Source organism: Variovorax sp. M-6, assembly GCF_052114385.1.
Lineage (GTDB): Bacteria > Pseudomonadota > Gammaproteobacteria > Burkholderiales > Burkholderiaceae_C > Variovorax.
This window is the reverse complement of record NZ_JBFREQ010000023.1, coordinates 1-54,846: the sequence shown is the minus strand read 5'-3', so window position 1 is coordinate 54,846 and position 54,846 is coordinate 1. Positions and strand designations below refer to the sequence as shown.

Below are 54,846 nucleotides of genomic sequence, written 5' to 3'. Positions count from 1 at the left end.
CGCCGCGCTGCGCCAGCGCGTTGGCCACGCGGCGCGCCCGAGCGGCGAGCTCTCGGTAGGTGGTGCGATGGATGTCGCCTTCGACCCGGCGCGAGACGATTTCCTGTTCGCCGTGGTGGCGTTCGGCATGCGTCAGCAGGGTGGAGATCAGCAGCGGCTGCTGCATCATCTGTCCGTTCATGATGCGTGTTCCTCGATTCGTTTTCATTCGGGCTGGAAGCCGATGGCCTTCAGGTTGGCGGCGTGCCTGTCGGACGCCGCACGCAGCGACTTCGACAGCTCGTCGGGCGTCAGCGGCAGGCCGATGTCCTGGCCTTGTTCCCTGAAGCGCTCAATCACCTTCGGCTGTTGGAGCACCTTCAGCGTGGCCTCGCGGACTTTGGCTTGCACTTCGGCCGGAACGTCGGGCTTGGTCCACAAGCCCATCCAGGCGACGTCGCCGATCTTCGGGTAGCCGAGTTCGGCGAAGGTAGGCACGTCGGGCAGGGCAGCCAGCCGCTTGGGCGCGCCGACCGCGAAGGCCTTCAGCTTGCCTGCCTTGATCAGCGGAACAGAAGTCGCCGGGCCGTCGAACATCAGCGCCACATGGCCGCCCATCACATCCTGGAGTGCGGGCGGCGAGCCCTTGTAGCCCACATGCGTCATGTCCAGGCCGGCCAGCTTGTTCAACTCCTGCCCCATCGTGTGCGACATCGTGCCGCTGCTGTACGAGGCGTAGCTCACCTTGCCGGGATGAGCCTTCACATAGGCGATGACGTCCTTCAGGTTCGATGCCGGCAGCGAGGGATTGCCAACGAGCACCAGGCCGGTCTGGGTGAGCTGGGCCAAAGGCTTGACGTCCTTGAACATGTCGACGCGGGTCTTGACAACATGCGGGATCTCGGTGACCAGGCCATTGACGCCGACCATGAAGGTGTAGCCGTCGTGCGGTGATTGCAGCAGGTCCTGGAGGCCGATGGCGCCCATGCCGCCGGCCTTGTTGTCAACGATCACCGGCTGGCCGAGCAGTGGCGCGAGGCCTTCGGCCAATGTGCGCGCGACGATGTCGGAGGTGCCCCCCGGAGGCGCGCCGACGACAAGGCGGATCGGCTTGCTGGGCCAGCTCTCGGCCAGTGCGATGGGTGCCATGGCCAGCAGGGACGCGGCGGCAAGGGTGCCGAGCATGGCGCGGCGCAGGGGGTTCTTGAGTTGTTGCATCGTGTGTCTCCGAAAAATGGAATGGTTGTGCGAATCGCCAGGGTGGGCCCGGCGTCAGTGAGCTGCTTCGCCGAAGTCGACCTCGACGCGGCCGTCCAGCACGCGCACGGGGTAGGTGCGAACAGCGAGCCCGCCACCTGCGCCGCGACTGCACCCGTTTGCAAGATCGAAGCGCAGGCCATGCGCGGGGCATTGGATCGTCGTGCCTTCGAGAGCACCTCTGGCGAGCGACGCGCCGGCATGCGGGCAGCTGTCTGCGATCGCGTGCACGGTGTCCTCGATGCAAAAGAGCGCGATCTCGTGGCCGTCGCGGCGGGCAAAGCAGCGTCCCCGTTCGGCCAGCTCGTGCTCTCCGAGCAGGTCGGTCCACGCTTGAGTGATCGACATACCGCTTCCTTCTCAGGCGGCCACGCGCATCGGCACGCCGCGCTGGCCCGGCGCCCGGTTTGGTGCGAATCCGATCCGCGCCAGCGTTTCGTCGGTGTTTCGGTAGGTTTCGCCGATCCTGTAGATGCTGCGCGCGTCGTCGCCGCTGGCGATGTCGCGGTTGAGAACCCGCGCGATGGCCACCATGGCCTCGATCTGCTGCACCGAGCTCATGCGCTCGCCCGTCGGCCCGAACAGCGTGTCCTCGATGCCCACGCGCACATGCATGCCCATCGCGATGGCCATCGTGTTGAGGGGAATCACGTTGCGGTTCAGCGTCTCGATCGTCAGCGTCGCGCCGTCGGGCGTGCGGCGCACGAACTCCATCATGTCGGCCGGGTTGACGCCCGCCGCACCGCCGCCGATCGCCACGTAGTTCAGGATCAGCGGGCCCATGTACACGCCGCGGCGAATGAGTCGCTCCACCGTCTCGAGTTGGGACAGATGGGCGAGCATGAAGTGCGGCTGAATGCCGTTGGCCACCAGGCGGCGCAGGTGCTCCTCGTGCCAGGAGGGGTTGGAGGGCACGATCATGTCGCGGTAGGCCGCTTGCAATGCCGGATTGGCGAGCGACGTGCCGGCGACATCGGCCTCGGTCATCAGTTCCATGATGTTCATCTGCGAGGTGTTGATGGCAATGGTCACCTGGTCGGGACGCGGGTTCAGCTCGGTGAGCATGTGGCGCGTGTCATCGTTCATCCACTTTGCTGCCTGGCCGTCATCCTCGGGCGCGAAGGAGATCGAGCCGCCCACCTGCAGGATCATCTTGGGCACCGCTTCGCGCAGGCGCGCCAGCATCTCGTTGAACTTGGACAGGCGCTTGCTGCCCTTGCCGTCTTCTTCGCGCACGTGCACGTGCAGCACGGTCGCGCCGGCGTTCCAGCAATCGACCGCTTTCCGGACCTGGTCGTCCATCGACACGGCGATGTCGTCGGAGTCGCTGGCGTCCCACTGGGGGCCATAGGGCGCGACCTGGATGACCAGGGGTTGCTGGTTTTCGGGGAGGAGGGAGTCGTCGAAGAATTGCATGATGATTTGTCCTTCTTGGGGTTCAGAGATTCGGGTGCTGGAGGCAGCCGGTCAGCGCGTGGATACGGACGCCAGTTCGTCCAGCAGGATGGGCGCGGCGATGCTCATGGTGTGGATGCCCAATACGCTTACGCACTGCAGCACCGCGGTGATCTCTTCCTTGGTGGCGCCCAGCTCCAGCGCCTTGCGGATGTGGCGGCGCACACCCGGTGCGTACATGTGGGTGCACGAGGCGTCGACGGCGATGGAGATGAACTCGATGGTCTTCGCATCGAGCACGCCCGAGACCATGGGCGTGATGCCCATCGCCATGAACTTCTCGGTCCAGGCGGGGTCGAGTTCGGCAGAAGGTTCCCAGTTGGGGTTCCAGTTGCCGCTCTCGCGCAGGCGGTCGCAAACCGGTGTGGGTGCAGGTACGTTGTCGCGGTCCATCGGGTCGTGTCTCCTTGAGGTTGTCGCTGCCCGTGGCCTTCACGTCTGCAGCTGATTCGGAAAACTGATTGTTCCGGGCAAGGGGAGATGCCGATTGACCCGCTGTGACAGTTGTTTAACCTGACGTGACACGCCGCGTTAACGCCATGTCGAACCTCGTCCGCAGTGCCAGCCTGACCAACTATTCCGAGATCGCGCGTGCGGTCGGAATCAATCCGCTGGCCTTGCTGGCCGAGGTCGATTTGAATCCGGGCTGCCTCCACGATCCCGACATGCGCATTCCGAGCCAGGCGGTTCGAGACCTGCTCGAGAACTCGGCGATCGCCAGCGGCATGGACAACTTCGGCCTGCGCATGGCCGAGACGCGGCAACTGTCGAACCTCGGCGCCGTGGCGCTGGTAGCGCGCGAGGAACCGACGGTGCGGCGCGTCGTGCGGGCGATGATGCGCTACAGCCACGTGCTCAACGAATCGCTGTTCGTGGAGCTTGAAGAGGCCAATGGCATCGCCGTGATGCGGGAGGAGTTTCTCGTGGGCCAGAGCGGCTCATCGCGTCAGTCGACGGAACTGCTTGTCGGGGTGATGTTTCGGAATCTGAAGTTCTTCCTCGGGCCGGCCTGGAACCCGCTGCGGGTCTGCTTCTCGCACTCGCCGCCGCGCGATCCGAGCCTGCACTTTCGAATCTTCGGGTACGGCGTCTACTTCGGCCAGGACTTCAACGGGCTCGTCTGCACGACGAGCGACCTGGATGCACCGAACCCGATGGCCGACGCGGTGATGGCGCGCTATGCGCGGCAGGTTCTCGAAGCCTCCGCCGGTTCAGCGCGCACGAGCGCGGTCGACAGCGTGCGCAACATCCTGCTGGTGCTGCTGCCTTCGGGCCAATGCTCGATCGAGCAGGTGGCGCAGCAGCTTGGCGTCGACCGGCAGACCGTGCATCGGCGTCTGGTACGGGAGGGCACGGCGTTCCGGGAGGTTGTGAATGCCATCCGTCGCGAACTGGCCGCGCACTACATCGACGACGGCACGCGGCCGCTGTCGCAGGTTGCCGAATTGCTCGGATTCTCTGCGTTGAGCGCTTTCTCGCGGTGGTACAAGCAGCAGTTCGGCGAGGTTGCCGGACTGCGACGCCGCATGCACGACGGTGCGGAACGACCCGATCGGCCAGAGGGACACAAACGCTGATGCAGTTTCGAATCGAGTACATCTTTGAGAGGGTCTGCTCCGCCAGCACCAGCGCATCCTCGACTTCGATGCCCAAATAGCGCACCGTGCTTTCAGCTTGCTGTGGCCGAGCAAGAGCTGCACGGCACGCAGGTTCTTCGTGCGCCGGTAAATCAACGACGCCTTCGTCCGCGGGCCGCCGTGCGCTCACCGTTGAAGACATCGCGCACCCGAAGGCGACGCTGGGCCCATACGAAACATATATACTTCGTGTACGTTTCATATAGAGGTCACTGATGGGAATCGTCAAAATCTCGGACCTGATGCACGAGAACCTGCGAGTGGTGGGGAACGCCCTCAGCAGGTCTATCAATGCACAGGCAGAGCATTGGATGCGAGTCGGAATGCTGACCGAAATGCACCCGGAGTTGGACCACCGAGAAATCTGCCAACTGCTGATACGGGCTGAACTCGCAGGGGGCCTGGACATCGCCCGGGCTGTCACAGCCCAACCGGGCAAGCCCCGCGCATCCTCCACTGGAAAACACTAGTGGCTCGCGGCATTTCCATCAAGTCCGCCGAGGACATAGGGATGGCGCGGCGGGCCGGCGGGCTTGCCGCAGAGGTTCTCGGCATGGTCGCGCCCTACGTGGTGCCGGGGGTGAGCACGGAGACGCTCGACCGAATCTGCCGCGACCACATCGTGAATGTCCAGGGCGCCATTCCAGCCAACGTGGGGTATCTCGGGTATCCGAAGACCATCCTCACCTCGGTCAACCAGGTTGTTTGTCACGGCATCCCCTCGCCCGACAGGATTCTGAAGAAGGGCGACATCATCAACATCGATGTCGCCGTCATCAAGGATGGCTGGTTCGGCGACACCAGTCGCATGTACTTCGTCGGAGCCCCCAGTGTGTTGGCTCGGCGCCTGGTCGAGACGACCTACGAAGCAATGCTGGCGGGAATCCGGCAGGTCAAGCCTGGAGCGACTCTCGGCGATATTGGCCATGCCATCCAGTCAGTCGCTCACCGTGAACATTTCAGCGTGGTGCGCGAATACTGCGGGCACGGGATTGGTCAGGTCTATCACGAGGAACTGCAAGTGCTGCACTACGGGCGGCGCGGGGAAGGGCTCAAGTTGGAACCGGGGATGGTTTTCACCATCGAACCCATGCTCAACGCAGGCAAACGCGAAACCAAGCAACTGCCCGACGGGTGGACAGTCGTGACAAAGGACAGGTCTCTGTCCGCCCAGTGGGAACACATGGTCGCTGTGACACCCGAGGGATATGACGTGCTTACGGCTTGGCCGGGAGGCACAGGAGCCTACGCGCCGGTTTGACGCTCAGTTCGGGCGAGACTTGGCCGTTGGACAACGGCAGCGATGCGGACAGGTAGTTGATGGTTGTGTCGTTCACGCGGGCGCTGCTGTCGAAGGCATCCGGGCCTCCGGTCACTGCCCATGCTCGCGCGTCGGGCAGCATGCACCGTCGAGCGTCGGGGCATGACAGGCAACGCAGAGCTTGTTCCCGTCCGGGTCGCGAAAATACGCGCCGTAGTAGTTGTCGTGGTACTGCGGGCGCAGCCCAGGCGGGCCCTCACATTCGCCGCCATTTTCCAACGCGACCTGGTACGACGCGCGGACGACCGCCCTGGAGGCCGCTGCGAAGGCAACCATTTGCCCGTTTCCAGGGTGGTGCGGCTGTCCGTCATAGGGCTTGCAAATGACGAAGAAGGGGCGCGCCCCTCCTGCGCTGTGCCAGCCAGCCCACGGCCTCTCTCGCTCGCAGAAGCGCAGCTCGACACCGAGGCTGTCCATCACTGCGCCGTAGAAGTGCAAGGCGCGCTCGAAATCGCTGACGCCGACAAAGACATGGGAAAACACGTTGGCTCCTCAGGCAATTTGGAGAACAGCTTCGACGGTCGGGTGTTGGCCGACTGTAGCCTGTCGGCTACCGGGAGCTTCGGGCCCTAACCGGGCCTGCGGCGGACGCCCGAACCGCCCAGACGGGGGTGCGGCTGCGAAGGCCATCGGCACGGGATTGCCTGGGCGCAGAGCCCGGCTACGCCACAACGTTGAAGAAGGCAAGTTTCCTGGCGCGAGGCAGGGCCTTGACCCTGATTTCCGCCCGCAACGCATCGCCCTTGCTGGCGTATTTGCGGGCTGCAAGCACCCGCACCGGAGGCCGAGCGCGCGTGAACTTGGCGCCCAGTCCGAAGACGTGCTGAAAGAAGCGCTGCTCCACGTCGAGCGCGATGCCCGCGTAGTACACGCCGCCCTCGCATTCCAGGAGGTAGAGCCAGTAGGGCGTGGGCTGCGGTTCGGGCAAGGTTCGAGGCACGGCCGGATTGTGCAGCGACAATCCGCGCATGGCCCAAGGCAAGCGCATCTCGGTAGACATCGGCAACGACGCCCTTCAGGCGATCAAGGACATGGGTGCGGCGGCCAGGCTGGCACGCACCAATGCCGGTGAGGGCCAAGCCGCGGCTGCCGCCCGGCTGGGTGTGCACGTCCAGACGATCGCCCGGATCGAATCGGGCGAGCCGGGCGTCGCGATCGGGCACGTGCTGGGCCTGCTTGCGCTCTACGGCATCACGACCAGGCTGCAGCCTCCGGACGACGGCCCGCCCGCATCGTGAGGGGGTTCACCTCCTAGGTGCGCGCAGGCAACGCGACGTTCGATCGGAGCCTGCTGCTGCCGCCATGGGTTCTGCCCCGCAGGCCTGCCCGGTGGATTCCGCCAGGCAAATCGGCGGCGTCCGACACGCTGGGTGCGCCGGACAGCACACGCTGCTTCCATCGACACCGTTCGCAAGGGGACACACTGCCATGATCCGAAAGCTGGCCTTGGCGGCGCTCACGGCCATCGCATGCGCGCTCTCCGGCTGCGCGATTGCTCCCACGCCGGGGAACCGGGCTGCGCCAGGCTCCGCCCCGGATGGGAATTCGTCGCGCGGGGCGTCGACGGTGCCGACTCCCGCGCCGAAACCATCCTCGGCAGCGAAGCCCGGCCTCGACCGCAGCGGCAGCAAGCAGGTCGGAAAGGCGTCCTTCTATGCTGACAAATTCACGGGCCGAAAGATGGCCGACGGCACCCGCATGGACCCGCGCGACGACAACGCCGCGAGCAAGACGCTGCCCCTCGGAACCACCGCCAGGGTGACCAACCTGGAGACGGGGCGCAGTGCGGTGGTCACCATCCAGGATCGTGGTCCGTACGTGAAGGGCCGCATCGTCGATCTCTCACCCGCCACTGCACGCGAGATCGGCATTTCGCGAGAAGACGGCCTCGCGCAGGTCGAAGTCACCCCACTGTCGATACCGCAGCCCGATGAAGCGAAGCCCGGCGGGGCGGCGACGCGATGACGAATGCCCGTCCCGAGCTCAGCGGCGGGCGCAGGCGTTGCGCCGCCCACTGCCCCGGATGGCGCGGCCCGACTTGTTTGGCGCAGAATGTCCGGCCCGTGGCGGCAAAAATCCCGCGCACGGTTCCACCACCCTGAACATCGGAGGCGATCATGGCATTCAACGGTTCGGCCATCGTGGCATTGCTGGACACAGCTGTATCGAAGGGCGCCCTGCACGGCGTTGCGGCGGTGGTGGTCGACCGCAACGGCCAGCTGTTTCACCATGCCGCCGGCGAGGCGAGCGAGCGCACCTTGTTCCGCAATGCGTCGATGACCAAGGCCGTGGCCACGACGGCGGCGCTGCAGCTCGTGGAGCAGGGGCGGCTGAGCCTCGATGCCACCGTCGAATCCATCCTGCCGGAGTTCGGTCGGTTGTCCGTGCTGGACGGCTTTGATGGCGACAAGCCGCGCCTTCGGCCGCCGGCCAGCAAGGCCACGGTGCGCCAGCTCATGACGCACTCGGCCGGCCTGGGGTACTTCTTCCTCAACGAGAAGCTGCTCCGGTACCACGCGCTGACGGGCGAGCCCAACCCTCTGTCGGGCCTGAAGCGCAGCCTGTCGGTGCCGCTGGTCAACGACCCGGGCACCGCGTGGGAGTACGGCGTCAACACCGACTGGCTGGGACTCATCGTCGAGGCGCTTTCGGGGCAGAGCCTCGGCAGCTACCTGCGGCAATTCGTCTACGGGCCGCTGGGAATGAATGACTCGACCTTCGCGCCCAGCGCCGAACAGCGCGAACGGCTGCTGCGCGTGATGCAACGCCAAGGCGACGGCAGGCTCGCGCCGTCGTCGCTCGACTTGCCGCCCACCTCGGAATGGGACGCCGCCGGCCACGGCTCCTACGGAACGGTGCAGGACTATGGCCGCTTCGTGCAGGCCTGGCTGAACGACGGCGCCGGCATCCTGAAGCCCGCCACAGTGCAGATGGCGCTGCAAGACCACCTTGGCCAGATCCAGCTGCCGGCGCTGTTGAAGTCGACGGTGCCCGAGCTGTCGAACGACGTGCCCGCGCTTCCGGTACCGCAAAGCTGGGGCCTGGGCTTTCATCTCACGCTGGCCGATCTGCCGGGCATGCGCAGCAACGGAACCGGCGACTGGGCGGGCGTCTTCAATTCGTACTACTGGATCGACCGCGCCAAAGGCATCGGCGGAGTCCTGATGACGCAGCTGCTGCCCTTCTTCGACATGCCCGTCATCGAGACACTCATGGGTTTCGAGACCGCGGTGTACCAGCAGGTAGGCGCCGCCGTGCCCGCGGCCTGAGCTCGCGCAGGCACGAAGCAAGCTTTCAACTGGACTGCACTCTGCAATGGCGAGATCGAATTTCAAGCTGCTACATCACCTGCCTCATCTCCTGCGCCGGGCACACTTCGAGGCCGACGCTCTTTTTCCGCAGATCTACGGCACCGCACTGACCTCTCGCCAACTTGCATTGCTGGTCGCGGTCGACCAGCGCCCGGGCGCTTCTCAGAGTGAAGTGGCACAGGACATCGGATTGGATCTGAACACCTGCAGCGACCTAGTGCAGCGGACCGTGTCAAAGGGTTTGCTGCGGCGAGAGCGATCCAGCATCGATGCGCGCAGCTTCTGTCTCTCCCTGACGCAGGAGGGCCAGCAGGCGCTCGCGGACACCACGACCAAGGCGCTCGATTACCGCGACGCGTTGGCAAGCCGGCTCAGTGCGTCCGAGCGAAAGCAGCTGATCGCGCTGCTGCGCAAGATGCTTGGCTTCGGCGACTAGGTCCCGTTCACAGGTCCTGGCTCGCCGCTGAACCGCCACTAGGGTTTTCTCTATGAGTGTCGTTGGTGTCTGGCCTTTTAATACTACGAATACGTAGTAAATAGGCGTTGCAGCTCATGACCCAGACTCAGACCATCGCGTTTCCGGCCGGCAACTACCACTACCTCTCCGGCGGCTTCCAGTACTCGGCGGCGGTGATCGCGGATGACGGGCACATCATCGAGCGCGCTCGTTTTCGGCGGCCCGTGGCGCTGGCCGAGGGCTTCGCCCGCATCCGGGCGCATCTGACCTCTCTGGGGCGCCCGCTGACCGCGCTGTGCGCTTGCGAGCTGCGCTCGCCCGTGCCGATGGATGAGCCGACCTTCATCGCCTTCAACCGTGCCTACGTCGGGCCGCTTGCCGAGTGGGGGCTCTTCAAGGACGACGTCAATCCCGTGGCGCGATGCAATCTGGTGCCGGCCTTCGACGCCCCGCGCGAGCCCAGCTTCCATGCGTTCAGCTACACGCTGCGCGCACCGAGCTCAGTCGGAACACGGGATTTCGTGACCTCCGGAGCCGCCGAGTGCCCGGACCGCCCCGGGTACCGCGACAACATTGTTCGCCTCGGCGAGACCTCGGCGCAGGCGCTGAGCGACAAGCTGCGCTTCGCCCTCGGCGACCTCGAGTCGCGCTTCGCGCTGATGGGCATCGACTGGGCCGACGTGGCCGACACTCGCCTCTATACCGTGCATGACCTGCACCATGCCATGCAGCGTGAACTCGCCGAGCGCGGCGCCCTGGCCGGCGGGCTGGGTTGGCACTGGGTGCGTCCGCCCGTCAAGGATCTGGAGATCGAAATCGACGCACGCAGCGTCTCGCGCGAAACCCTGCTTGCGGCCTAGGGCCTGTGAACAGGCCCTAGCTCCTGCAAACCTTGCCAGCCACCCGCTCTTCCATTCCCTCTCAGGAGAACAGCATGAAAGTCTTCCACCGCATTCGGCGCCGGACGCTCGGCCTCGCCGCTCTCGCCGTCGCCGCGGCCGCTTCCCCTGCGTGGGCGGCAGACCCGTTTCCTGGCGGGCCGATCCGCATCCTGGTGGGCTTTCCGGCCGGCGGCACCATCGACGTCGTGGCGCGCCAGGTGGCCGAACAGATGCGCGAGGATCTGGGCGTGCCGGTGACGGTGGAGAACCCGACCGGCGCGGGCGGCCAACTCGCGGCCCAGGCGCTCAAGCGCGCCGCGCCCGACGGCCGCACGCTGATGATCGCGCCCGACCACACGGCGGTGATCATCCCGCTGACGCTCGCCCATCCCGGCTTCAATGTCGCGAGCGACTTCGCGCCGATCGGGCTGGTCGCCAATTACGCAGGTGCGCTGGCGGTCAGTCAGGCCAGCGGCATCAAGGATCTGCCGGGCCTGCTGGCCGCGGCGAAGGCCGATCCCAAGGCGGGAAGCATCGGGGTCTCGGCCGCCGGCAGCAAGCCGCAGTTCCAGGTCGACGCCCTCGCCAAGCGCCAGGGCGTGCCGCTGGCCACGGTGCCTTTCCGCGGCTCGGTGCCGATGGTGCAGGATCTGGCCGGCGGACACCTGACTGCGGGCATCACGGCGCTCGGTGACTTCCTGGAGTTCGATCGCGCGGGCAAGCTCAAGGTCATCGCGATGGTCGGACAGCAGCGCTCGTCCATCCTCCCCGATGTGCCCACCGCGGCCGAACTGGGCTATCCGATGCAGATCGATTTCTGGGTCGGCATGTTCGCGCCGGCCGGCACGCCCAAGGCGACGGTCGAGCGCCTCAACCAGGTGCTCGGCAAGGCGCTTGCCGCTCCGAAGGTGCAGCAGCGCATGGCCGGCCTCGTGTTCGAGCCCAAGGCTTCGACGCCGGCCCAATTGAGCGAACGCATCGCTGCCGAGACAAAGCTGTGGGAGCCGATCATCGCGGCCTCGGGCTGGGCCAAGCAATAGCGCAATGACTGCTGAAGATGCCGCCTGGCTGGATCGGGAGTACAACCCGTTGCTCGCGGTCCCCGACCCCGCGGCACTGTTCGCGGATTGGAATCGGCGCTCTGCCGCCACGCGGGAAACGAATCTGCATTTCAGCGACATTCCGTACGGCCCGTCGGCCGGGCAGGTGCTGGATGTGTTCCCTTCGACGCGTCCGGACACACCGGTGCTGGTCTTCATTCACGGTGGCTTCTGGCGCGGGTCGGACAAGTCGGCGCACTCGTTTCTCGCGCCCGCATTCACTTCCCGTGGAGCGACCGTCGTTCTCTTGAACTACGACCTCTGTCCGGCAGTCCGGATCGAAACGATCCTTGCGCAAGTCAGCCACGGCGTGGCCTGGGTGTACAGGCATATCCGCGCCTATGGCGGCGACCCGCAGCGGATCACTTTGGCCGGGCATTCTGCGGGCGCACATCTGACCGCCATGCTGTTGGCCCGAGATGGGACGTCGGAGCGGGGAGGCCTGCCTCCGTGCACCGCATCCCGGGCGCTGTGCATCTCCGGCCTGTTCGATCTCGATACGGTCCGGCATGTTCCGTTCCTTCAGCCGGATCTCGCCTTGACGCGCGAATCGGCTCGCATGTTGAGCCCTGTCGCCCATACGCCGCGCGATGGCATCTCGGTTCATGCGGTCGTTGGAGAACTGGAATCGTCCGAGTTCCACCGCCAGAACACCCTTCTTGGGGCTCACTGGGGCACGAGTGCGGTCCCGGTGACCGAAGCGATCGCGGGCCGCCGCCACTTCGACATTCTGGATGACCTGAGCGATCCGTCCACGCGTCTCCATGGACTGGCACGGCAACTGCTTCTGTGCGAGCGCGAGGGTGCCGACCGACCACCCGCCGACCTCAGTACGTCTGATCGCTGATCACGCGCTTCACCTTCTCCAACGCGTCCCGGAGCGCGCCCGGCTCGACGGAGCCCAGAGCCAGGCGCAGCGCGTGCGGCGCCTGGGTGGTGGTTGCAAAGGGCTCGGCCGTCGACACCGAAATGCGCTCGGACATGAGCGCCATCGCCACCTTGTCGGCGCGAAGCTCTTCCTTCAAGGGGAGCCAGAGGAAGTAGGACGCCGCGTGACGGACACATCGAAGGCCGCTCAGAACCTCGGCGGCGATCGCCTGTCGAGTCATCGCATCCTGGCGCTTCTCTGCTTCGAGCCGGGTCACCGTGCCTTCGTCCAGCCACTTGCAGGCGATCGCCGTGATCACGCCGGAGGTGTTCCAGGTGGTGGCCCGGATCGCGCGTTCGATCTTCGGCATCCATGCCGCCGGTGCCGCGACAAAGCCGAAGCGCAGCCCGGTCGCCACGCTCTTGGAGAGCCCCGAGACGTAGACGGTCGTTTCGGGTGCCATGGCGACCAGAGGAGCGGGTGGATCCGCTTCGAGGAAGGCGTAGGCGGCATCCTCGATGATGAGCAGCCCGTGTCGTCGCGCGATCGCCACCAGCTCCCGCCGCCGGCGCGCACCCATCACCCAGCCCAGCGGGTTGTGCAGCGTCGGCATGGCATAGATCGCGCGCACGCGCCGCCGCCTGCATAGCGTCTCCAGCGCGTCCAGGTCGGGGCCCGCGCCAGCCGCCGGAATCGGTGCCAGTTCCAGGCGATGCGCCTCGGCAAGCACCTTGAACCCCGGGTAGGTCAGGGCGTCGGTGGCGACCACGTCGCCCGGCCGCAGCAGCGCCATGACCGTGGTCGCCAAGCCGTGCTGCGCACCATCCACGATGGCCACTTGAGCGGCGTTCGCCGTCAGGCCCCGGCTCGCGAGGTGGCGTGCCACGGTCTCCCGCTCATGGGGGCGACCGCCGTGAGGTTGGTAGCGCAACAGCGCCTCCAGATCGCCGGAGGAGGCCAGATGGCGAAGTGCGGAGCGAAGCATGTCGGCCTGGCCAGGCAGCGACGGATAGTTGAAGTTCAGGTCCACCATGCCCGCTGCCGCCGCCTGCTGGTCGATGCCCAGGCCGCGCGGCAGCGAGGCTTCCCGCACGAAGGTGCCGCGGCCCGTCTCGCCGCTGACCAGGCCCATGGCCTCGAGCTCCGCATACACGCGCGTGGCGGTGACGAGGGCCAGACCCTCCTTGGCGGCGAGCTGTCTGTGCGTCGGCAGGCGAGTGCCCGGCGCCAGGCGACCCTCCCGGATTCCGGCGGCGAGCGCGTCGACCAGTTGCTTGTATCGGGCACGGGCCATGCGGCAATGTATCCATGACAATAATTTGATTGTATTGGGTCGATTGCCTACGATCCCCGCCATGCACATCGCCATCCTCACCTTCGAGGGCTTCAACGAGCTCGATTCGCTCATTGCGCTCGGCATCCTCAATCGCGTCAGGAAGCCGGCCTGGCGGGTGTCGATCGCCAGCCCCGCGGCGCGCGTCCGGTCGATGAACGGCGTGGTGCTCGAGGCCCAGGCAAGCCTGCGCGAAGCCAGTGCGGCGGATGCGGTCATCGTTGGCAGCGGCATGCAGACGCGGGAGGTCGTCGCCGACGTGGCCTTGATGGCCAAGCTGCAACTGGACCCGTCCCGGCAATTGCTGGGCGCGCAATGCTCCGGAACGCTCGTGCTTGCCAAGCTGGGGCTGCTCGACGATGTGCCGGCCTGCACGGATCTGACCACGAAGCCGTGGGTCGAGGAAGCGGGCATCGACGTGCTGAACCAGCCCTTCGTCGCCAAGGGCAATGTGGCCACGGCGGGCGGCTGTCTCGCCTCGCAGTACCTCGCCGCTTGGGTGATCGCCCGCCTGGAGGGCATCGAGGCAGCGCAGAGCGCGATGCACTACGTGGCTCCGGTGGGAGAAAAGGACGACTACGTCGCGCGTGCGATGCGAAACATCGCGCCTTTTCTCTGAGGAGTCCGGCGAACTCGCGTTCAGCTGCCCGGGTGCCGAGGGATCGGGTCGTTGCAGACCGTGCCGGGGCCAGCCGGGCCCCTGGCGGTGGGCGCCGCCACGGCGTTGCGGATCTCCTGCGTCGTCAACACGTCCGCGTACTTGGCCTGCAGGTCGAAGAGATTGGATTCGTGAGGCGCCGGGTGGCGGTCGCCGCATGCTTCGGAGGCCACGATCGGAATGAAGCCATGCTGCACGGCGTCGACCGCCGTGGCCCGCACGCAACCGCTGGTACTCATCCCGGCGACGATCACGCAATCCACGCGCTGCGCATTCAGCAAGCTGGCCAGCGAGGTGCCGAAGAAGGCACTGGCGTACTGCTTCGAGATCACGGGCTCGTGGGGTGCGGGGCGAAGCGCCTCGACGAAGTCGCCCAGGGGATTGCCCTCGCGGAACACCGACAGGGCCGGGATCTTCCGATAGAACACGCCGCCGTTGACGCCCTGCGCGTCATAGACAACCTGGGTATGGCATACGAGCAGCCCTTGCCGGCGGGCCCATTGCAGCAGCTCGGCCGCGGCGTCGACCACCTGCGGCGCATCGGCGAACAGCGGGCTGTCCGGCTCGAAGTAGGCGCGGGCAAAGTCGATCATCAGCAAGGCCTGGCGAGTGCCGACGCCCAGCGGCGCGCCGAAGGCGCCGCTTCGGCTGTAGTTGCTGCCGAGATCGGTCTCGTCGCGGTGTGCCGCTTCAGTCGTCGTGGTGTTCATTGGCTCTCAGCAGGGTGTGTTTGGCGGAATGAATGTGGCAGCTCATGGTGCTCTGCGCCCAGCCGGCGTCGTGCACCTGGAAGGCTTCGATCAGTTCCCGGTGCTGGGCGAAACTGCGACGGAGCTGATCGACGGTGTAGCTGCGGAAGGTCCTCTGGACAATCGGCAGTTCGATCGCATTGGCCAGGGTCGCGACCAGGCGCTCGTTGCGGCTGGCCTGCGCGATCACGCGATGGAACTCCCGGTTGAGTCGGCCGATGCGTGCCGCGTTGGCCTCGCCGGTATCGGGGCCGCAGGACTCGATCTCGTCCTGCAGGGCCTGGAGCTGGTCGATTTCGTCCTCGCCGATATGGCGCGCCGCATGGCCCGCGATCTCTCCTTCGATGAGCACCCGCAGCTCGAAGATCTCGGCGATCTGCGCGCTGGACCAGGTCCGCACCATCGTTCCGCTGTTGGGCTTGAAGACCACGAACCCGTCCGCGGTCAGCAGGCGCATGGCTTCGCGCACGGGCGTGCGCGAGGTGTTGAATTCCGCCGCCATCTGCTGTTCGGTCAGGCGCATGCCCGGCCCGTAGGTGCCGTTGATGATGCGTTCCTTCACGATGGCGTATAGCTGGTGGGCGACGGTGGCCGTGCCGGTGATCTGTTTCAATGCCTCCTCCTGGGGGGATCAGTATCGTTCCAGAAGCGAGCCGAAGCCGCTCATCCTGTCCAGGATGCCGGACTGGCGCAGCGCGTGCCAGTAGATGGCGGTGTTGATCGCCACCACCGGCTTGCCGAGCCACACCTCGGCTTCTCCGGCCAGCCGGGCCATCGCGAGATTGGTCCCCACCTGGACGATGCCGTCGATGTCGTCCCCGTCCAGTTCCTGCAACGCGGTGCGAAGCTCGGATTCCTGCACATGCGCGATCTTGACGGGGCTTTCGCACTTGAGCCCCTTGATGCGCTTGACCTCGTAGCCGGCCTCCTCGAAGAAGCGCACGACGTTCCGGTCACCGACGGCCTGATAGGGCGTGACGACGGCGATGCGCTGGATGCCCAGCACTTCGAATGCGGCGTCGCAGGCTTCCGAGCCCATCGAGACCGGCAGCCGCGTGCGCTCTTCCAGTTGCGCCTTGAGCCGGCGGCTGGCAGCCAGTCCATCCCAGAAGGTTTCGGCCGAGATCCCGAGCACCAGGCGGTCCGGCTCGCAGGACATGACCGCATCGACGGCCTCGTCCTGCGCCGCGGCGATCAGTTCGATCAGGCGCTGGAAGTCCTCGTCGTTGTTCAGCGGAATGTTCGCGATGCGGATACGGCTGATGTGGTTCGTCACGCCCGCGGGGCGCATGGCGTCGAACTCCGGCTGGACGCTCGTGTTGGTGGACGGAATCAGAACGGCGAACTTTTGTCGCCAGCCCAGCGAGTCGGTCATGTTTTTCCTTCGAAAACGCTTGCATGGTGGAAATCAGGTGGCCTATGATTGTCCACAATTGATGGAAAATCAACCCGGAATATGGCTTGAATCGGCAAATTACTCTATCAATTGTCGACATTGAAGGGGCCGGCGGTTGCGCTGAGGTCCGAGCCGCACAGGCGATGTCGACCCCCGTTGACTGCTTGAAATTGAGGATGAACCCATGAGCGATACAGACCGTACCCTGCCACGAACCGAAGGTTATTTCTCGGTCCGAGACGACATTCCGATCGAGCGGCTGGCCGCCGTCGAGGGCGTCAAGCCCAAAGGCAGGGTGGAGGTGCGCCGGATGATGGTGGGCGAAGACATCCTGATGCTCCACGTCTTCCGGGAGAAGGGCCTGATCGATCCGGTGCACAAGCACATGGATCACGAGACCGTCGCCTATCTGATCAAGGGCCGCCTGCGCCTCGTGATCGGCGACAAGGAGTTCATCGCGGAGCCCGGCACCTCGTGGATCCACCCGCGCGGTGTCGAGCACTACAGCGAAGCGCTGGAGGACTGCGAACAGCTGGAAATCAAGTCGCCGCCCAAGAAGACCTGGGTCAGCGAATAGGTGCGATGAGCCGCCGCACCACAGCATCGATTCCCCACAGACGCCACCGAGGCAAGAAATCATGACAGACGCGCAAGCACTGAAGAATTCGAGCTACGTCTCCCCGGCCCAGGCGGCCGGCGAAGAGATCCTCTACCGCAAGGTCCTCTGGAAGCTGGTCCCCATCCTGTTTCTCAGCTATGCGATGTCCTACCTGGACCGCATCAACGTAGGCTTCGCGAAGCTGCAGATGCTGAGCGATCTGGGATTCAGCGAGACCATCTATGGGCTGGGCGCCGGGGTCTTCTTCCTCGGCTATTTCATCTTCGAGGTTCCGAGCAACCTGATCCTTCATCGCGTGGGTGCCAGGCGTTGGATCGCTCGCATCATGATCACGTGGGGGCTGCTGTCTTCCGCGATGATGTTCGTGAAGACGCCCACATCCTTCTACGTCCTGCGCTTTCTCCTGGGGGTGGCCGAAGCCGGGTTCTTTCCCGGCATCGTCCTCTACCTGACCTACTGGATCCCGCCGAGCCGGCTCGGCAAGGCGCTGGCCCTGTTCTTCCTGGCGGTGCCGGCGGCGGGCGTCATCGGCGGCCCGCTTTCCGGGTGGCTGCTGCAGAGTTTCCACCAGGTCGGTTCCCTGCAGGGCTGGCAATGGATGTTCCTGATCGAGGGGCTGCCGTCCGTCTTCCTCGGCGTGATCGTCCTGATCGTGCTGCGGGATCGCATCAAGGATGCGGCCTGGCTCAACGAGCAGGAGAAGAACACGCTGGCGCGCAACCTGGAGCGCGAGAACACCAGGACCATCGGTGTCTCGGTCAAGGACGCGTTCACCCTGCCGTTGGTCTGGGTGATGTGCCTGATCGAGTTCTGTATCGGGCTGGGCATCTACGGCATGGGTTTCTGGATGCCGACGATGATCCGCGAAGCCGGCGTCAGCGGGCTGCTCAACATCGGCCTGTTCAGCGCGATTCCCTACGGCGCGGCGGCGATCTCGATGGTGTGGATCGCCAAGCTGGCGGACGCCCGCGGCGACCGCAAGTTTTTCCTGGCGCTCGCGGCGCTGATCGGTGCCGCCGCGCTCTATCTGAGCATGTCCTTCAAGGACAACACGGTCTTCGCGATCGCCGCCCTGACCGTCGCGACCGCCGGCATCCTGACGGCCTTTGCCCAGTTCTGGCGGCTGCCCACGGTGCTGCTGAGCGGCAGGGCGGCCGCGGCCGGGATCGCGATCATCAGTTCGGTGGCGAACCTGTCCGGATTTGCCAGCCCCTATCTGGTGGGCTGGCTGCGCGACACCACCGGCAGCGGCGCTGCCGGCATGTACCTGACCGCGGGCAGCCTCGTGCTGGCCGCGCTCGTCACGATTCTCCTGCCCGGCCGACTGGTCAACCGGCAGCCCGACTGAAGGAAAAGCATGACTTCCAAGCCTACCTGGATCAGCGTGCAGGAGCACGCGCTGACCGAAGACAACCTGCGCCTGCTTCTGGACAACAAGATCGCCGCCATCCGCATCCCGGGCTTCGCCAGCCCTTCGGAGTGCCGCAGCTTTGCCGCCGCCGCCAAGAACGGGAACATGCAGTACTACAACGTGAGCGACCGCATCGGCTATATCGGGCTCGCCCAGTACCAGTACCGCTGGACCAAGACCAAGGAAGAGTTTCTCGCCGATGTGCCGAAGGCTCGTGCCGACGTGGAGGAAGTCTTCGCCCATTCGTTCGATCCGCTGCAACGCGTGATGGAGCAACTGCGCGCGGCCTGGCCGCATCCGGTGGACCTTGCGCGAGAGGGCGGCAAACCCTACTTCGCCGGCATCATCCGTTCCACCAGCGACAAGATCGATCTTCATGTGGATTGGGCGCCCGTCAACTCGCCCGACTATGCGATCGGCGCCATCGACGGCCAGCTCGGATGGAATTTCTTCGCCGAGGAACTGGCGTCCGGCGGACACACCACGGTGCACAACAGCCCATGGGATCCGGTCGTCGCGCCGGGCGAAATCCCCAAGAGCTACGGGCTGGAGCGCGGCCTGATCGAAGGCGCGCCCGGGTTCGTCTACCGACCGACGGCCGGTGACGTGGTGATCTTCAACACCCGCAATCCGCACGAGATCGCGCCCGGCACCACCGCCCCGGGCGGCAGCCGCGTGTCCATCGGGTCGTTCATCGGCCGCATGCCCGACGGCAGCCTGGCCCTGTGGGCGTGAGAGGGCGGACGTGATTGCCGAAATGCGCTCCTACGTGCTGCGGCCCGGAAAGCTGCCCGAGTTCATGCGGCTCATGGGCAGCGAGGGCATCGCCATCGAGCAGCCGGTGCTCGGCCGCCTGCTGGGCTTCTACAGCACGGAGATCGGTGCCATCAACAAGGTGATCCACCTGTGGGCCTACGAGTCCTTCGAGGACCGCCAGCGCCGCCGCGCGACGCTGGCCGGGCATCCCGACTGGATCGCGTTCGTTCCCAAGGTGCTGCCCCTGATCCAGGAAATGCACAACGAAATCCTCAACCCGGCGCCTTTCTCGCCGCAGTGAAGGCGGGGCGTCGGAGTGACTGAGCAAGATCGAAATTGAAATCGCAAAATGACCAGTAAGAAGAATGCGCCGTTGGCCGGACTGACAGTCCTCGATCTGACCCACATGCTGTCGGGCCCCTACGGGACGATGACGCTGACGGACCTCGGCGCACGCACTATCAAGATCGAGCCGCCCGGCGAAGGCGAGGGAACGCGCAAGCTGCTGGCCGAGAGCCCGGACTATTCGCGCGACGGGATGGGTGCCTACTTCCTGACCCTGAACCGGAGCAAGGAGAGCGTGGCCCTGGATCTGAAGTCGCCCGAGGGCCGCACCGTGTTCTACGACCTCGTGAAGCATGCGGACATCGTTTTCGACAACTTCAGTGCCGGCGTGACCGCACGGCTGGGCATCGATCACGACACCCTGTGTGCGATCAACCCGCGGATCATCACTTGCACCGTCTCGGGCTTTGGCGAAACCGGTCCCGACACCCAGCGTCCTGCCTTCGACCAGGTCGTGCAAGCGATGGGCGGCGGCATGTCCATCACCGGCGAGCCCACCATGCCGCCCACGCGGTCGGGCATTCCGATCGGCGACCTGGGGGGAGGGATCTTCGGCGCCATGGGCGTCATGGCCGCCGTGATCGCGCGCCAGAGCACGGGGCGCGGCCAGCATGTGGACGTGTCGATGCTCGACGTGCAGGTCTCGCTGCTCAACTACATGGCGACCATGCACCTGATGTCCGGAAACGTGCCGGATCGCATCGGCAACGGGCACTTCGTTCACGTGCCCTACAACGTCTATGCAACGATGGACGGCCACGTCGTGGTCGCCTGCATTGGCGACGCCTTTTTCGCCCGTTTCGTGGAGATGCTGCCCCTCCCCGCGCTCATGAACCCCGAATACGCGGGTCAGCCCGCGCGTCTCAGGGACAAGGCGATCATCGACTCGGCCATCGGGGAGGAGTTCGCCCGGCACTCGACCCTTCACTGGATGGAGCGCTTGCGGGCGGCACGCATTCCGTGCGGGCCGGTGAACGACTTCAAGCAGGCGCTTTCCGATCCGCAGGTGCTGGCGCGCGAGATGGTGGTGTCGATGCCGCTCGAATCCGGCGAAGTGGTGCGCATGCCCGGCATCCCGATGAAGTTCTCCGACACGAGCGAAGCGCGCTTTCGGGCGCCGCCGCGCGTGGGCCGTGACTCGCATCGCATTCTTTCGCAGATGCTGGGCTACGACGAGCTGCACATCGCCGCCCTGCAAAGCGCCGGTGCGGTGGGAGTCTGAACGGTGGGCGAGATGCTGTACATCACCGATGTGGGCCCGCGCGACGGCCTGCAAAGCCAGGGCACGATCGTCGGCACCGAGGGCAAACGTGCGCTGATCGAAGCGCTTTTCGCCGCCGGTCTGCGGCGGATCGAAGCCACCAGTTTCGTCTCTCCCAAGGCGGTGCCGCAGATGGCGGACGCGGATGCGCTGCTCCGGGGGCTCGCGGTGCCCGACGATGCCCGGGTGTCCGTGCTCGTCCCGAACCAGCGGGGCCTGGAGCGTGCCGTCGACGCGGGTGCGCGGGAGATCGCCGTCGTGCTCTCGGCCACCGAGACGATGAACCGGAAGAACATCCGCATGGACCTGGACGCCGCGCTGAACACGTGCAGAGAGACGTTGGCCGAAGCCGTGCGCGCCGGGTTGCGGACCCGTGCCTATGTGGCGGTTGCATTCGCATGTCCGTTCGAAGGTGACACGCCGACCGGGCGCGTGGTCGATCTGGCGCTTCAGATGCGGGCCGCCGGCGCCGAGGAAATCGTGATCGCCGACACGATCGGCGCCGCTGCGCCCAGCGATGTGGAGCGCGTGCTCGGCGCCTTGCTGGGCATCCTGCCGGCGCAGACGATCGGCATGCACTTCCACGACACCCGGGGCATGGCATTGGCGAACGCATGGTGTGCCATGGCGCGGGGGATTCGTCGCTTCGATGCCAGCATCGGCGGCGTCGGCGGCTGCCCGTTTGCGCCCGGCGCCGCCGGCAACCTGGCGACCGAGGATCTGGCGCTCATGGCGCACCAGTGCGGATTCGAGACCGGCATCGAGCTCGGCGCGATCGGCGCGGCGATCGAGACGACGAGCCGGCTGGTGGGTTATCCGGTCGGTGGCCGCAGCCAGCGGTGGCTGGCACGCGCGCAGGCGTGAATTCGAACTGACAGCATTCCGAAAGCTTCGCAGGCGCACCATCGCGGCCTTGCAAAGACCGAATGGAGACAACCATGTTCGCTGACCACCGTGACGACCCCCGCGCCGACGCCCACCTGGCCCGCCGCGCCTTCCTCCAGGCGGGCGGCGCCCTGGGCCTGGCAGGACTCGTTCCGCGATTCGCATCCGCCCAGGGCAGCTGGCCCAGCAAGTCGGTGCGCTTCGTGGTGCCCTTCGCGCCCGGCGGGAGCTCGGAGATCGTGGCCCGCTCCACCGCGGCGGAACTCTCCAACACCCTGGGCCAGAGCGTCTACGTGGACAACAAGCCCGGCGCCGCCGGCAACATCGCCATGGCCGAGGTCGCGCGCAGCGACGACCAGCACACGATCATCCTCGGGCACATCGGCACGCTGGCCGTGAACCCCTTCATCTTCGACAAGCTGCCCTACGACCCGAACAAGGACTTCAAGCCCGTCAGCCTGCTCGCCAAGGTGCCGAGCCTCTACGTGGTCCATCCCGACGTGCCGGCCAGGAACCTGAAGGAATTCATCGCCTACGCCAAGTCGAAGCCGGGCAAGCTCAGCTACGGCTCCGCCGGCAACGGCAGCGCGGGTCACCTGGCCTTCGAATACCTGAAGGTCACCTCCGGCGTCTTCATGTTGCACGTGCCCTACCGCGGCACCGGCCCGATGCTCACCGACCTGCTGTCGGGCCGGCTCGACGCCTCGGCGATCGGCGCGGCCGCCATCATTCCCTTCATCAAGTCGGGCAAGGTGCGCTGCATCGCCACCGGTTCGGCACAGCGCCTGCCGCAGCTGCCGGACGTGCCGACCGTGGCCGAGCAAGGCTACCCGGGCTTCGAGATGACCCAGTGGTACGGCATGCTCGCGCCCGCCAGCATGGCGCCGGCCAACGTGGCGAAGCTCTCCGCGGAAACCATGAAGGCCGTGCGTTCGCCCGCCGCGATGGAGCGCCTGCGCGGCGATGCCGCCGAGGCCGTCGGCGGCACGCCGGAGCAGTTCGCCCAGTTCATCGCCGCCGAGCAGGCACGCTGGAAGACGGTGATCGCACGGGCGAACATCAAGCCGGACTGACGCCGGCGGCCCTACCATCGAGGCCATGCGCATTCTGCTGGCTGAGGACGAACACACGCTGGGTACCTGGCTCTGCAAGGCGCTCGAGCACGCCGGCATCCAGGTCGAATGGGTGGACGACGGCCGGCTGGCCGATCGCGCGCTGCAGGCGCACGACCATGACGCGCTGGTGCTCGACCTCGGCCTGCCCGGCCTCGATGGCCACGAGGTGCTGCAGCGCCTGCGCGAGCGCGACCAGCGGCTGCCGACGCTGATCCTCACGGCCCGCGATTCGCTGGCCGAACGCGTCGCCCTGCTGAACGCGGGCGCCGACGACTTCCTCGCCAAGCCCTTCGCACTGGCCGAGCTCGAAGCCCGCCTGCAGGCCCTGGTGCGACGCGCGCGCGGCGTCGAGCATCCGCGCCTGGCCTGCGGCCCGCTGGTCTACGACGGCGGCCGCAAGCAGTTCACGCTGCACGGCGAGCCGCTGGCGCTGTCTCCGCGCGAGCTGTCGGTGCTGCGGGTGCTGGCGCAGCGCAGCGGCGAGCCGCTGTCGAAGCAGCAGATCCTCGACCGGGTGTTCTCGGACGACGAGAGCGTCCACCCCGAGGCGGTGGAGGTGTTCGTGCATCGCTTGCGCAAGCGGCTCGACGGCAGCGGCGTGCGCATCACGACCTTGCGCGGCCTGGGCTATGCCCTGGAGCTCGGCTGAGTGAACGCGCTGCTGCGCCCCTTCGGCGCCGCCGCCCACTGGATGCGGCGTGCCAGCCTGCGGCAACGCCTGGCGCTGCTGCTGCTGCCGTCGCTGCTGCTCGTGACCTGCATCGAGCTTTGGATGACCCGGCACGATGCGCTCGAGGCGGCCAACGCGGCCTACGACCGCTCCGTGCTCGGCGCCCTGAAATCGATCGACGCGAACATCTCGACCGCCTCGGGCGGGCTGTCGGTCGAGCTGCCCTACACCATGTTCGAGTTCTTCGAGCTGACCGCCAGCGGCCAGGTCTATTTCCGCGTGGCGACTTCGGACGGCCTGGTCGAGCTCGGCAGCGCCGACCTGCCCGAGCCGCGCGCCGCGCTGAAGCCCGGCGTGCCGGTGTTCTACGACGCGACCTACTTCGGCGAGCCGGTCCGCCTGGCCGCCTACCGTCGCGAGCTCGACCGCGCGCCCGCAGGAAGCAGCGGGCGCAGCGTGCTGATCCAGGTCGGCGAAAGCACGCGTTCGCGGCAGGAGTTCAGCACGCGCTTCGTCCGGCGCGCGGCGCTGCGCGACGGCGTGGTGCTGGCGCTGCTGCTGCTCAGCACCGCGCTGGCCCTGGCGGCGGCGCTGCGGCCCCTGACGCGGCTGGCGCGCGAGGTGCAGGCCCGCAAGCCCGACGACCTCACGCGCATCGAGGAGGCCGACCTGCCGGCGGACATCCGGCCGCTGGTCGGCGCGGTGAACCAGCAGATGGCCCGCACGCAGGACCTGGTGGCGCAGCAGCGCCAGTTCCTCGACGACGCCTCGCACCAGCTGCGCACTCACCTCACCACGCTGCAGATGCAGGTCGACTACGCCCGCCGCGAACAGGATCCGGCCCTGGTGAGCCAGGCCCTCGAAGCGCTCGGCGTCGAGATCGGCCGCGTCACGCGCAGCACCCAGCAACTGCTGGCCCTGGGCCGCAGCGACACCGTGTCGCTGGCGTTCGAGCCGGTCGACCTCGCGGCGCTGCTGCGCGACGTGGCCGTCGACCTGCTGCCGCTGGCGCGCAGCAAGCAGATCGACCTGGGTATCCATCCGCCGGCCGCGAACCTCCGCGCTGTCGCCGATGCGGGCCTGCTGCGCGAGGCCTTGAGCAATCTGGTCGTCAACGCGATTGCCTACACGCCGGCGCGCGGCACCATCACGCTCCTGGCGGTCGCGGAACAGCGCGGCTGGCGCCTGACCGTGGAAGACAACGGCCCGGGGCTCAGCGACGAGGAGTGCGCGGCGCTGGGGCGGCGCTTCGTGCGCGGCACCCGCGCGAGCCAGGGCGGTTCCGGCCTGGGGCTGGCGATCGCGCGTTCCATCGCACAGCGCCACCAGGGCGATCTTGAACTCAAGGCCCGCGAGGGCACCCGAGGCCTGCATGCGTCGCTGTGGTGGCCTGCGGCCAGCCCTTGATGCGTGGCGGGGAAAAAAGAAAGAGACGTCGGCCATGTCGCCATTGAAGTTCACGCGCCGCCATGTGCTGTGCACGCTCTCGGGCCTGGCGCTGCCCGGTGTCGGCGGGGCCGCCGGGCCGCCCGACGATCCGAGCGCTGCGGCGGCGGAATGCGTGATCCCCGCCAAGGCGGGGGGCGGCTTCGACCTCACCTGCGCGCTGGCGCGCGATGGCCTGCAGGCGGTGCGTCCGGCGCGACCGCCGCTGGCGCAGCGCTTCATGCCCGGCGGCATCGGCGCGGTGGCCTACGACCGCATCGCCACCGGCCAGATGGGCGGGCCGTCGCTGCTTGTGGCCTTCTCCAGCGGCACCCTGCTCAATATCGCCCAAGGCCGCTTCGGGCCGCATTCGCCGGACGTCGCGCGCTGGATCGCCGCCCTCGGCACCGACTACGGCGTGGTCGCGGTGCACCGCGACTCGCCCTACAAGTCGCTGCAGGATGTCATCGCGGCCCTGCGGCAGGAGCCTTCGCGCCTCGCCTTCGGCGCCGGCGGCACGGTCGGCAGCCAGGACTGGGTGAAGGCCGCGCTGCTGCTGAGGGCCGCGGGGCGCGACCCCAGGTCGATGCGCTTCGTCTCCTTCGAAGGCGGCGGAGATGCGTTGCGAGCGCTGCAGGGCAAGCATGTCGACCTGTTTCCCGGCGATGCCGCCGAGGCGCTGCAGGCCATCGCGGGCGGTGCCGCGGTGCGCATCCTGGCGGTGCTGTCGGAGACGGCGCTCGACGGGCAACTCGCCGGCATCCCCACCGCTCGCGAACAGAAGGTGGACCTGGTCTGGCCCACAGTCCGCGGCGTTTATATGAGCGCCGCCGCCGCCGAGCCGGCCACGCGCGCATGGATCGAGGCCTTTCGCGAGGCGATGGAAGCGCCGGGCTATCCCGCCTTGCGCGAGCGCCACCGCCTCCATGCGTTCTCACTCACGGGGCAGGCGCTGGAGGCGTACGTCCAGGCGAGCATCGCTCGCTATCGGAGCGTGGCCGCGGACCTGGGGCTGCGGCGCTGGAATGGCTAGGGGCCGGCAGCTCGGCAGGCTCTACCGATCAGGCCTCAGCCGCGCGATCAGTCGCCGAATCGCACCAGCGACCCCGCCTCTTGCCTCGATGATCGGGTCAGCCCCGAAGATCGCACGCTGCTCGGCCAGCGCGACATGCAGCGCCGCAAGATTCGCCTCGTTGTAGACCCAGGTGCCGGACACAACGTGCGCGCCCGATGTGTAGGGGGTGACGCGAATGTCTTCGACCCCGATGCGCGCCAGCGCGGCTGCCCGCAAAGCAGCTTGCTGCACGGGGCCGCCCTGACCGTCGATCGGGCGGGGAAAGACAAAGCTGATGGCCTGCACCTGCGGGAAGTGTTCCGACACCAATGCGCAAATCTCGAAGAAGATCAATCGTCCGAAGTGCCTTCGCTCATCCACCATCACTTTCGTCGGGGTGAGCCTTTCAACGTGGATCTGTGTCCCTCCGTTCAGTACAAGGACGGGGTCCAAGGTCGCCAACAGGACGCTCCCCTCATACACAGACATGGGGTGGCCAAGTTGATAGACGGCTTCGTGTGGCCCGGTGATTCGAATGCCTTTGTAGGTCATGTGGATCGCATGAGGCGGGCTTTGCCCATTCCCCGCGCCGTTCCTCGCTTGCCTTGCAGTTTGTAGGACGACTGTAATGGGAAGAAGGGCGTGGGTCGTCATGCAAGTGCCACAAAGGTGAGCGGCAACCCGACGGAAATCACGCTACGCCCCTTCAGCATTTCATCGGTGCGCCGATACTCAAGGTGCTACGTTGCTCACGAACCAGCGCGCGGCCTTTTCTTTGACCGATAGCGCCATCCATGAAGAACACCCCTGAATCCCGCAGCTGTCTCCAATGCATGCGGGCGAAGTCCAGCCCTGGCGGCCAGGATCGCATGAAACGCGGCGAGCGGAGCTTCCGCCACCAGCCAAACACCCGGTTGGGCGGCGACGCCGTTGGCCTCGTGCCGGCCGGCAGCGGAAGCCGCACAGGTTGAGGATCGACCCCATGCCAATGCTTCTGATGATGACCGCGACCGGCGAACCCCGGCAAGTTCAGCTCAACCCCCTCGACAACAAGGTCGGCAGAGGCTCGACCAACGACGTGATCATCGACTCCGCACAAGCGAGCCGCGACCACGCGGTGATCGCTGTCGAGCAGGCCTTCGTCACGATCACCGATCTCGGCAGCCGGAACGGGACGTTCGTGAACGACGTCCAAATCGAGAGCCAGGTCCTCGCCCATGGCGATGCCATACGCCTCGGTACCTACGAGATGCGCTTCATCTCGATCGACCAGGAGTTCACTCAGGTCGAGGCCATGCGCATTCTGACCATGCACGGGTTGCTGGTGAACATAGGCGAGGCAAGGGCGCACTCGGAAGCGCCCACTGCGCCGGGCGTGCCGGTGAGCCGCCACGGCAAGCTCTGAGGATGCGGGCCGGCCCGCGCTGCGGGACTGCTTGCGCGGACTCGACCCCGGCGCACGCCCTCAATCCGCCCCCACATCAATCGACAGGAAGTTGATCAATGCCGGATTGCCGTTGTCCCTGCGCCAGGCCATGCCGTGGTCCAGGCGGTGGGCGTGCTGGCCCAGGGACTTGAACTCGATGCCGCCGATGTGCTCCTGAAACTGCAGTTCGCGCGGAACGATGGAAGCACCGGTGCCTGCGGCCACGAGGCACAGCAGCACCTGGGAGTTTGCGCTTTCGCGCACCACCCTGGGCTTGAAGCCTGCGCGGGCGCATTCCGCATCCATCGCATCGCGCAGGCGGTAGCCCTTGTTCGATGGATAGCCGACGAAGGGGTCATCGATCAGCTCTGCCAGGGCGACTTCCTCCTGGCCGGCCAAGGGATGGGAAGTGGGCAGCACAAGCACGAACTCGGTGGGAGCAAAACTCCGGCAGGCGATGCCCGGGTCGGTCAGCGGCAGGAAACACAAGACCACGTCGAGTTGATCGTCCAGCAGGCCCGCGCGCAGATCCCCGGTGGGCAGGGGACCGACCAGGTCCAGCACCACCTGGGGAAAGCGGGTGCGAAACGCGACCATCAGCCTGGGCAGCAGCAAATGACTGGCGCGCCCGCTGTAGCCCATCCGCAGCAGACCCGTTTCACCCCGGTCGGCACGACGGCAGGCTTCGACCGCCAGATCGAGCTGGCTCAGCACGGACTCCACCGCTTCGTAGAAGGTCTTGCCGGCGTGGGTGAGTTCAACCCGGCGCGTGCAGCGGTCGAACAGCTGCACATCCAGTTCCGCTTCGAGCTGACGTATGCGCTGGCTCAGTGGCGGCTGCGCCATGTGCAGCCGGTTTGCTGCGCGGGTGAAGTTTTTTTCCTGGGCAACAGCGAGAAAGCTGCGGAGGTGCCGGAGGTCCATGACAAAGCGATCTCTACATTCAGACGCTGTGAATATAGATGATGCGCAGATTCGGTATTGGACGGTATGAAAGTGCTTTCTTAGCATCAGGACAGTGGCTCGTCGGGGCGACAACAACAAGGACCAAATGTCGGAATTGAAGGAACGCGTTGCACTCATCACCGGAGGCAACAGCGGTATCGGCCTGGCGATCGCGCAGCGCCTGGCCGAGGACGGTGCCCGCGTCGTATTGAACGGCATCGCCACCGAGGCCGAAGGCCAGGCGGTCTGCACGGACATCGCGGCCAGATTCGGGGTCAGCGCGCACTACCTGAAGGCCGATTTGCGCGACCCGGCCCAGATCGAGCGCCTGATGGCGCAGGCGCAGCAGATCGGTGGTGGCGGCGTCGACATCCTCGTCAACAACGCCGGCATGCAGCACACCAGCGGCATCGAGCAGTTTCCGGTCGACGTCTGGAACGACATGCTGGCCATCAACCTGTCGGCCAGCTTCCACACCATCCGGCTGGCGCTGCCGGCCATGCGAAGCCGGGGCTGGGGCCGTATCGTCAACATCGCATCGATCAGCGGCCTGCGTGGGCGCGCAGGCAAATCCGCCTACAACGCCACCAAGCACGGCCTCATCGGTTTGACCAAATCCGTGGCGCTCGAAACCGCGACGACCGACATCACCTGCAATGCCATCTGCCCCGGCTGGGCGCAAACGGCGCTGGTCGAGCGCCAGGTCGAAGCGCTGGCGCTGCGCGAAGGGATCGACATCGAAGCGGCAACACGCCAGTTGATCAGCCTGCGGCAACCCTCGGGGCGTTTTGTTCAGACCGGTCAGCTCGCCGCGATGGTGGCGTTTCTATGCAGTGACGATGCACAGGAAGTGCGGGGCGCTGCATGGACCATGGATGGCGGCACCACCGCGCTTTGAGTGCCTGTGTGCAACAGAAGCTCATGAACATATGACCCAAAGAACCAATACGCTGGACGCCACCCACGACGCGCAACTGCGCAGCTGGGTGGAGTCGGCCGAAGGCCATGGAGAGTTTCCGATCCAGAACCTGCCGATGGGCGTGTTCAAGGCGGACGAAGGTTCGCGCATCGGGGTTGCGATCGGCACGGAGCTGCTGGACCTGCCTGCGGTGCTGGCGGCCGGTCTGCTCGAAGGGCTCGATCGCGAGACGGTGCAGGCGATCGGCACGCCGACGCTCAATGCATGGATGGCCTTGTCGGCAACTCGACGCCGCCAGCTGCGCTCGGCGCTCTCGGCTGCGCTGCGCCCGGACACCGCGCAAGGCCGACATGCACGCGAGCACAGGCAGCAGCTGCTTCTTTCCCAGGCCGCCTGCGAAATGACCCTGCCCGCCCAGGTCGGGGACTACTCGGACTTCTACGCCGGCATTCACCATGCAAGGAACTGCGGTCTCATCTTCCGGCCTGAGCTCCCGCTGCAACCCAACTACAAGCACCTGCCGGTGGCCTACCACGGCCGCGCGTCCACGCTGCAAGCCTCGGGCACCGCGGTACGACGCCCAAGCGGGCAGGTGCGACGGGAGTCCCCGAGCGGCCACGTCATCGCCTTCCAGCCGACGGACCGGCTGGACTATGAGCTGGAACTGGCGATCTGGGTCGGGCCTGGCAACGCCCTCGCCAGCCCGATCAGCCTGGCCGATGCGCACGAGCACGTCGCCGGCTTCGGGCTGCTCAACGATTGGTCGGCGCGTGATGTTCAGGCGTGGGAGTCCCAGCCGCTGGGTCCGTTCCTGGGCAAGAACTTCATGACCAGCCTGTCGCCCTGGGTCGTCACGAGCGATGCGCTGGCACCGTTCCGTGCGCCGCAGATGCGGCGCGAGCCTGGCGACCCGGTCCCGCTGGACTATCTGCATCACGACGCGGACCAGAACGCCGGCGGCCTGCGCATCGAGCTCGAGGTGTACTTGACAACGCAGCGCATGCGCGAAGCGCAATTGGCGCCGCAACGCCTCTCACGCAGCGACTCCACGGCCCTTTGGTGGACACCGGCGCAAATGGTGGCTCACCACACGGCCAACGGCTGCAATCTGCGCCCGGGCGATCTGCTGGGCAGCGGCACCATCTCGATGCCCGACGGCACGGATTGCGGCTGCCTGCTCGAAATGACCGAGGGTGGCAAGAAGCCATTGCAGCTGGCCAACGGCGAGATCCGCCGCTTTCTGCAGGACGGCGACGAGATCGTCTTGCGCGGCCATTGCCGCCGCGAAGGCTTCGCCACGCTCGGCTTCGGCGAATGCCGGGGTCGGGTCGCGGCATGACTGCATGCCTGCCATTCTTCTTGAGCGCCGTACAGGCAACCCGCATCAACCACGCTATTCATGGAGATATGAAAAGATGAACAAAGCAATCACGGCATCCTTGACCGCCCTCGGCCTGCTCATGGCGACCACGCTCGCCAGCGCCCAAAGCTATCCCACGCGTCCGATCAAGCTGATCGTTCCCTACTCGGCCGGCGGTGTGACGGACCAGTATGGAAGAGCGTTCGCAGACATTGCCGGCAAGAAGCTCGGCCAAGCCATCACGGTCGAGAACAAGACCGGGGCGAACGGCACGCTGGGCGCGGTGCAGATGCTCAACACCGACCCGGCCGGCTACACCTTCACGATGATTCCGATCGGTGTCTTTCGCATGCCGCACATCAATGGCGCGCAGTACGACCCGCAAAAGGACCTGACCTATCTCGGCAGCATGGTCGGCTTCAACTACTACATTGTCGTGAACGCCTCGTCGCCCTGGAAAACGATCGCGGAGCTCGTCGACTACAGCAAGCGCAAGGCTGGCCCGATCTCCTATGGATCACCAGGCAGCTACAGCAGCCAGCACATTGCCATGGCGCAACTCGGCGAGAAAGCCAAGGTCGACGACTGGACCCATATCCCCTTCAAGGGCGACGCCGATGCGATCTCGGCCCTGCTGGGCAACCATGTCCAGGCCATCGTGAGCGCCAGCACCGTGTTGCCTTATGTCAGCTCCGGCAAGATGCGCGTGCTGGCTTCGCTGGGCGACAAGCGCACGGCCGAGCTGCCCGACGTGCCGACGCTCCAGGAGCAAGGCTATGACGTGGTCCACACCTCGCCGGTCGGCTTCGCCGGCCCCAAGGGCATGGACCCGGCCGCCGTGAAAGCGCTGGAAACAACGATTCGCGACACCTACAACGATCCCGAGTTCCAGTCGGCCGTCAGGAAGATGGGTTTGACGCCGCAATACATGGATCGCGCGACATACACCGACTACGCACGCGGGATCTTCGTCGGCGAGCGCGACGCACTGAAGAAGATGGTCTCGACGGTCAAATAACCGGCCAGACAGCTCGGACGTTCTCCTGGCGGAGACGACGCGGTTCTGAGGCCGCATGGCTTGCCAGCAGTCTGCGTTTATTCTCCCAGCCTCTTCCAAAGAGGAATGGCTCGCCATGAACAAGTTTCTTGCCGCGTGTTTGCTGTTGGCGGTGGTCGCGTGGAGTTGCCAGGCCGCAGAGATGGACATCCGCCTCGGCGGGCCTGTGGTCAAGAAGGGGCTTCCTTCCGGTTCCGGCATGACCTGGCATGCGGGGAGGTACTTCGTGGTCGGCGACGACTCTCCCCATCTGTTCGTGCTGGACCGCAAGTTCGCGATCTCCGGTCGCTTCCTGTTGAAGGACTATCCGGTTCAGAAGAACGGCCGCATCGCAAAGAACATCAAGCCGGACTACGAGGCGATGGCCACGATGAGGTGGAACGGGGGAGTCTGGAATCTGGTCCTGGGCTCCGGCGGCAAGAAGGGAACGAGGGAAACCGGACTCCTGGTCTCCGCGGATGGCAAGTTCACCGTGCATGAACGAGACATGGCCGCGCTGTACCGGGATTTCGCCGCGCTCGCGGGTTTCAAGGCGGACCAGTTCGTCAACATCGAGGCCTTGGCCATCGCCCATGAAGACGCCTATTTCTTCAACCGGGGCAATGCCGACAGAAACCTCCTGTTCCGGGTGGCGCTGGCCGACCTCATCGCCTACCTGAGCGGCAAGACCGACAAGATCGGCGACATCCGCCTGCATGAGGCCACGCTGCCGAAGCTGAAGGGCACAGAGGCGGGTTTCTCCGGGGCCGATTTCTGGCCCGAAATCGACAGCCTGGTCTACAGCGCCTCCGTCGAGACCTCAGGCAACGCCTATGACGATGGCGCGGTGCTGGGCAGCTATCTGGGCTTGATCCCCCTGTCGATGCTGAAGGACCCCGCGCCGCTGGACCTGACCCGAAGTGCGCAGCGCCTCACCAAGGGCGGTGCGCCGATCCGGACCAAGGTGGAGTCCATCGCTCTGAGACACACCGAAAGGCGCCGTGCCACCGGCGCCTTGGTCAGCGACAACGACGACGGCAACAGCGAGTTTTTCGACGTCGTGCTGACCCTCAAGCCCGCGCCGCCGCGTTGATCGCGCCGGTCCTCGGGCCCGGCGCCTCCGGAATGGTGTCGACATCAGTGTAAACACCATGCTTGACGCTCCGGTTGTCACGGACCATCGACGGCCAGATCGCGCTACAGACATTCCAGGCCGATGGCGCGCAACTTGCATAAGGCACGCCATGACCGCCAGCTCGCCTCGCCCGTCCAGCAAGACCACCAAGGTCACCCGTATCGACCGAGATGGCGACAGCACCGTGCAGTCGCTCACGCGTGCCATGCAGCTGCTCGAACTCCTCGCCGAGGATGACGAAGGCTATCGCCTGGTCGACATCGCGGCGCACAGCGGGCTGTCGTCATCGACGGCCCACCGCCTGCTCACGACGCTCGAGCAACGACAGTTCGTCCAGTTCGACCGCGAGACCAACCTCTGGTATGTGGGCGTGCGCTGTTTTTCCGTGGGGGCTGCATTCGCGCGGCGCCGCCGCATCGCGCACCTCGCGCTGCCGGTGATGCGCCGGCTGCGCGACAGCACCGGCGAGAGCATCAATCTCGGCATCGCCGATCTCGGCGACATCGTCTTCGTGACGCAGGTCGAAAGCCGTGAACTGATGCGCGCCATCGGCAAGCCGGGGTTTCGTGCACCGCTGCACGGCACCGCGATGGGGCAGTCGATCCTGGCGGCGATGACGGAGGACGACGTGCTGCAGTACCTGCGCACCTATGGCCTGCCGAAGCTCACCAACAACACGATCGCGCGCGCCTCGCGACTGCATGAAACGCTCGGCGAGGTGCGCCGCGCGGGCCATGCGATCGACGACGAGCAGAACGCGGTCGGCCTGCGGTGCATCGCCGCCGCGATCCGCGACGAGCATGGCCAGCCCTTCGGGGCGATCTCCCTCGTAGGGCCGACGCAGCGCATCAAGAGCACCGATTTCGTGCTGCTCGGCGCCGCGGTGCGCGCTGCCGCCGACGAGATCACCGCCGCCTACGGCGGCCGCGTCTGTTAGCGCCGGTCTTCCACCGGCGTGCAGCGCCAAGTCCTTGATGCAGAAGAGATTTCGCTCGTCTTCCCGCGCAGCGGAATAGTCTGCAGCCGCGCGCTGCGGCGGATTCCAATGGCACATCCTTTCTCAAGTGCCGCCCCGCCAACCCATCTCATTCCCCGAGGAGTCTTCATGCCGTTTCACCCGCGCCTCAAATCCCTCGCCACGGTCGCTCTGGCCGTCATGTTCGCGCTGCCCGCTTCCCAGGCGCAAGACAGGATCAAGCTGAAAGCCGTCGGCCAGCCGCTGGCCACCGGGCTGATCCAGAAGAACAAGGAGCAACCGTTCTTCGAGAACTTCGCGGCAAGGACCGGACTGCCGATCGATGTCGACTACAAGCCCATCGATACGCTGGGCATCAAGGACACCGAGCAGCTTCGCGTGATGAAGGCGGGGCTGTTCGACATCGTGTCGCTGCGCGTGTCGCAGAACTCCCGTGACGAGCCGACCATCCTGGGGCTCGACCTGGTGGGCGCGGCGCCTGACTACGCGACGGGCCGCAAGGTGGCCAAGGCCTACTTCGACACGGCGGATGCGCGCCTGCAGGCGCAGTTCGGCGTCAAGCTGCTGGGCGTCTGGCCCTTCGGCCCGCAGATCCTCTTCTGCAAGAAGCCGGTCGCCAAGCTGGCCGACATCAAGGGCCTGAAGGTGCGCGTGTATGACCAGAACCTGGCCAAGTTCATCGAGATGGTGGGCGGCACGCCGGTGCCGGTGTCGTTCGCCGACACGCACCAGTCGCTGTCGCTCGGCGTGGTCGATTGCGCGATCACCGGGCCGAGCTCGGCCAACTCGGCGGGTTGGCCGGAAGTGACGACGCACCAGATGGCGATCGGCTTCCAGATGGCGCTCAATGGCTACGGCATGACCATGAAGTCATGGAAGGCGCTGACGCCCGAGCAGCAGGCGAAGCTGACGAAGGCTTTCGACGCCCTGACCGACGACGTGTGGAAGTACTCCGAAGAGCTTTTCCAGGACGCCCTGAACTGCAATGCCGGCAAGGACCCGTGCACGACCGGCAAGAAGTTCAACCTCGTCAACGTGCCGGTCACGCCGGCCGACATCGACCTGGTGCGCAGCGCTGTGAACAAGGTGTCGCTGCCGGTGTGGGCCGAGGTGTGCGACAAGTCCAACCCCACCTGCTCGAAGACCTGGCAGGCGACGGTCGCGCCGGTGCTGGGGCTGAAGTGAACAGCCGCGCCATGACGAGCGACCGGCAGCCCGTCGCAGCGGCCACCGACAAGGTGGCGCCTGCGGGGCCTGTCGACTTCAAGACGCGCATGGAGACGGTGCTGGCCACCGCGTTCGGCGCGATCTTCCTGGGCCTGGCGGTGATCGTCACCATCGAGACCATCTCGCGAAAGGTGTTCAACATTTCGCTGCAAGGGGCCGATGAGCTGGGGGGCTATGCCTTGGCCGTGGGATCGACCATCGCCTTCAGCCTGGCCTTGCTGGGGCGCAATCACATCCGCGTCGACGTGTTCCACGAGAAGTTCCCGTTGCGCGTGCAGGCGCTGTTGAACTGGATTTCGATCCTCTCGCTGGCCGCTTTCGCCTTGTTCATCGCCTGGGTGGCGTTCAAGGTGATCCAGGACACGACCGCCTACCGCAGCACGGCGCAGACGCCGTGGGCCACGCCGCTCATCATCCCGCAGGGCGTCTGGTACGCGGGCCTCGTGATCTTTGCGCTGGTGGCCTGCGGCCTGGCGCTGCGTGCGACCCAGCTGCTGCTGCGCGGCGACATCGCCACGCTCAACAGCGACTTCCATCCGAAGAGCGCGAAGGAAGAGCTGAAGGAGGAACTCGACGACCTCAAGGTGCGCCAGGCGGCCGAAGGAGCGGCACCATGAACATCGCACTGATCGGACTCGCGTTCTTCGCCATGCTCGCCCTGATGCTGGTCGGCATGCCGATCGCCGTGTCGATGGCGGCGGTCGGGATCATCGGCGGCATCGCCGCCTACGGCGTCCCCTTCATGGACTCGATCGCGCCGGTGGTGTGGGGCGTCCAGAACGAGGCCCTGCTGACCTCCGTGCCGCTGTTCGTGCTGCTGGGCGAGCTGCTGCTGCGCTCCGGCATTGCCGACCGCATGTACATCGCGCTGTCGGCCTGGCTCGGCCGCCTGCCGGGCGGGCTGCTGCACACCAACATCGGCAGCTGCGCGCTGTTCGCGGCGACCTCCGGCTCGTCGGTCGCCACCGCGGCCACGGTCGGCACGGTGGCATTGCCCTCGCTGCACAAGCGCGGCTACCCCATGCGCGCCTCGCTCGGCAGCCTGGCGGCGGGCGGAACGCTCGGCATCCTGATTCCGCCGAGCGTGAACATGATCGTCTACGGGTCGCTCACCAACAACTCGATCGGCAAGCTGTTCATCGCCGGCATCATCCCGGGCATCCTGCTCACGCTGTGCTTCATGCTCTGGATCGCGGTCTCCAGCCTGGCCAGCGGCAAGGTGATGCGCGAGCCGAAGGTGCCGCTCGACGAGCGGCTGCGCGTGCTCGTGCATCTGATCCCGCCGATGGTGGTGTTCGGCATCGTGATGGGCAGCTTGTACTTCGGGATCGCCACCGCGGCCGAGAGCGCTGCGCTCGGCGTGATGGCGGCGCTGGCCTTCGTGTGGCAGTCGGGCAAGCTGAACTGGGAGCTGCTGCGCAACTGCTTCGTCTCGACCGCCCGCGTGAGCGGAATGATCCTGCTGATCGTCGCGGCGGCCTTCATCCTCAACCTGACGGTGAGCCTCACCGGCGTCGCCGAGGCGATGACGAAGTGGGTCGCCGGCCTGGGCCTGTCGGCCACCGGCCTGATCCTCGCGCTGATCGTGTTCTACCTGATCCTGGGCATGTTCATGGACGTCTTGTCGATGCAGGTCGCGACGATCCCGATCACCTACCCGATCGCGACCGCGATCGGTGTCGACCCGATCTGGTTCGGCATCTTCATCGTGCTGATGTGCGAGCTGGGCCTGATCACGCCGCCGGTGGGCATGAACCTGTTCGTCGTGCATGGCATCCGTCCGGACAAGGGCGGTATCGAGGATGCGATCTACGGTGCCTTGCCCTATGCGCTGATCATGATCCTGTTCACGCTGTTGCTGATGGCCGTGCCGCAGCTGGTGACCTGGTTGCCGGCGCACATGTGAGGCAACGATGAACATACCGCTCTGGCAACTCACTGCGGCGCAGCTCGTGGCCGGCTTTCGCGAGGCTTCGTTCACGCCGACCGAGGCGCTGCGGGCCTGCATGTCGCGCAGTGCCGCAGTCAACCCCCGGCTGAACGCGCTCGTCACGCTCGACGGCGAAGGCGCGGCGCACGCGGCCGAGCAGAGCACCGCGCGCTGGCGCACGGGCCGGGCGCTTGGCGCGCTGGACGGCGTGCCCGTCACCATCAAGGACAACCTGCAGGTGCTCGGCCTGCCGACCCACTGGGGCAGTCATGCCCTCGGCGGATTCATCGCCGAGCGTGACGAGCTTCCGGTGGCAAGACTGCGCGAAAGCGGTGCCGTGATCTTCGGCAAGACCAACGTGCCCGAGTTCACGATGCAGGGCTACACCGACAACCTGGTGTTCGGCCCCACGGGCAACCCGTGGAATCCGGCGCTCACGCCGGGCGGCTCGTCGGGCGGGGCGGTGGCGCTGGTGGCCGCCGGCGGATGCCCGATCGCGCTGGGCACCGATGGCGGCGGCTCGATCCGCAGGCCGGCCTCGCATACCAACCTGGTTGGCTTCAAGCCCTCTCGCGGACGCGTGCCGCGCGGCGACGGGTTGCCGCCGATCTTTCTCGACTTCGAAGTGGCGGGACCGATTGCACGCAGCGTGGCCGACGTGGCCGCGGTGATGCAGGTGATCGGGCGCGGCCCGATGGAGGAGGGGAGTTCGCCGAACGCGCGCGTTCTGTTCATACCGCGCTTCGGCGATCACCCGGTCGATCCGCAGATCGCGGCGTTGACTCGGGCGGCCGCCCAAGGGATCGCAGGGCTCGGGCACGAGGTCACGACGGCGCAAGACTTCGGCATGGTCGAGGCGGTCAATGAACGCTGGTCGTTGCTGGCCCAGGTGGGCCTGGCGTGGCTTGTCGCGCATCCGCAGGAGTTGCCTGGCCGGCCCTTCGATCCGTCGCGTTTCGGGCCGGTGATGCAGGCGAACGCCGAAGCCGGCCGCAAGGCAACGGCTTGCGATTTGTTCGACCTGCTGTTCGAGGCCGAACGGCTGCGCACCGCGCTGTCGCGCCTGTTCGACCGATACGACTTCCTGTTGACGCCGGCGGCGGCTGCGCTGCCCTGGCCGGCGAATGAGACGCACCCGACGCGCATCGACGGACGCGAGGTCGGCCCGCGAGGCCATGCGGTGTTCGCGGGTTTCGCGAACGCCGTCGGCCTGCCGGCCATTGCGCTGCCATGCGGCTTCGTGGACGGCATGCCGGTCGGCATGCAGCTGGTTGCCCGCGAGGGCGCGGACGCCGAGCTGCTCGCGCTGGCCGGCTCGATCGAACAGGCCTATCCATGGCAGCGCTTCCCCGAGCTCTGACGATGTCGGCCACCGCGGTTGCCGAGCTCGCGCCGGACGACGCCGCGCAGGCGCTGTGCCGTGCGCGGCGCGATGGCCGGCGGGTGCCGTCGAAGCTGGTTCAGCCGCACAGCCGTGAGGCGGCCTATGCGATCCAGGACGCGACGCTGGCCGCGATCGGTCCGATCGGTGGATGGAAGGTCGGCGCGACCGGCCCCGGCCAGGAGCCGGCCTGCGCACCGCTGCCGGCCGGAGCGCTGGTGCCCAACGCAGCGGTGCTCCGGGGTTCCGCATGGCACCTGCGCGGTGCCGAAGCCGGGGTCGCGTTCCGCCTCGGGGCCGACCTGCCGCCGCGCGCCCGGCCCTACACGCGCGACGAGGTCGGGCTGGCGATCGCGGCGGTATTGCCCGCGATCGAAGTGGCGGAAACCCGCCTGGCCGACTGGCTCGATGCGGACCCCGCCGCGCTCCTCGCCGATCTGATGTGCCATGGCGGACTGGTGCTCGGCGAGCCCGGGCCCTTCGATCCCGCCTGGTTCGACCTGAGGCAGGTCGAGGCCGTGATGCGCTTCGACGACCAGGTTGTCGCGCACACGGTCGGCGAGCACACTCACCCGGACGTCGGCGCGCTGCTGGTGTGGCTGGCCAATCATTGCGTGGCCCGCGGCGCAGGGCTCAAGGCCGGCCAGGTCGTCACGACCGGCTCGTGCACCGGCATGTTGTTCGCCTCGCAAGGGACGGCCGTGCGGGTGGAAGTGGCTGGCCTCGCGCCGTTGAGCGTGTTCTTCTGAGCCTTTCTCTTCGAAGCCGACAACAGGAAATCCATATGTCCATTTCAAACATCGATGCAGTCGCCGAAGCCTTGATTCGCGCGCGTCGCGACAACGTCTTGCCCGCTGCCGCGCCAATGGCCAACGCTTTGGGCAGCGCCGACGATGCGTACGCGGTGCAGCAGTGGGTGGCCGGCGAGCTCGGCTGGTTCGGGACGTTGCCACCGCAATACTGGAAAGCAGGCGGCCCGTCGCGCGAGGCGGAGCTGACCTGCGCGCCGCTGCCGCCCGCTGGCGTCTGGACGAGCCCGGCGCGCACCGACCACTGGCCGTTCCATCTGCGTGGCATCGAAGCCGAAGTGGCCTTGCGGCTCGGCCGCGAGGTCGATCAAGCGCTCGCATCGACGCTGGATGTCGACGCCGCGCGTGCCCTGGTCGATGCGATGGCGGTCTCGATCGAAGTCGTCGATTCGCGTTGGCGCGAGGGCGTCGACGCCCCTGCGCTGTGCAAGCTGGCGGACCTGCAATCGCACGGTGCGCTGGTGCTCGGCGAATGGGTTGCGTTTGCCGGGCGCGACTGGAGCGCGCAGACCTGCGAGGTGCGCATCGGCCAGCAAGCGAGGGTCGAACGGCGCGGCACCCACTCGCTCGGCGACCCTGCCCATGTGCTGCCCGCGTGGCTGCGTCACGCCACGCGCCATGGCGACCGCGTGGCGGCAGGCACGGTCGTGACCACCGGCACGTGGGTGGGCATTCTGATGGCGGCCGAGGGCGACCTCGTGGCCGTCGAGTTTCCGGGCATCGGCCGTGCGTCGGTGCAGTTCTAGACCCTCGAACCAGACAAAGGACTGAGACAAAAATGATCGCTCTCGACAAGCATTCCAGCGGCCGGCATTTCCTGCAGATTCCCGGCCCCAGTCCGGTGCCCGATCGGATCCTCCGGGCCATCAGCCTGCCGACCATCGACCATCGCGGGCCCGAGTTCGCAACGCTCGGTAAGAAGGTGATCGGCGGCTTGCAGCAGGTGTTCCAGACCCGCCATCCGGTGGTGATCTATCCCGCGTCGGGTACTGGCGCCTGGGAGGCCGCGCTGGTCAATGTGATGAGTCCCGGAGACTGCGTGCTGATGTTCGAGACCGGTCACTTCGCGACGCTGTGGCAGAAGATGGCGCAAAGGCTTGGCCTCGAGCCCGAGTTCCTCGCGTTGCCGGGCACCGACGAGACCGGCCTGCCGCGGAGCTGGCGCCATGGCGTGCAGGCCGACCTGATCGAGGAGCGCCTGCGCAAGGACAGTGGGCATCGCATCAAGGCCGTGTGCGTGGTGCACAACGAGACCTCGACCGGCGTCACCTCCGACATCGCCGCGGTGCGCCGTGCGATCGACGCCGCGGGCCATCCGGCCCTGTTGATGGTCGACACCATCTCCGGCCTCGCGAGTGCCGACTACCGCCACGACGCGTGGGGTGTCGACGTGACCGTCAGCGGCTCGCAGAAGGGGTTGATGCTGCCGCCAGGGATCAGCTTCAACGCGCTGTCGCCCAAGGCCATCGAGGTCGCCCGGACGGCCCGCTTGCCCAAGGCCTTCTGGGCCTGGGACGAGATCGTCGAGATGAACAAGGGCGGCTACTGGCCCTACACGCCCAGCACGAACCTGCTCTACGGTCTCAGCGAAGCGCTCGACATGCTGCTCGAGCAAGGCTTGCCTGCGGTGTTCGAACGCCACCAGCGATGGGGCGAGGGCGTTCGCACCGCGGTGCGTGCCTGGGGCCTGCCGACGCAATGCGCGGACGAACGGGTGTATTCGCCGGTGCTGACCGGCGTCATCACGCCGCAAGGGGTCGATGCCGATGCGCTGCGCAAGCTGATTCACGAGCGTTTCGATCTCTCGCTCGGCGCCGGGCTGGGCAAGCTGAAGGGCCGCATGTTCCGCATCGGGCACCTGGGCGATTGCAACGACCTGACCCTGATGGCGGCGTTGACGGGCGTCGAGATGGGTTTCAAGCTGGCAGGCGTTCCGCTGGCCGGCAGCGGGGTGCTGGCGGCCATGGCGTTCTTCGCTGGAACGCCCCTCGGGAAGGCGAAGTGATCCCGGCCTGAAGGCGAGGCGGAAGATAGGTGTTTTCACTAACGTCGACTGTATTGTCGACATAGATGTTGACATCGAATTCGACAGAATCTAAATTCCGCCGGACAGCCTCGGTGGTGCACTGGCCAGACCAGCCCCCGACCGGGGCTGCAAGCTCGCCAGCGTGCCGGGTGCTTCCCTGCAGGTTGGCACCCGTGCCACGCAAGGAGACAAACCGATGCAACCCACCATGACGGCCGGCGCGACAGCGACCGCCGCAGCACCCGACACCACCCTCCAGCCCACCAAGGTTCGCTGGAAGATCTTCCTGATGATGTTGTTCCTCATCTCGATCAACTACATCGACCGGGCGTCGTTGTCCGTGGCCATGCCGCTGATCGCCAAGGAGTTCGACATCGGGCCGGCCGTACAGGGTCTGCTGCTCAGTTCCTTCTTCTGGACCTATGCGCTCATGCAGATTCCGGGCGGCATGCTGGCGGACCGTTTCGGTCCGCGCGTCGTCATTGCGGGCGCGACGCTCGGCTGGGGCTTCTTCCAGGCCATCGCCGCGTTCTGCACCGGCTGGGTCCCCTTGCTGCTGACGCGCCTGGGCCTGGGTGCGGCGGAGGCGCCGATCTATCCCGCGGGCGGCAAGCTCAACGGCATCTGGATGACGCAGAACGAGCGCGGCCGGGGCGCGACCCTGCTCGACGGCGGCGCGCCGCTCGGCGCCGCACTGGGCGCGATCCTGATCTCGGGCCTCATCGCACTGCTGGGCTCCTGGCGCCTGGCCTTCGTCATCGCGGGGGTCGGCACCGTCGTCGCCGGCTTCTTTGCCTGGAGCTACATCCGCAACCATCCGCGCGAACATCCCGGCGTCAACGAGGCGGAGGCGAAGTACATCGAGGCGAGCCACGCGCAAGACGCCGCCAGCGAGCCGCAAGGCGCCAGCGGCCGCCTGCTCGACTTCCTGCGCTTCCGTTCGGTCTGGGGCATGTTCTTCGGCTGGATGTGCTTCAACGCGCTCTTCTACGGCCTGCTCACGTGGATGCCGAACTACCTCTCCAAGGTGCACGGCTTCGACATCAAGCAGATGGGCGGCGCTGTGTTCATCATGTTCTTCTCGGGCTTCGTCGGCGAGATGTTCGGCGGCTGGCTGGCCGACAAGTGGAAGGCCGCCGGCGCCTCGACCAGCAGGGTGCTGCGCACGCTGTTCGGCATCTCCTCGGTCATCGCCACCCTGGCGATCTACATGGTGTCGCAGATCACGAACCCGGTCGTCGTCGTCGTCCTGCTGTCGGTCACGCTGTTCTTCCTGCGCTGGTGCGGCCTGTTCTGGTGCGTGCCGTCGATCCTCGGCCGCCGCGCCCACGTCGGCTTCCTTGGCGGCACGATGAACCTCGGCGGCAACGTCGCGGGCATCGGCGTGCCGATCGTGGTCGGCCTGATCGTGCAGGCGACCGGTTCCTACTTCCTGGCGCTGATGCTCTTCGCGGCGGCCGGTGCGGGCTTGTTCGTCTGCTCCACGCTGCTGATCGACTACAGCAGGAAGCTGCCCGTCTAGTTCACTTTTCAGATCCGCGAAATGACCCAGAAAAAACGCATCGGCGTGTTGACGCCTTCCTCCAACACCGCGCTCGAGCCGCTGACCAGTGCCATGGTCGCCGGCGTGCCGGGTGTCTCGGCGCACTTCTCGCGATTCCGGGTGACCGAGATCTCGATGGGCGAGAAGTCGCAGGGCCAGTTCGACGAGCGAACCATCCTCGACGCGGCGAAGCTGCTGGCCGATGCGAAGGTCGACGTGATCTGCTGGAGCGGCACCTCGGCGAGCTGGCTCGGCTTCGAGCGCGACCGCGCGCTGTGCGCCCGCATCACCGATGCGACCGGCATTCCCGCGACCACCTCGGTGCTGGCGCTCAATGACCTGCTGGCCGCGCAGGGCGCGCGCACCCTGGGGCTCGTGTCGCCCTATGTCGAAGACGTGCAGCGGCGCATCGTCGCCAACTACGCGGCGCTCGACGTCGAGTGCGTGGCCGAACGGCACCTCGACCTGACGGTGAACTTCTCCTTCGCCGAGGTCGCGCCCGACACGCTGCGCACCATGATCCGCGAGGTGGCGCGGCAAAAGCCCGACGCCATCACCGTGATGTGCACCAACCTGCACGGTGCGCCGCTGGTCGACGAGATGGAGCGCGAGCTCGGCATCCCGATCTACGACTCGGTGGCGACCGTGGTCTGGAAGGCGCTGAAGATCACCGGCGTCGACACCCGCAGTGTCAAGGGCTGGGGAGGGCTGTTCTCATGAGCGCCAAGGGTCTTGATCTGGTCGTGCGCAATGCGCGCGTGGCCACCGCCAGCGACACCTTCGATGCCGACATCGGCATCGTCGACGGCCGCATCGTGCAGCTCGGCATGGGCCTGCCCGCCGGCGTCCGCGAGATCGACGCGGCCGGCGCCTTCGTCACGCCGGGCGGCGTCGATGCGCATTGCCATCTCGACCAGCCCATGGAGGCGCCGGTGCGCATGGCCGACGATTTCGACACCGGCACGCGTGCGGCCGCCTGCGGCGGCACCACCACGGTGATTCCTTTCGCCGCGCAGCAGAAGGGCCAGTCGCTGCGCGCCGCGGTGCGCGACTACCACGAGCGCGCCGAGGGTCGCGCGCATGTCGACCATGCCTTTCACCTGATCGTCAGCGACCCGACCGAGGAGGTGCTCAAGAACGAGCTGCCGCAGCTGATCGCCGAGGGCTACACCTCGTTCAAGATCTACATGACGTACGACGACCTCAAGCTCAACGACGGCCAGATCCTGGATGTGCTCGAAGTGGCGCGGCGCCACGACGCCATGGCGATGATCCATGCCGAGAATGCGGACTGCATCGAGTGGCTGACCAAGCGCCTGGAGGCCAGCGGCCGGACGGCGCCGCGCTTTCACGCGCATTCGCGGCCGATGCTGGTCGAACGCGAGGCCACGCACCGGGCCATTGCGCTGTCGGAACTCGTCGACGTGCCGATCATGATCGTCCACGTGTCGGGCAAGGAGGCCGTCGAACAGATCCGCTGGGCGCGCTCGCACGGCCTGCACGTGTTTGCGGAGACCTGTCCGCAGTACCTGTTTCTCACCGCCGAAGACCTCGGCATCGACGACAGCTATGGCGGTGCGCGCTGCGTATGCAGCCCGCCGCCGCGCAACAAGGACAACCAGCAGGTCATCTGGAACGGCCTGGCCGACGGCCTGTTCACGATCTTCTCGTCCGACCACGCGCCGTTCCGCTATGACGCACCGGAAGGCAAGAAGCCGGGCGGCAAGGAGGTCGAGTTCCGCCACATTCCCAACGGCATTCCGGGCATCGAGACGCGGCTGCCGCTGCTGTTCTCCCACGGCGTGCTCGACGGTCGCATCACCATCAACCGCTTTGTCGAACTGACCTCGACCAACCCTGCCAAGGCCTACGGCCTCCATCCGCGCAAGGGCACCATCGCCATCGGCGCCGATGCCGACCTCGTGGTCTGGGGCGCAACGCCGCGCCAGGTGCGCAATGCCGATCTTCACCACGCGGTGGACTACACGCCCTACGAGGGCATCGAAGTGAAGGCATGGCCGGCGCTGACGATCGCGCGCGGCGAGGTGGTGTGGGACGGCCATGCATTCCATCCGCGCCCCGGCCGCGGACAGTTCCTGAAGCGCGGCAGGCCGAGCTTGCTGCCGGCTGCTCGACCCCTCCGATAGCGCCACAGTACCGAGGCCCGCCATGAACCTTCTGCTGATCAACCCCAACACCTCCCAGAGCGTTTCCGACCTGATCGAGGCAGAGGCGCGCCGCGCGGCCGCGCCGGGCACCCAGATCCGCGTGCTCACGGCGCCCTTCGGCGTCGCGTACATCGAGACGCGCTTCGAATCGCTGATCGGCGCCTACGCCGCCGCCACGCTCGCAGCCGAGCACTGCGACCGGCATGACGCCATCGTCGTCGCCGCCTTCGGCGATCCGGGCATCGACGGGCTGCGCGAAGTGCTCGACATCCCGGTGGTCGGTCTGACCGAGGCCGCGCTGATGAGCGCCTGCCTGCTCGGCAAGCGTTTCTCGATCGTCGCGATCTCGCACCGGATCACGGCGTGGTATCGCGAGTGCGTCCAGGCCAACGGCCTGAGCGACCGCCTGGCAAGCATCCGCAACCTGGACAACCCGTTGAAGGACATCGGGCGCGTGCAGGAGGACCACAGCGCGCGCCTGGAAGCGCTGTGCCTGTCGGCCGTGCAGGACGACGGCGCCGACGTGATCGTCATTGCCGGCGCACCGCTGGCGGGCCTGGCGCGATCGATCCGGGACCGCATTCCCGTGCCTGTGGTCGATGGCGTGTCGAGCGCGGTCTGCCACGCGCAGACGCTGGTTTCGCTGGGGACGCTGCCCGCGCGCCAGGGCAGCTTCGCGCCGCCGCCGATCAAGCCGAACCACGGTTTGCCCGAGGGCATCGCAAGGCTGCTGGCGCGAGACCGCACGCACAGATGAGCCCTTCGGCAACGCGATGGTTCTCAGATGCCCGAATTCCGTCGCTAAGATCGCAACGCATGCCAAAGAAAATGAGTTCCCCCAAGGAAGCGAGCGGTACCGGCCGCGAGCAGAGCGTCGAAGCCATCGCCGAGAAGATCTCCACGGCGATCCTCGAACATCGCTTGGCGCCGGGCACCAAGCTCGGCGAAGACCGGCTGGCGACCATCTTCGGCACCAGCCGCGCCAAGGTGCGCGAGGTGCTGGCCCGCCTGGCGCATGAACAGATCGTCGAACTGGTGCCGCAGCGCGGTGCACACGTCGCCAAGCCGACCATCGAGCAGGCGCAGGACGTCTTCGAGGCGCGCCGCCTGATCGAGCCCGGGGTGCTGCGCCGGCTGATCGGCACGATGGACGACTTCAAGATGCAGCGCCTGCGCCGCCATCTCGAACTCGAGGCCGACGCGCGCCAGCGCAACGATGCGCGCGCCGTGGTGCGCCTGTCGGGCGAGTTCCACCTGCTGCTGGCCGAGCTGGCCGGCAACTCCGCGCTCGCGCGCACGATGCGCGAACTGTCGACGCTGACCTGCCTGATCATCTCGCTGTACGACGCGCCCACCGCGACCAGCTGCCGCGCCGACGAGCATGAGGAGATCGTCGAGGCGATCAAGCGAAGCGACGCGCGGCGGGCCGAAACACTCATGCTCCATCATCTGGAGCACATCCAGCAAAGCCTCAGGCTCGACGCCGGAAGCGACGAGGCCGACCTGGAGAGCATCCTCGGGTAGCGAGTCCCTTCCGTCGTTCAGGCGTCGTCCACGGGGTCGGGGGACAACGCTGTCCGCGGGTCGCGCACGGGCGCGGCGGCCCGGAAGGCCTCGATCGCCTGCTGGGTCGTGACCAGTTCCTCGGCGAGCCAGGCGCGGAATGCGCTCAGGGGCCGGTACTCCGACTTCTCGGCCGGGTACACCAGGTAGTAGGCGAGCTCTTCGCTGGCCATGTGGTGGAAGGGCACCGCCAGCCGTCCTTGCGCGATGTCGTCGGCCACGAGGAAGAACGGCGCGAGCCCGATGCCCAGGCCGGCCGTCACCACCTGGATGATCATGAGGTAGTGCTCGAAGACCGGGCCGGACAGGATGCGTTCGGTCTTGATGCCCAGCGAATCGAACCAGAACTGCCAGGAGTTCGTGCGCGAGGCGAGGTGCAGGAAGGTGTAGTCGAGCAGCTTGCGCGGGTCGTCGAACGGGCCATAGCGCTGCAGGAACCCGGGGCTGCAGATCGGCACCACCGCGTCCTGCAGCAGGAAGTCCATCTCGGCGCCCACCCACGAGTTGGCGAGGCCGAAATGGATCGCCGCGTCGATGTCTTCCATGTGGAAGTTGAAGGGCGATAGGTGGGTCGTCAGGTTGAGGATGATGTCCGGATGCCGCGTCGAGAAATCCGAGTAGCGCGGCATCAGCCATTTGGCGGCGATGCTGGGCAGCACCGCGAGGTTGAGGCGCCCGCTGCTGCGGCCGCCGGCCTTGATCTCCACCGACGCGGCTTCGAGCTTGAGCAGCAGCGGCTGGACGCGCCGCAGGTACGCGTCGGCCGCGGGTGTCAGCGACAGCTTCTTGCCTTCGCGCACGAACAACAAGGTGCCCAGTTCGTCCTCCAGGGCCTTGATGAGCTTGCTGACCGCACCCTGGGTCACGCACAGGTCGTCGGCCGCGCGCGTGAAGCTCAGGTGCCGGGCGCTGGCCTCGAAGGCCAGCAGGCACGAAAGAGAAGGGGTGTGTCGGCGCATCGGTCGTATGAGTAAAGCTCATCCATCCAGGAGAATAATTCGCTTTCGGCGCTGCGGGTCGGCTTTCACAATGACCGTGAACATGTTGTCTCATTCTATGGAGGGGACGGCGGGTTTTACGGGCCCTTTTCTGGTGCGCGGAGGCGCCGAAGGTGGGCATTGATGGATGAGTAATGGAATTGATCGCACGTGTTTACCCTTAGGTGAATCATGTGGCGGCCCAGGAGACGAACTTGCTTCAGGAAACATCCCCGTCCAGGGTGGTCCGCGCGCCGCGCGGCACCGTCCTGCACACCGGCAGCTGGCGCACCGAAGGCCCGTTGCGCATGCTGATGAACAACCTCGACCCCGAGGTGGCGGAAAACCCTGCCGAGCTGATCGTCTACGGCGGCGTCGGCCGCGCGGCGCGCAACTGGGCGTCTTTCGACCGCATCATCGGTGCGCTGGAGAAACTCGGCGACGAGGAGACGCTGCTGGTGCAGTCGGGCAAGCCGGTCGGCGTGTTCCGCACCCATGCGATGGCGCCGCGCGTGCTGATCGCGAACTCCAACCTGGTGCCGAAGTGGGCCACGCAAGACCACTTCAACGAGCTGGAGCGCAAGGGCCTGATGATGTTCGGCCAGATGACGGCCGGCTCGTGGTTCTACATCGGCAGCCAGGGCACGGTGCAAGGTACCTACGAAACCTATTCGGAAGTGGCGCGGCAGCACTTCGGCGGCGTGATGGCCGGCAAATGGATGCTGACCGCCGGCCTGGGCGGCATGGGCGGCTCGCAACCGCTCGCGGGGCGCATGGCGGGTGCGGCCATTCTCGTGGTCGAGTGCCAGCAGAGCCGCATCGACATGCGCCTGCGCACCGGCTATCTCGACGTGCAGGCCGATGATCTCGACCATGCGCTGCGCCTGATCGACGAAGCGCGTGCGCAGCGCCGCGGCCTGTCGGTCGGCCTGTGCGGCAACGCGGCCGAGGTACTCCCCGAGATCGCGCGGCGCGGCCTGTGCCCCGACGCGGTGACCGACCAGACCGCCGCGCACGACCTGCTGAACGGCTACCTGCCCGCCGGTTGGGACGTGGCGCGCTGGCAGGCGACGCGCGCGTCCGACCCCAAGGCCGTCGAGCAGGCCGCGCGCGCATCGATCGCGACGCACGTGCGGACCATGCTCGAATTCAAGGCGCGGGGCGCGGTGGTCTTCGACTACGGCAACAACATCCGCCAGGTGGCGCTCGACGAGGGCGTGGCGCAGGCCTTCGACTTCCCCTCGTTCGTGGTCGCCTACGTGCGCCCGCTGTTCTGCGAAGGCAAGGGCCCGTTCCGCTGGGTCGCGCTCTCGGGCGACCCCGAGGACATCTACAAGACCGACGCCCGCCTGCGGGCCCTGTTCCCCGAAGACGAAGCGCTGAACCGCTGGCTCGGGCTGGCACGCGAGTGCGTGAAGTTCCAGGGGCTGCCCGCGCGCATCTGCTGGCTGGGCCTGGGCGAGCGCCATCGCGCCGGGCTGGCGATCAACGAGATGGTTCGCAACGGCGAACTCAGCGGCCCCATCGCGATCAGCCGGGACCACATGGACTCCGGCTCGGTCGCCAGCCCGAATCGGGAGACCGAAGGCATGCTCGACGGCTCCGATGCCGTGGCCGACTGGCCGCTGCTCAACGCGCTGCTCAATACCGCGTGCGGCGCGGACTGGGTCAGCATCCATCACGGCGGCGGCGTGGGCATGGGCTACTCGATCCACGCCGGCATGGCGCTGGTGGCCGACGGATCGGCGCAGACCGACGAGCGCATCACCCGGCTGCTGTGGAACGATCCGGCCACCGGCGTCATGCGCCATGCCGATGCGGGCTACGACATCGCATTGCGCACCGCCAAGGCACACCAGTTGCAACTGCCCTCCATTCCCTAATCGATGCGAGTTGAATCTCGTCAGGAGCGTCCCATGAAATGGATTCATTGCGTTTTCGCGGCCATGATCGCGGGCCTGGGCCTGCAGGCCCAGGCCCAGACCACGGCCCCGCGCCAGCTCGCCATCGCGAACATGGTCGATATCCCGCAACTGCTGCAGGTGAAGGAGGGCCTGCTCGAAGGGCTCAAGAGCGCCGGCTACGAGGATGGCAAGGGCCTCAAGGTCAGCTACCTTTCGGCGCAGGGCAATGCCGGCACGGCGGCGCAGATCGTGCGCAAGTTCATCGGCGAGGCGCCCGACGTGATGGTGACGATCACCACGCCGATGGCGCAGGCCGCGTTGTCGGCCACCCGCACCCTGCCGGTGGTCTTCACGGTGGTGACCGACCCTCTGGGCGCCAAGGTGGTGAAGACCCTCAAGAAGCCCGGCGGCAATGCCACGGGCATCTCCGACCTCGCGCCGATCGATCGGCAGCTGCGGCTGATCAAGTCCTTCGTGCCGCAGGCCAAGCGCCTGGGCGTGATCTACAACCCGGGACTCGACGGCTCGATCTACCAGGTCGAAGTGCTCAAGGGCCTTCTTGCCACCCACGGGCTGACCCTGGTGCAGGCCAGCGCACCCAACTCCAACGAGGTGATCGCCGCGATGCGTTCGCTGGTCGGCAAGGTCGACGCGGTGTGGATTCCCAACGACCCGACGGTCTACGCCGCGCTCGAATCGGCGGTGCGCATCGGCCAGGAGCAGAAGATTCCCGTGTTCACGGCCGAGACCCGTTCGGTGGAGCGCGGCGCGGTGGCCTCGATCGGCTTCGACTACACCGCGGTCGGCCACGAGGCGGCCAGGCAGGTCGTGCAGATCTTCAAGGGCGTGAAGCCGGGCGACCTCGACGTCGTCGTGCCCGAGGTCTACAGGACCGTCGTCAACGAGCGCGCCGCGGCGGCCCTGAATCTCGCGGTGCCGGCCGAGGTGGCGCGTGTGGCCAATGTGGTCGGCGCCAAGTAGGCGGGAGACGAAGTGAATTTCTACGCTTGGCTTGGCGCCGTCGAAACCGGACTGATCTTCGGTTTCGTGGCCCTCGGAACCTATCTGACCTTCAGGCTGCTGAAGTTTCCCGACATCACGGTCGAGGGCAGCTTCCCGCTCGGCGGGGCGGTGGCGGCGGCGCTGATCGTCGCTGGCCTGAACCCCTATCTGGCCACGCTCGTGGCTTTCGCAGCGGGCATGCTGGCCGGCTCGATCACCGCCTTCCTCAACGTGCGGCTGAAGATCCTCCACATCCTCAGCGGCATCCTGACCTCGGTGGCGCTCTACTCCATCAACATGCGCGTGATGGGGCGGCCCAACGTGCCGCTGCTGGGCGTGGACACGGTGTTCACGCCGCTGGAGACGCACTTTCCGGGCAGTGCGCTCGCGATGCCGATCGCGCTGGCCGCAGCCTGTCTGGTGGTGATCCTGATCCTCAATCGCTTTCTGGTGTCCGAGATGGGGCTGGCCCTGCGGGCGACCGGCGTCAACGAACGCATGTCGGCCGCCTATGGCATTCCCACCGGGCGGATGAAGTGGCTGGGCCTGGCGCTGGCCAATGGCCTGTCGGCCCTGGGTGGCGCGCTGTTCGCTCAGATGCAGGGCGCCTCGGACGTGAACATGGGCGTCGGCGTGGTCGTGATCGGCTTTGCGGCCGTCATCGGCGGCACGGTGCTGATCAAGCGCTCCGCGGTCCACTGGGCCACCTTCTCGGTGCTGCTGGGCGCCGTGCTCTATCGGCTGGCGGTGGCGCTCGCCTTGGGGGTCGACAGCATTGGCCTGACACCCTCGGATCTCAATCTCGTGACCGCCGCGCTGGTGGCCCTGGCGCTGGTGGCGCCTGGCGCCGGCCTGATGGCGCGTCGCCGGAGGACTGCCGCATGATCGAAGTCGACGACCTCCACGTGGTTTTCAACGCGGGCACGGCGCTCGAGAACCATGTGCTGCGCGGCGTCTCGCTGAGCATTCCCAAGCACCAGTTCATCACCGTGATCGGCTCCAACGGCGCGGGCAAGTCCACGCTGCTCAACGTGATCGCCGGCGAGACGGCGGTCAGTGGCGGTGCCGTGCGCATCGAGGGACAGGGCATCACCGGCTGGCCGGTCCCGGAGCGCGCGGCGGTCATCACGCGCGTGTTCCAGGATCCGCTGGCGGGCACCTGCGCCGACCTGTCGATCGAGGAGAACATGGCGATCGCCCTGGCGCGCGGCAAGCGCCGCGGTCTGGGCCATGCGCTGACGGTGCCGCGCAGGGAGCGCATCCGCGAAGCGCTGTCGCGCCTGGGCCTCGGGCTGGAGAACCGGCTGCACGACAGCATGGGCCTGCTCTCGGGCGGCCAGCGCCAGGCCATCAGCCTCCTGATGGCCTCGCTGACCGATTCCAAGCTGCTGCTGCTCGACGAGCACACCGCCGCGCTCGATCCGCGCACCTCGGACTTCGTGATGAAGCTCACCGACGACCTGGTGCGCGAGCTGAAGCTGACCGTGCTGATGGTGACCCACAGCATGCGCCAGGCGCTGGACCACGGCGACCGGACCATCATGCTGCACCAGGGCCGCATCGTGTTCGACATCGCCGGACACGAGCGCAGCCAACTGGATGTTCCCGACCTGCTGGCGTTGTTCTCGCAGCGCAGCGGCAAGGAATTGAGCGACGACAGCCTGCTTCTGGGGTGAACCATGAATGAAAAGAAACTGCTGAGCGGCCTGCGCATCGTCGATCTGTCGCGGGTCATGTCCGGGCCGTACTGCACCGCCTTGCTGGCCGACCTGGGCGCCGAGGTGATCAAGATCGAGACGCCGGTCAGCGGCGACGATTCGCGCCACTTCGGCCCCTTCGTCGACAGCGAGAGCGTCTACTTCTCGCTGCTCAACCGCAACAAGAAGAGCGTCACGCTCAATCTCAAGGACGCGCGGGCGCGCGAGATGCTCCATGCGCTGGTCGAGACCGCGGACGCGGTGGTCGAGAACTTCCGCCCCGGCGTGGCCGCGCGGCTGGGCGTGGGCTATGACGACCTGAAGGCGCGCAATCCGGGCCTGGTGTACCTGAGCATCTCGGGCTTCGGCCAGAGCGGCGATTTTCGGGGCCGTCCGGCCTACGACCTGATCATCCAGGCCATGTCCGGCCTGATGAGCACCACCGGACGGCCGGATCAGGAGCCCACCTGCGTCGGCGACTCGGTGGCCGACCTCGTCACCGGCCTGTTCGGCGCCTGGTCGCTGATGGCCGCGTTGTTCGCGCGCGAACGCGATGGCCAGGGGCGGCAGATCGATCTGTCGATGTTCGACGCCATGCTCGCGTTGCAGATCACCAGCGCCAGCCGGCTGTTCGCTACCGACGTGGCGCCGCAGCGCGTGGGCAACCGCCACCCGGTGACCTCGCCGGTCGACTGCTTCGAGGCGAGCGACGGCTGGGCCGTGATCGTGGTCAGCAACGACGGTTTCTTCCGGCGCTTCGCGCCGCTGATCGGCAAGCCGGAATGGGTGGACGATCCGCGCTTCGCCACCAATGCGGCGCGTGCCCGCCACGAGCCCGAGCTCAAGGCCGCGATCACCGCCTGGTCGCGTGCGCGCACCGTCGACGAGGTGGTGCAGGCCTGTCTCGAGGCCGACATCCCCGCCGGCCCGGTGTGGGATCTGAAGCAGGCGCACGCCGAAGCGGCCCGCCAGGGCCGCGGGCTCGTGGTGCCGGCCGGCGCCGCGCGGGCCTGGCCTTTCGTGCTGCAGCCGGCCGTGTTCGGAGGCGCGCCCGATGCCGCGGCGGCCACCACGGCAGACCCGGCGCTGGGGCAGCACACCGAAGCGGTGCTGCAGGAGCTGGGCGTCGCGCCCGGGCAGATCGACGGCCTGCGCGCCGAGGGGGTGCTATGAAGGCGTGGATCGTCCGCGACACGACACAGCCGCCCGAGCTGATGGAGATGCCGCTGCCGCAGCCCAAGCCGGGCCAGGTCCTGGTGCGCGTCGCCGCGGCCGGCCTCAACTTCGCCGACGTGCTGATGGCGCGTGGCGCCTACCAGGTCCGTCCGCCGCTGCCTTTCACGCCGGGGCAGGAGATCAGCGGCATCGTCGAGAGCGTCGCCGGCGGCGGCGCCTTCCGCCCGGGCGACCGGGTGGCGACCAAGGTCATGTGGGGCGGGCTCGCGCAGTTCGCCGTGGCGGAGGAAAGCTGGTTGATCCGCGTCCCCGACGAAGTGCCGCTGGTCGACGCCGCCGCCTTGCCGGTGGTCTGGCCCACGGCCTGGATCGCGCTCTTCGAGCGCGCCCGGCTGCGGCCCGGAGAGACCGTGCTCGTGCACGCCGCGGCGGGCGGCGTGGGGCTGGCCGCCACGCAACTCGCGGTGCGCGCGGGCGCGCGCGTCATCGCCACCGCGGGCGGGGCCGACAAGCTGGCCCTGAGCGCGCGCCATGGCGCCAGCGCCTGCATCGACTACCGGCAGGACGACTGGGTCGAGCAGGTGATGGAGGCCACGGGCGGCAAGGGCGTGGACGTGGTCATCGATTCGGTCGGCGGCGACATCACCGATCGCAGCGTCAAGTGCCTGGCCTTCGGTGCGCGCCTGTGCATCGTCGGTTTTTCGAGCGGCCGCATTCCCGAGATCCGCGCCAACCGGCTGCTGCTCAAGAGCGCGTCGGCCCTGGGCATCTACTGGAGCCACGAGCGCGACCTGCCCCTGATCCGCCAGGCGATGGACGACGTGCTCGCCGGCTTCAAGGACAAGCGGCTGCAGGCCGACATCGGCGGGCGTTACGCCTTCCAGGACCTGCCGGGCGCGCTGGCCGACCTGGAGAGCCGCCGTTCTTCCGGAAAGCTCGTGGTCCTGCCGGACAGCAGTCTTTGATCAACCCTCGTGGCTCGACGCCCATGCGATCGACCGAACCCTGCACCTCATCATGAACGCACCCGACAAATTCCTCTCCGCCAAGACCGATCCGCGCCACGATGCGAGCCGCGTGATCCGCTCGCCGCGCGGCAGCACCCTCAGCTGCAAGAGCTGGCTCACGGAAGCGCCGTTCCGCATGCTGCAGAACAACCTCGACCCGGAAGTCGCCGAGCGGCCGCAGGACCTGGTGGTCTACGGCGGCATCGGCCGCGCCGCGCGCGACTGGGCCTCGTTCGACCAGATCCTCGCGTCGCTGAAGGCGCTGAACGACGACGAGACGCTGCTCATTCAATCGGGCAAGCCCGTGGGCGTCTTCAAGACCCATGAGAACGCGCCGCGCGTGCTGCTCGCGAACTCCAACCTCGTGCCGAAGTGGGCCACCTGGGAGCACTTCAGCGAGCTCGACCGCAAGGGCCTGATGATGTACGGCCAGATGACCGCCGGCAGCTGGATCTACATCGGCAGCCAGGGCATCGTGCAGGGCACCTTCGAGACCTTCGTCGAAGCCGGCCGCCAGCACTACAACAACGACCTCGCGGGCAAGTGGATCCTGACGGCCGGCCTCGGCGGCATGGGCGGCGCCCAGCCGCTGGCCGCCACCTTGGCGGGCGCGGTGTCGCTCAACATCGAGTGCCAGCAGGCCAGCATCGACTTCCGCCTGCGCACGCGCTACCTCGACAAGCAGGCCAAGGACAT

The 54,846-nt window shown here is 66.9% G+C and carries 59 protein-coding genes and 2 pseudogenes (1 of these 61 only partly in view); 46 read left to right on the top strand and 15 right to left on the bottom strand.

The window, feature by feature from the left end:
- The 5 genes in view from AB4Z46_RS23305 to AB4Z46_RS23285 are tightly spaced (at most 54 nt apart) and all read right to left on the bottom strand, a layout consistent with a single transcriptional unit that may run on beyond the window.
- Window positions 1-181: the 5' end (the start) of a 3-(methylthio)propionyl-CoA ligase gene (locus AB4Z46_RS23305; protein ID WP_442285920.1), read on the bottom strand. Its footprint begins 1,448 nt before the window's first position; only the first 181 of its 1,629 coding nucleotides appear in the window; the start codon lies at window positions 179-181; the stop codon falls past the left edge of the window.
- A gap of 23 nt (window positions 182-204) precedes the next feature.
- A complete protein-coding gene (locus AB4Z46_RS23300; protein ID WP_442285919.1) occupies window positions 205-1,197 on the bottom strand; it encodes a Bug family tripartite tricarboxylate transporter substrate binding protein in 993 nt (330 codons plus the stop codon).
- A 54-nt stretch (window positions 1,198-1,251) separates the two neighbouring features.
- On the bottom strand, window positions 1,252-1,584 hold the full coding sequence (locus AB4Z46_RS23295; RefSeq protein WP_442285918.1) for a Rieske (2Fe-2S) protein: 333 nt from the start codon (window positions 1,582-1,584) through the stop codon (window positions 1,252-1,254).
- Between the two features lie 12 nt (window positions 1,585-1,596).
- Window positions 1,597-2,652: a 3-keto-5-aminohexanoate cleavage protein gene (locus tag AB4Z46_RS23290; RefSeq protein ID WP_442285917.1), complete on the bottom strand. Its 1,056-nt coding sequence runs from the start codon at window positions 2,650-2,652 to the stop codon at window positions 1,597-1,599.
- 51 nt (window positions 2,653-2,703) lie between these two features.
- Complete coding sequence (locus AB4Z46_RS23285; protein ID WP_442285916.1) at window positions 2,704-3,084, bottom strand: carboxymuconolactone decarboxylase family protein; 381 nt, start codon at window positions 3,082-3,084, stop codon at window positions 2,704-2,706.
- A gap of 146 nt (window positions 3,085-3,230) precedes the next feature.
- Between AB4Z46_RS23285 and AB4Z46_RS23280 the strand changes: the two genes are divergently transcribed.
- Window positions 3,231-4,268 (top strand): AraC family transcriptional regulator, encoded by a 1,038-nt coding sequence (locus tag AB4Z46_RS23280; protein ID WP_442285915.1) that lies wholly within the window; start codon window positions 3,231-3,233, stop codon window positions 4,266-4,268.
- Between the two features lie 31 nt (window positions 4,269-4,299).
- On the opposite strand, the pseudogene AB4Z46_RS23275 reads toward AB4Z46_RS23280, so the two are convergent.
- A pseudogene (locus tag AB4Z46_RS23275) lies at window positions 4,300-4,451 on the bottom strand (integrase); the annotation flags it as partial.
- A 92-nt stretch (window positions 4,452-4,543) separates the two neighbouring features.
- On the opposite strand from AB4Z46_RS23275, the gene AB4Z46_RS23270 reads away from it, so the two are divergent.
- Window positions 4,544-4,798, top strand: a complete 255-nt coding sequence (locus AB4Z46_RS23270) for a ParD-like family protein (protein WP_442285914.1) — start codon at window positions 4,544-4,546, stop codon at window positions 4,796-4,798.
- Window positions 4,798-5,589: a type I methionyl aminopeptidase gene (gene map / locus AB4Z46_RS23265; protein ID WP_442285913.1), complete on the top strand. Its 792-nt coding sequence runs from the start codon at window positions 4,798-4,800 to the stop codon at window positions 5,587-5,589. Before AB4Z46_RS23270 ends, map begins: the two co-directional genes overlap by 1 nt.
- Before the next feature lie 111 nt (window positions 5,590-5,700).
- On the opposite strand, the gene AB4Z46_RS23260 is transcribed toward map, so the two are convergent.
- Window positions 5,701-6,132: a VOC family protein gene (locus tag AB4Z46_RS23260; protein ID WP_442285912.1), complete on the bottom strand. Its 432-nt coding sequence runs from the start codon at window positions 6,130-6,132 to the stop codon at window positions 5,701-5,703.
- A gap of 178 nt (window positions 6,133-6,310) precedes the next feature.
- Window positions 6,311-6,589, bottom strand: a complete 279-nt coding sequence (locus tag AB4Z46_RS23255) for a GIY-YIG nuclease family protein (RefSeq protein WP_442285911.1) — start codon at window positions 6,587-6,589, stop codon at window positions 6,311-6,313.
- A 28-nt stretch (window positions 6,590-6,617) separates the two neighbouring features.
- On the opposite strand from AB4Z46_RS23255, the gene AB4Z46_RS23250 reads away from it, so the two are divergent.
- The 7 genes from AB4Z46_RS23250 to AB4Z46_RS23220 all read left to right on the top strand — a co-directional run bounded on the left by AB4Z46_RS23250 (window position 6,618) and on the right by AB4Z46_RS23220 (window position 12,245).
- A complete protein-coding gene (locus tag AB4Z46_RS23250) occupies window positions 6,618-6,887 on the top strand; it encodes a helix-turn-helix domain-containing protein (RefSeq protein WP_442285910.1) in 270 nt (89 codons plus the stop codon).
- 190 nt (window positions 6,888-7,077) lie between these two features.
- Window positions 7,078-7,614 (top strand): septal ring lytic transglycosylase RlpA family protein, encoded by a 537-nt coding sequence (locus tag AB4Z46_RS23245; RefSeq protein WP_442285909.1) that lies wholly within the window; start codon window positions 7,078-7,080, stop codon window positions 7,612-7,614.
- A 152-nt stretch (window positions 7,615-7,766) separates the two neighbouring features.
- Window positions 7,767-8,918, top strand: a complete 1,152-nt coding sequence (locus AB4Z46_RS23240) for a serine hydrolase domain-containing protein (protein WP_442285908.1) — start codon at window positions 7,767-7,769, stop codon at window positions 8,916-8,918.
- Window positions 8,919-8,964: 46 nt separating this feature from the next.
- On the top strand, window positions 8,965-9,396 hold the full coding sequence (locus AB4Z46_RS23235) for a MarR family winged helix-turn-helix transcriptional regulator (protein WP_442285907.1): 432 nt from the start codon (window positions 8,965-8,967) through the stop codon (window positions 9,394-9,396).
- Window positions 9,397-9,512: 116 nt separating this feature from the next.
- Window positions 9,513-10,277 carry a 2-amino-5-chloromuconate deaminase CnbZ gene (cnbZ, locus tag AB4Z46_RS23230; protein WP_442285906.1) on the top strand — a complete coding sequence of 255 codons (765 nt, stop codon included), beginning with the start codon at window positions 9,513-9,515 and terminating at the stop codon, window positions 10,275-10,277.
- A gap of 74 nt (window positions 10,278-10,351) precedes the next feature.
- Window positions 10,352-11,338, top strand: coding sequence for a tripartite tricarboxylate transporter substrate-binding protein (locus AB4Z46_RS23225; RefSeq protein ID WP_442285905.1), 987 nt, complete (start codon window positions 10,352-10,354; stop codon window positions 11,336-11,338).
- Between the two features lie 4 nt (window positions 11,339-11,342).
- A complete protein-coding gene (locus tag AB4Z46_RS23220; protein ID WP_442285904.1) occupies window positions 11,343-12,245 on the top strand; it encodes an alpha/beta hydrolase in 903 nt (300 codons plus the stop codon).
- Here the strand turns inward: AB4Z46_RS23220 and AB4Z46_RS23215 are convergent.
- Window positions 12,226-13,560, bottom strand: coding sequence for an aminotransferase-like domain-containing protein (locus AB4Z46_RS23215; RefSeq protein WP_442285903.1), 1,335 nt, complete (start codon window positions 13,558-13,560; stop codon window positions 12,226-12,228). The genes AB4Z46_RS23220 and AB4Z46_RS23215 overlap by 20 nt on opposite strands.
- Window positions 13,561-13,621: 61 nt before the next feature.
- Here AB4Z46_RS23215 and AB4Z46_RS23210 point away from each other — a divergent pair, with 61 nt between their 5' ends.
- A complete protein-coding gene (locus AB4Z46_RS23210; RefSeq protein ID WP_442285902.1) occupies window positions 13,622-14,218 on the top strand; it encodes a DJ-1/PfpI family protein in 597 nt (198 codons plus the stop codon).
- Between the two features lie 20 nt (window positions 14,219-14,238).
- On the opposite strand, the gene AB4Z46_RS23205 is transcribed toward AB4Z46_RS23210, so the two are convergent.
- The 3 genes from AB4Z46_RS23205 to AB4Z46_RS23195 are packed head-to-tail and all read right to left on the bottom strand — an operon-like array spanning window position 14,239 to window position 16,381.
- Window positions 14,239-14,967, bottom strand: a complete 729-nt coding sequence (locus AB4Z46_RS23205) for an isochorismatase family protein (RefSeq protein WP_442285901.1) — start codon at window positions 14,965-14,967, stop codon at window positions 14,239-14,241.
- Entirely contained in the window at window positions 14,948-15,619 is a 672-nt protein-coding gene (locus tag AB4Z46_RS23200; protein ID WP_442285900.1) for a GntR family transcriptional regulator, read from the bottom strand. The genes AB4Z46_RS23205 and AB4Z46_RS23200 overlap by 20 nt, the downstream gene beginning before the upstream one ends.
- A gap of 18 nt (window positions 15,620-15,637) precedes the next feature.
- Entirely contained in the window at window positions 15,638-16,381 is a 744-nt protein-coding gene (locus tag AB4Z46_RS23195; protein ID WP_442285899.1) for a maleate cis-trans isomerase family protein, read from the bottom strand.
- Between the two features lie 205 nt (window positions 16,382-16,586).
- On the opposite strand from AB4Z46_RS23195, the gene AB4Z46_RS23190 reads away from it, so the two are divergent.
- The 10 genes from AB4Z46_RS23190 (at window position 16,587) to AB4Z46_RS23145 (ending at window position 25,922) form a co-directional block, all read left to right on the top strand.
- Complete coding sequence (locus AB4Z46_RS23190; RefSeq protein WP_442285898.1) at window positions 16,587-16,979, top strand: cupin domain-containing protein; 393 nt, start codon at window positions 16,587-16,589, stop codon at window positions 16,977-16,979.
- Between the two features lie 61 nt (window positions 16,980-17,040).
- A complete protein-coding gene (locus tag AB4Z46_RS23185; protein WP_442285897.1) occupies window positions 17,041-18,369 on the top strand; it encodes an MFS transporter in 1,329 nt (442 codons plus the stop codon).
- Between the two features lie 9 nt (window positions 18,370-18,378).
- Window positions 18,379-19,167, top strand: coding sequence for a hypothetical protein (locus AB4Z46_RS23180; RefSeq protein WP_442285896.1), 789 nt, complete (start codon window positions 18,379-18,381; stop codon window positions 19,165-19,167).
- A 10-nt stretch (window positions 19,168-19,177) separates the two neighbouring features.
- Window positions 19,178-19,489, top strand: coding sequence for an NIPSNAP family protein (locus AB4Z46_RS23175; RefSeq protein WP_442285895.1), 312 nt, complete (start codon window positions 19,178-19,180; stop codon window positions 19,487-19,489).
- A gap of 48 nt (window positions 19,490-19,537) precedes the next feature.
- Window positions 19,538-20,755: a CaiB/BaiF CoA transferase family protein gene (locus AB4Z46_RS23170; protein WP_442285894.1), complete on the top strand. Its 1,218-nt coding sequence runs from the start codon at window positions 19,538-19,540 to the stop codon at window positions 20,753-20,755.
- Between the two features lie 12 nt (window positions 20,756-20,767).
- Complete coding sequence (locus AB4Z46_RS23165; protein WP_442285893.1) at window positions 20,768-21,658, top strand: hydroxymethylglutaryl-CoA lyase; 891 nt, start codon at window positions 20,768-20,770, stop codon at window positions 21,656-21,658.
- A 62-nt stretch (window positions 21,659-21,720) separates the two neighbouring features.
- Window positions 21,721-22,752 (top strand): Bug family tripartite tricarboxylate transporter substrate binding protein, encoded by a 1,032-nt coding sequence (locus AB4Z46_RS23160; protein WP_442285892.1) that lies wholly within the window; start codon window positions 21,721-21,723, stop codon window positions 22,750-22,752.
- A gap of 25 nt (window positions 22,753-22,777) precedes the next feature.
- On the top strand, window positions 22,778-23,443 hold the full coding sequence (locus AB4Z46_RS23155) for a response regulator (protein WP_442285891.1): 666 nt from the start codon (window positions 22,778-22,780) through the stop codon (window positions 23,441-23,443).
- Between the two features lie 42 nt (window positions 23,444-23,485).
- Window positions 23,486-24,871, top strand: a complete 1,386-nt coding sequence (locus AB4Z46_RS23150) for a sensor histidine kinase (RefSeq protein WP_442286050.1) — start codon at window positions 23,486-23,488, stop codon at window positions 24,869-24,871.
- Window positions 24,872-24,905: 34 nt separating this feature from the next.
- The gene (locus tag AB4Z46_RS23145) at window positions 24,906-25,922 is read left to right on the top strand and encodes a Bug family tripartite tricarboxylate transporter substrate binding protein (RefSeq protein ID WP_442285890.1); all 1,017 of its coding nucleotides are present in this window, start codon (window positions 24,906-24,908) and stop codon (window positions 25,920-25,922) included.
- A 21-nt stretch (window positions 25,923-25,943) separates the two neighbouring features.
- On the opposite strand, the gene AB4Z46_RS23140 is transcribed toward AB4Z46_RS23145, so the two are convergent.
- Window positions 25,944-26,495: a hypothetical protein gene (locus AB4Z46_RS23140; RefSeq protein ID WP_442285889.1), complete on the bottom strand. Its 552-nt coding sequence runs from the start codon at window positions 26,493-26,495 to the stop codon at window positions 25,944-25,946.
- 445 nt (window positions 26,496-26,940) lie between these two features.
- Here AB4Z46_RS23140 and AB4Z46_RS23135 point away from each other — a divergent pair, with 445 nt between their 5' ends.
- A complete protein-coding gene (locus AB4Z46_RS23135; protein WP_442285888.1) occupies window positions 26,941-27,348 on the top strand; it encodes an FHA domain-containing protein in 408 nt (135 codons plus the stop codon).
- Between the two features lie 60 nt (window positions 27,349-27,408).
- On the opposite strand, the gene AB4Z46_RS23130 is transcribed toward AB4Z46_RS23135, so the two are convergent.
- The gene (locus AB4Z46_RS23130) at window positions 27,409-28,293 is read right to left on the bottom strand and encodes a LysR family transcriptional regulator (RefSeq protein ID WP_442285887.1); all 885 of its coding nucleotides are present in this window, start codon (window positions 28,291-28,293) and stop codon (window positions 27,409-27,411) included.
- A 127-nt stretch (window positions 28,294-28,420) separates the two neighbouring features.
- Between AB4Z46_RS23130 and AB4Z46_RS23125 the strand changes: the two genes are divergently transcribed.
- The 17 genes from AB4Z46_RS23125 to AB4Z46_RS23045 all read left to right on the top strand — a co-directional run bounded on the left by AB4Z46_RS23125 (window position 28,421) and on the right by AB4Z46_RS23045 (window position 46,348).
- On the top strand, window positions 28,421-29,212 hold the full coding sequence (locus AB4Z46_RS23125; RefSeq protein ID WP_442285886.1) for a 3-hydroxybutyrate dehydrogenase: 792 nt from the start codon (window positions 28,421-28,423) through the stop codon (window positions 29,210-29,212).
- A gap of 31 nt (window positions 29,213-29,243) precedes the next feature.
- A complete protein-coding gene (fahA, locus tag AB4Z46_RS23120) occupies window positions 29,244-30,572 on the top strand; it encodes a fumarylacetoacetase (protein ID WP_442285885.1) in 1,329 nt (442 codons plus the stop codon).
- 76 nt (window positions 30,573-30,648) lie between these two features.
- Window positions 30,649-31,611, top strand: coding sequence for a tripartite tricarboxylate transporter substrate binding protein (locus AB4Z46_RS23115; protein WP_442285884.1), 963 nt, complete (start codon window positions 30,649-30,651; stop codon window positions 31,609-31,611).
- Between the two features lie 55 nt (window positions 31,612-31,666).
- Window positions 31,667-32,722: a DUF6929 family protein gene (locus AB4Z46_RS23110; protein ID WP_442285883.1), complete on the top strand. Its 1,056-nt coding sequence runs from the start codon at window positions 31,667-31,669 to the stop codon at window positions 32,720-32,722.
- Between the two features lie 151 nt (window positions 32,723-32,873).
- Window positions 32,874-33,701 (top strand): IclR family transcriptional regulator, encoded by an 828-nt coding sequence (locus tag AB4Z46_RS23105; protein ID WP_442285882.1) that lies wholly within the window; start codon window positions 32,874-32,876, stop codon window positions 33,699-33,701.
- A 168-nt stretch (window positions 33,702-33,869) separates the two neighbouring features.
- Window positions 33,870-34,925: a TRAP transporter substrate-binding protein gene (locus AB4Z46_RS23100; RefSeq protein WP_442285881.1), complete on the top strand. Its 1,056-nt coding sequence runs from the start codon at window positions 33,870-33,872 to the stop codon at window positions 34,923-34,925.
- A gap of 11 nt (window positions 34,926-34,936) precedes the next feature.
- On the top strand, window positions 34,937-35,584 hold the full coding sequence (locus tag AB4Z46_RS23095; RefSeq protein ID WP_442285880.1) for a TRAP transporter small permease subunit: 648 nt from the start codon (window positions 34,937-34,939) through the stop codon (window positions 35,582-35,584).
- Window positions 35,581-36,873, top strand: a complete 1,293-nt coding sequence (locus AB4Z46_RS23090) for a TRAP transporter large permease (RefSeq protein ID WP_442285879.1) — start codon at window positions 35,581-35,583, stop codon at window positions 36,871-36,873. The genes AB4Z46_RS23095 and AB4Z46_RS23090 overlap by 4 nt, the downstream gene beginning before the upstream one ends.
- A 7-nt stretch (window positions 36,874-36,880) precedes the next feature.
- Window positions 36,881-38,257, top strand: coding sequence for an amidase (locus AB4Z46_RS23085; protein WP_442285878.1), 1,377 nt, complete (start codon window positions 36,881-36,883; stop codon window positions 38,255-38,257).
- Window positions 38,258-38,259: 2 nt separating this feature from the next.
- Window positions 38,260-39,027: a 2-keto-4-pentenoate hydratase gene (locus tag AB4Z46_RS23080; RefSeq protein ID WP_442285877.1), complete on the top strand. Its 768-nt coding sequence runs from the start codon at window positions 38,260-38,262 to the stop codon at window positions 39,025-39,027.
- A gap of 35 nt (window positions 39,028-39,062) precedes the next feature.
- Window positions 39,063-39,833: a fumarylacetoacetate hydrolase family protein gene (locus tag AB4Z46_RS23075; RefSeq protein ID WP_442285876.1), complete on the top strand. Its 771-nt coding sequence runs from the start codon at window positions 39,063-39,065 to the stop codon at window positions 39,831-39,833.
- A 32-nt stretch (window positions 39,834-39,865) separates the two neighbouring features.
- A complete protein-coding gene (locus tag AB4Z46_RS23070; RefSeq protein ID WP_442285875.1) occupies window positions 39,866-41,092 on the top strand; it encodes a pyridoxal-phosphate-dependent aminotransferase family protein in 1,227 nt (408 codons plus the stop codon).
- Window positions 41,093-41,321: 229 nt separating this feature from the next.
- Window positions 41,322-42,635, top strand: a complete 1,314-nt coding sequence (locus AB4Z46_RS23065; protein ID WP_442286049.1) for an MFS transporter — start codon at window positions 41,322-41,324, stop codon at window positions 42,633-42,635.
- Window positions 42,636-42,656: 21 nt separating this feature from the next.
- Entirely contained in the window at window positions 42,657-43,376 is a 720-nt protein-coding gene (locus AB4Z46_RS23060) for a maleate cis-trans isomerase family protein (RefSeq protein WP_442285874.1), read from the top strand.
- Window positions 43,373-44,803 (top strand): dihydropyrimidinase, encoded by a 1,431-nt coding sequence (gene hydA / locus AB4Z46_RS23055; protein ID WP_442285873.1) that lies wholly within the window; start codon window positions 43,373-43,375, stop codon window positions 44,801-44,803. Before AB4Z46_RS23060 ends, hydA begins: the two co-directional genes overlap by 4 nt.
- Window positions 44,804-44,825: 22 nt before the next feature.
- Window positions 44,826-45,581 (top strand): aspartate/glutamate racemase family protein, encoded by a 756-nt coding sequence (locus AB4Z46_RS23050; RefSeq protein ID WP_442285872.1) that lies wholly within the window; start codon window positions 44,826-44,828, stop codon window positions 45,579-45,581.
- A 71-nt stretch (window positions 45,582-45,652) separates the two neighbouring features.
- Window positions 45,653-46,348, top strand: a complete 696-nt coding sequence (locus AB4Z46_RS23045; RefSeq protein WP_442285871.1) for a GntR family transcriptional regulator — start codon at window positions 45,653-45,655, stop codon at window positions 46,346-46,348.
- 17 nt (window positions 46,349-46,365) lie between these two features.
- Here the strand turns inward: AB4Z46_RS23045 and AB4Z46_RS23040 are convergent, their stop codons facing one another.
- Complete coding sequence (locus AB4Z46_RS23040; RefSeq protein WP_442285870.1) at window positions 46,366-47,346, bottom strand: LysR substrate-binding domain-containing protein; 981 nt, start codon at window positions 47,344-47,346, stop codon at window positions 46,366-46,368.
- Window positions 47,347-47,558: 212 nt separating this feature from the next.
- Here AB4Z46_RS23040 and hutU point away from each other — a divergent pair, with 212 nt between their 5' ends.
- The 7 genes and pseudogenes from hutU to AB4Z46_RS23005 all read left to right on the top strand — a co-directional run.
- Window positions 47,559-49,247, top strand: a complete 1,689-nt coding sequence (gene hutU / locus AB4Z46_RS23035) for a urocanate hydratase (protein WP_442285869.1) — start codon at window positions 47,559-47,561, stop codon at window positions 49,245-49,247.
- A 33-nt stretch (window positions 49,248-49,280) separates the two neighbouring features.
- Window positions 49,281-50,249 carry an ABC transporter substrate-binding protein gene (locus tag AB4Z46_RS23030; protein ID WP_442285868.1) on the top strand — a complete coding sequence of 323 codons (969 nt, stop codon included), beginning with the start codon at window positions 49,281-49,283 and terminating at the stop codon, window positions 50,247-50,249.
- Window positions 50,250-50,261: 12 nt separating this feature from the next.
- Window positions 50,262-51,155: an ABC transporter permease gene (locus AB4Z46_RS23025; RefSeq protein ID WP_442285867.1), complete on the top strand. Its 894-nt coding sequence runs from the start codon at window positions 50,262-50,264 to the stop codon at window positions 51,153-51,155.
- Window positions 51,152-51,946: an ABC transporter ATP-binding protein gene (locus tag AB4Z46_RS23020; protein WP_442285866.1), complete on the top strand. Its 795-nt coding sequence runs from the start codon at window positions 51,152-51,154 to the stop codon at window positions 51,944-51,946. Before AB4Z46_RS23025 ends, AB4Z46_RS23020 begins: the two co-directional genes overlap by 4 nt.
- 3 nt (window positions 51,947-51,949) lie before the next feature.
- Window positions 51,950-53,140, top strand: coding sequence for a CaiB/BaiF CoA transferase family protein (locus tag AB4Z46_RS23015; RefSeq protein ID WP_442285865.1), 1,191 nt, complete (start codon window positions 51,950-51,952; stop codon window positions 53,138-53,140).
- Window positions 53,137-54,108 (top strand): NADPH:quinone oxidoreductase family protein, encoded by a 972-nt coding sequence (locus tag AB4Z46_RS23010; protein WP_442285864.1) that lies wholly within the window; start codon window positions 53,137-53,139, stop codon window positions 54,106-54,108. The genes AB4Z46_RS23015 and AB4Z46_RS23010 overlap by 4 nt, the downstream gene beginning before the upstream one ends.
- A gap of 52 nt (window positions 54,109-54,160) precedes the next feature.
- Window positions 54,161-54,846, top strand: a pseudogene (locus AB4Z46_RS23005) (urocanate hydratase); the annotation flags it as partial.

Coding starts and splice junctions, on each gene's coding strand:
- AB4Z46_RS23140 (WP_442285889.1), bottom strand. CDS start 26,495: ATGACCTACAAAGGCATTCGAATCACCGGGCCACACGAAGCCGTCTAT.
- AB4Z46_RS23010 (WP_442285864.1), top strand. CDS start 53,137: ATGAAGGCGTGGATCGTCCGCGACACGACACAGCCGCCCGAGCTGATG.
- AB4Z46_RS23050 (WP_442285872.1), top strand. CDS start 44,826: ATGAACCTTCTGCTGATCAACCCCAACACCTCCCAGAGCGTTTCCGAC.
- AB4Z46_RS23285 (WP_442285916.1), bottom strand. CDS start 3,084: ATGGACCGCGACAACGTACCTGCACCCACACCGGTTTGCGACCGCCTG.
- AB4Z46_RS23245 (WP_442285909.1), top strand. CDS start 7,078: ATGATCCGAAAGCTGGCCTTGGCGGCGCTCACGGCCATCGCATGCGCG.
- AB4Z46_RS23110 (WP_442285883.1), top strand. CDS start 31,667: ATGGCTTGCCAGCAGTCTGCGTTTATTCTCCCAGCCTCTTCCAAAGAG.
- AB4Z46_RS23020 (WP_442285866.1), top strand. CDS start 51,152: ATGATCGAAGTCGACGACCTCCACGTGGTTTTCAACGCGGGCACGGCG.
- AB4Z46_RS23080 (WP_442285877.1), top strand. CDS start 38,260: ATGTCGGCCACCGCGGTTGCCGAGCTCGCGCCGGACGACGCCGCGCAG.
- AB4Z46_RS23215 (WP_442285903.1), bottom strand. CDS start 13,560: ATGGCCCGTGCCCGATACAAGCAACTGGTCGACGCGCTCGCCGCCGGA.
- AB4Z46_RS23105 (WP_442285882.1), top strand. CDS start 32,874: ATGACCGCCAGCTCGCCTCGCCCGTCCAGCAAGACCACCAAGGTCACC.
- AB4Z46_RS23150 (WP_442286050.1), top strand. CDS start 23,486: ATGCGGCGTGCCAGCCTGCGGCAACGCCTGGCGCTGCTGCTGCTGCCG.
- AB4Z46_RS23205 (WP_442285901.1), bottom strand. CDS start 14,967: ATGAACACCACGACGACTGAAGCGGCACACCGCGACGAGACCGATCTC.
- AB4Z46_RS23180 (WP_442285896.1), top strand. CDS start 18,379: ATGACTTCCAAGCCTACCTGGATCAGCGTGCAGGAGCACGCGCTGACC.
- AB4Z46_RS23165 (WP_442285893.1), top strand. CDS start 20,768: ATGCTGTACATCACCGATGTGGGCCCGCGCGACGGCCTGCAAAGCCAG.
- AB4Z46_RS23220 (WP_442285904.1), top strand. CDS start 11,343: ATGACTGCTGAAGATGCCGCCTGGCTGGATCGGGAGTACAACCCGTTG.
- AB4Z46_RS23295 (WP_442285918.1), bottom strand. CDS start 1,584: ATGTCGATCACTCAAGCGTGGACCGACCTGCTCGGAGAGCACGAGCTG.
- AB4Z46_RS23235 (WP_442285907.1), top strand. CDS start 8,965: ATGGCGAGATCGAATTTCAAGCTGCTACATCACCTGCCTCATCTCCTG.
- AB4Z46_RS23145 (WP_442285890.1), top strand. CDS start 24,906: ATGTCGCCATTGAAGTTCACGCGCCGCCATGTGCTGTGCACGCTCTCG.
- AB4Z46_RS23185 (WP_442285897.1), top strand. CDS start 17,041: ATGACAGACGCGCAAGCACTGAAGAATTCGAGCTACGTCTCCCCGGCC.
- AB4Z46_RS23270 (WP_442285914.1), top strand. CDS start 4,544: ATGGGAATCGTCAAAATCTCGGACCTGATGCACGAGAACCTGCGAGTG.
- AB4Z46_RS23280 (WP_442285915.1), top strand. CDS start 3,231: ATGTCGAACCTCGTCCGCAGTGCCAGCCTGACCAACTATTCCGAGATC.
- AB4Z46_RS23125 (WP_442285886.1), top strand. CDS start 28,421: ATGTCGGAATTGAAGGAACGCGTTGCACTCATCACCGGAGGCAACAGC.
- AB4Z46_RS23100 (WP_442285881.1), top strand. CDS start 33,870: ATGCCGTTTCACCCGCGCCTCAAATCCCTCGCCACGGTCGCTCTGGCC.
- AB4Z46_RS23070 (WP_442285875.1), top strand. CDS start 39,866: ATGATCGCTCTCGACAAGCATTCCAGCGGCCGGCATTTCCTGCAGATT.
- AB4Z46_RS23195 (WP_442285899.1), bottom strand. CDS start 16,381: ATGACCGACTCGCTGGGCTGGCGACAAAAGTTCGCCGTTCTGATTCCG.
- AB4Z46_RS23115 (WP_442285884.1), top strand. CDS start 30,649: ATGAACAAAGCAATCACGGCATCCTTGACCGCCCTCGGCCTGCTCATG.
- AB4Z46_RS23300 (WP_442285919.1), bottom strand. CDS start 1,197: ATGCAACAACTCAAGAACCCCCTGCGCCGCGCCATGCTCGGCACCCTT.
- AB4Z46_RS23130 (WP_442285887.1), bottom strand. CDS start 28,293: ATGGACCTCCGGCACCTCCGCAGCTTTCTCGCTGTTGCCCAGGAAAAA.
- AB4Z46_RS23090 (WP_442285879.1), top strand. CDS start 35,581: ATGAACATCGCACTGATCGGACTCGCGTTCTTCGCCATGCTCGCCCTG.
- AB4Z46_RS23045 (WP_442285871.1), top strand. CDS start 45,653: ATGAGTTCCCCCAAGGAAGCGAGCGGTACCGGCCGCGAGCAGAGCGTC.
- AB4Z46_RS23225 (WP_442285905.1), top strand. CDS start 10,352: ATGAAAGTCTTCCACCGCATTCGGCGCCGGACGCTCGGCCTCGCCGCT.
- AB4Z46_RS23210 (WP_442285902.1), top strand. CDS start 13,622: ATGCACATCGCCATCCTCACCTTCGAGGGCTTCAACGAGCTCGATTCG.
- AB4Z46_RS23170 (WP_442285894.1), top strand. CDS start 19,538: ATGACCAGTAAGAAGAATGCGCCGTTGGCCGGACTGACAGTCCTCGAT.
- cnbZ (WP_442285906.1), top strand. CDS start 9,513: ATGACCCAGACTCAGACCATCGCGTTTCCGGCCGGCAACTACCACTAC.
- fahA (WP_442285885.1), top strand. CDS start 29,244: ATGACCCAAAGAACCAATACGCTGGACGCCACCCACGACGCGCAACTG.
- AB4Z46_RS23095 (WP_442285880.1), top strand. CDS start 34,937: ATGACGAGCGACCGGCAGCCCGTCGCAGCGGCCACCGACAAGGTGGCG.
- AB4Z46_RS23290 (WP_442285917.1), bottom strand. CDS start 2,652: ATGCAATTCTTCGACGACTCCCTCCTCCCCGAAAACCAGCAACCCCTG.
- AB4Z46_RS23155 (WP_442285891.1), top strand. CDS start 22,778: ATGCGCATTCTGCTGGCTGAGGACGAACACACGCTGGGTACCTGGCTC.
- hydA (WP_442285873.1), top strand. CDS start 43,373: ATGAGCGCCAAGGGTCTTGATCTGGTCGTGCGCAATGCGCGCGTGGCC.
- AB4Z46_RS23250 (WP_442285910.1), top strand. CDS start 6,618: ATGGCCCAAGGCAAGCGCATCTCGGTAGACATCGGCAACGACGCCCTT.
- AB4Z46_RS23060 (WP_442285874.1), top strand. CDS start 42,657: ATGACCCAGAAAAAACGCATCGGCGTGTTGACGCCTTCCTCCAACACC.
- AB4Z46_RS23085 (WP_442285878.1), top strand. CDS start 36,881: ATGAACATACCGCTCTGGCAACTCACTGCGGCGCAGCTCGTGGCCGGC.
- AB4Z46_RS23135 (WP_442285888.1), top strand. CDS start 26,941: ATGATGACCGCGACCGGCGAACCCCGGCAAGTTCAGCTCAACCCCCTC.
- AB4Z46_RS23240 (WP_442285908.1), top strand. CDS start 7,767: ATGGCATTCAACGGTTCGGCCATCGTGGCATTGCTGGACACAGCTGTA.
- AB4Z46_RS23160 (WP_442285892.1), top strand. CDS start 21,721: ATGGAGACAACCATGTTCGCTGACCACCGTGACGACCCCCGCGCCGAC.
- AB4Z46_RS23190 (WP_442285898.1), top strand. CDS start 16,587: ATGAGCGATACAGACCGTACCCTGCCACGAACCGAAGGTTATTTCTCG.
- AB4Z46_RS23075 (WP_442285876.1), top strand. CDS start 39,063: ATGTCCATTTCAAACATCGATGCAGTCGCCGAAGCCTTGATTCGCGCG.
- AB4Z46_RS23040 (WP_442285870.1), bottom strand. CDS start 47,346: ATGCGCCGACACACCCCTTCTCTTTCGTGCCTGCTGGCCTTCGAGGCC.
- AB4Z46_RS23030 (WP_442285868.1), top strand. CDS start 49,281: ATGAAATGGATTCATTGCGTTTTCGCGGCCATGATCGCGGGCCTGGGC.
- AB4Z46_RS23065 (WP_442286049.1), top strand. CDS start 41,322: ATGACGGCCGGCGCGACAGCGACCGCCGCAGCACCCGACACCACCCTC.
- AB4Z46_RS23015 (WP_442285865.1), top strand. CDS start 51,950: ATGAATGAAAAGAAACTGCTGAGCGGCCTGCGCATCGTCGATCTGTCG.